Source organism: Micromonospora sediminimaris (genome assembly GCF_016863575.1).
Taxonomy (GTDB): domain Bacteria; phylum Actinomycetota; class Actinomycetes; order Mycobacteriales; family Micromonosporaceae; genus Micromonospora; species Micromonospora sediminimaris.
In genome coordinates this window covers 1-56,866 of the sequence record NZ_BOPD01000028.1, presented here as the reverse complement: position 1 = coordinate 56,866, position 56,866 = coordinate 1, and the positions used below count along the sequence as shown (strand labels likewise).

The following is a 56,866-nucleotide window of genomic DNA, read 5'->3' as shown; positions in this document are numbered from 1 at the left end:
CGCACGGCACCTGCTGCCGGAGGGCTCGCCTGGGCCACCGGGACTTCGGTTTCCTCCTGCCGGTCGGCCGGATTCGGCGGCCGCCGGCCTTCCTCGACCCGGTCACGCGCGGTGGCCAGCGCTCCCTGCTCGGCGCCAGTGGCGCCGAGCAGACCGGTCAGGATGTCGAAGCGCTCGGTGGAGGGCAGCACGTTTCCCGCGAAGTACTCCCCGATGACGCCGCGCGACCAGCCGGTCTTCGCCGCCAACTGCCGGTACGTCAAGGGGGTGTCGCCCTGCTGCCGGGCATGTCGGCGCCGGAGCTGGCGCAGCAGCCCGGCCAGATCGTGCACCGTCCGCACCTCGGCGGCCTCGCGCACGATGGCGAGTGCGGAACGGGCTTCCTCAGACATACGGTCGATCGCCGGTCGGGCGTCGGGACGTACGGACATGCGGCCTCCGCGTGCTGGCCGCCCGGCGGTGGGCGCTGGTATCCGGGAGCGTAATCAACCCGGTTGATCACCGAGAGCAGATCGACCGATATCCGTCAATGCACCCAGACTTCGGGAAGGCGCTTGCTTGCGGCGCGTCCGTCCACGGTGGTGGGCGGTCGGCGCGGGGCCCGGCATCCGGGTCGAGGGTGGTGGCCGGTAGCCGGCAGATCGGTTTCGACGGTGCCGACCGGCACCGGTGTCTACCCCGGTTCGGTCTCGTCTGCCCGTGTCCAGTGGCGTCCAGTGGCGTCCAGGATGCCCCGCGCTCGGCTGGAACGCGTGCCACCGTCCGTGGGCGGGATCGTCCCGCCCATCAGATCGAGGAAAGGAACACGACGTGAACTTCCGGCATGTGACACGGCGAGGTCCGGCGACGGCACCGCGCGACCGAAGGGGAGGCCCCATGACAGACACCGATCGCCTGCTGCGCGTCAGCCGCACCAACTCGACGGTTCTCATCAGCCCTCAGCGGCTCGGCGCCCTGCTGTTGGCGCTCGTCCTCGCCACCGTCTCCGCCGTCTGGACCGACCAGCGGCCGGCGCGGGCCGATGCCAACGCTCTCACCGACGACAAGTCGGTGTCCGTCGCCACCGGATGGTGGTCCTACACCAACGTCACCGAGCAGTACGTGACGGACCGGCTCGACGAGCACGACGCCCGGTTGACCGATATCGAGGTGTACGACGCCGCCGCCGGCACCTACACCGTCGTCATGGTCCGTGACTCGGGCGCGTACGCGGTGCCCGGCTGGTGGTGGTACCCCAGCCTCACCTTCGCCGAGGTGGGCCAGAAGATCAACCAGCACACCGCTCGGCTGATCGACATCGATCCGTACGTGATCAACGGCCAGGTCCGGTACGCCGTGGTGATGGTCTCCAACACCGGCTCCGCCGCGCGCGCCTGGTGGTGGTCGAGTGGCGTCACCTCCGCGGCGGTCGGTGACTTCCTGGCGGCGAACAAGCCCAACGTCGGTGACCCGGTCAAGCGTCTGATCGATCTGGAGACACACACCGTCGGGGGCAACAAGGTGTACTCCGCCATCTACGTCGCCAACACCGGGACCGACGCCAAGTCCTGGCAGTGGTGGCTCAACCAGAGCGCTGCCTCGGTGCGGCAGAAGATTGACGATTTCGGCGGACGGATCACCAACCTGGAACGTCAGGCCGACGGAACGTACAACGTCATCCAGGTGCACAATTCGGGCAGCGACGCCAAGGCGTCCTGGGTGCATTTCGGCCTCGCCTCGCTGAGCCAGGCGCTCGACGTCGCGGCACAGCACGGGGCGCGAGTGTTCGACGTGGACACGTACCTGGTCGGCGGCGCACGCCGGTACGACGCTCTCATGATCGACAACGTCAGCGCGGAGACCCGGCGGCTTACCGATCTCATCGCGCCCGCGTACACCGACGCCGATGGGCTGCCAACCGCCGACTTCGGCTTCTACCTCAAGCGGGTGGGCGGCAGCCAGAGCACCGGCCTGCGAACCACCTTGCAGTACGAGCCGGCCAGCTCCATCAAGGCGGTGCACAACCTGACCGCCATGCGCAGCGTACGCAACGGCGAATCGCTCAACTCGTCGTTCACCTACTACAACTACCCGAACAGCCCGTTCAACGCGAACACGAAGGACGCCTGTCCGATCCCGGCGGACGAGGTGCTGGCCAACCGGGTCACCAGCACCCTGGACTTCGGTAAGGACAACATGATGTCCATCTCCGACAACCGCACGACCAGAGGTATCGTCCTGAGGTACGGGTTGGGAGCGGTCCAGGGCGCGGCGAACGCGGCCGGGATGACCTCGACCACCATCAATCAGGACCAGGCTGGCTGCGCGTACCTCGGCGGGAAGCGCAACTTCACCACGCTCGTCGACATGGGCCGGCTCTACGAGGGGGTGGAGGACGGCACCCTGCTCGGCGCAGGGCAGTTCCGCACCGAGTTCTACCAGCCGATGAACACCGGCGTGGGTGGCGGCAGCCCGCTGGCGGCGATCGTGACGGCCGAGGCCAACGCGCAGGGCAAGGGCGCCGTGGCCGCCCAGTTCATCGCCCTCATGCGCAACCACTTCAAGGGCGGCAGCTACAACGTGCCGTGCTCCCAGGTCGGTTGCTCGAACGGCTGGGTCTACGTCCGCACCAACGCGGGCAGGATGGCTCTGCCGGTCAAGTCGGGCGGCGTCGTGGGCGAGCGGGTCTTCGTGTACGGCACGTTCGTGGACAACCAGTACGTCTGCAACACCTGCTCGACGGTGTCGCTGGACAACGCCGTGGGGACGATCAACGCCGAACTGTTCCGCGCCGAGATCCGATCCGCCCTGCTCACCTGGTAGTCGCAGGGCCCGACCCCGACATCAGCAGGACCGCACCGCTGCTGTAGCCGGTGGGGCGCGCCGCGTCGCGCGCCCCACCGGTCATTGAAGAGACATCTGGTCCGGCGGGTACGGCCGTCCAGCCACGCCGAGAGCGATCGATTCGCTCAGGTAACACACCGAGGGTGGCTACAGCAGCCCGAGACGGTGTGCCGTAATCAGGCAAGGGTGTCCGGTAGCCGGAAGTGCGCGAAGTGCGCCGAACCGATGAATGAGGTAATTGCAGCGATCTTCTCGCCGTCCAGGGTCAGGACGTTGATCGACCAGGCGAGGTACCTGCCGGCGTCGGCGTTCCACAGATAGCACCCGACGGTGGGCTGGCCGTTGGCGCTGGTCGGCAGGTGCCGCCAGGAGCCGCATCCGGTCAAAGGGACCCGCACCGCGAAGTCCATTACCGCATCGACGCCCTGGTACCAGTGGGGCAGCGGCGGCATCGACCAGGTCACGTCTCTGGTCAGCAAGGTGACGAGGCCGTCGGCGTCACCGTTTTCGAGCGCGGCGGAGAACGCGACGACGATCTCTCGTAGGCGGCCGTCGTCGATCTTGCGCAGTGTCTGCTGTTGCGAGCGGGAGGGAGTCCGTTGCGCGATGACCTTGCGGGCGCGCGCCAGCGCGGAGTTCACCGATGTCGTTGACGTGTTCATCATGGTGGCGATCTCGGCGGCGGTGAAGCCCAGAACGTCGAAGAGCAGCAGCGCAGCCCGCTGGTTGCCCGGTAGGTGCTGGAGGGCGGCCACCATCGCGAGTTCGACGGCTTCGCGCTGTTCGTACCGGGCGTGCGGGCTCGCCCGGCCGCCGTCGAGACCCGCGTCCGGGTATGGCCCGAGCCAGGCGACGTCGGTGCGGGGGGCCGCGTCGAGCACGGCGTGTTGGCTGGACGGGCCAAGATCGACAGGCACGGCTCTCCGCTGCCGGGTTTCCATGAGATCCAGGCAGGTGCGGGTGGCCACCGTGTAGAGCCACGAACGCAACGAGCTGCGCCCCTCGAACCGGGCAAGTCCTCGCCACGCACGAAGCAGCGCTTCCTGCAGCGCGTCGTCGGCGTCGTGGGTGGAGCCGAGCATGCGGTAACAGTGGGCGTGCAGTTCCCGACGCAGCGACTCGACCAGGCGCGTGAACGCGGCGTTGTCGCCGTCGCGTGCACGGGCCAGGTCGGCGTCGGCACCGTCCGCGGTCGTCGCATCCGGCGTACGCCTGAGAAAAAGATCGCTCACGAGCGACGATTCTGCCCCACGACGCGAGTCACCTACTTCCGAAGGAAGCAACACAGTCCTGTTCCCAGGAGGATCACGATGAACGCCGCATCGACCGTTCCCGTCACCGCCGCGACGCTGGAGGTACCCGGCGCGCGGCTGTACCACGAGGTCCGCGGCCAGGGGCCACTCGTGGTGCTCGTCGGCGCCCCGATGGACGCCAGGTCGTTCGCGCCCCTGGCGGACCTGCTCGCCACCGACCACACCGTGCTCACCACCGACCCCCGCGGCATCAACCGCAGCCCCGTCGACGACCGCGACCGGGACTCCACCCCCGAGATGCGCGCCGATGACCTTTCCCGGCTCCTGTCCCGTCTCGGCCGCGGCCCGGCCGCCGTGCTCGGGTCCAGCGGCGGCGCGGTCAGCGCACTCGCCCTCGCCCAGACCCACCCCGAGCAGGCTCATACGGTGATCGCCCACGAGCCGCCGCTGGACGAGTTGCTGGACGACCGCCAGGAACTGCGCGAGCGGACCGAGGACATGATCGCCGCGTACCTCTCCGGCGATGTGCGGGGTGCCTGGACGAAGTTCCTGGCTACGGCGAACATCCAACTGCCGGACGAGGTGTTCGAGGCGATGGTCGGCGAGCGGGATGCGCAGACGGCCGCGGACGAACACTTCCAATTCGCCCACATGCTCCGTGCGACCACCCGCTGGCAGCCGGACGTAGCGGTCCTGCGCTCCGCGCCGCCCCGGATCGTCGTCGGCATCGGCGAGGACTCCAGCGGCCAGCTCTGCGACCGCACCTCAAGGGCCCTCGCCGCGGCGTTGGGTATCGCCCCGACCATGTTCCCCGGCGGCCACATCGGCTTCGTCGAGGACCCTGAGCGGTTCGCCACCCGGCTACGCGTCGCTCTGCGTGAGGGCTGATGCGACACCGGGCCGCCGCACGGAGAGACAGCGGGGGACAAGGGGATACGGCGGTGGCCCGGCGGTCGGCCGTGTCGTCTGGTGTGGTTACCCGGTGCCGGCGTGTCGGCGGTAACGGCCGGGTGGTTGGCCGTGGGTGCGGGTGAAGGCGCGGTTGAAGGCGAATTCGGAGGTGTAGCCGACCTCATGGGCGATGGCGGCGACAGGCCGGGTGGTGTCGCGGAGCTTGCGGGCGGCTACGTCGAGGCGCCAACGGGTGAGGTAGGTCAGCGGGGGTTCGCCGACGTGGTGGGTGAACCGTCGGGCGAGGGTGGCGCGGGAGACGTTGACAATTGTGGCGAGGGTGTCCAGAGTCCAGTCGTGGCCGGGGCGCTCGTGTAGCACGGCGAGGGCACGTGCGGTGACCGGGTCGCGCAGGCCGCGTAGCCACGAGGGGGCCATGGTGTCACCTTCGGTATCGAGCCAGGCTCGGACGACGTGGATCAGCAGCAGGTCGAGTAGGCGTAGTGCGGCGGTGCCGGAGCCGGTGGCGGTGTGGCTGCGGGTCTCGTGGGCCAGCAGGTCCAGCACCGAGCGCAGCCAGGGTCCGCTGTCCGGCTGGGCGGTGGCCACGTGCAGCACCGGCGGCAGCAGCCCCAGCACGGGATGGGCGATGTCGGTCGCGTACTGGTAGCCGGCGCACAGGATCCGGGTCCGCGCCCCCGGCCCGTCGAGGACCAGTTCCCCGTCGGGACGGATGAGGCTGCGCTTGAGGTCCTCGTCGAAGCGGCGGGTCGGCAGGCCCGGATCGGTGGCCAGTTGGTGGCGGGTCCCGGCGGGCAGCAGCACGAGGTCGCCCGGGGAAAGCAGGCGAGGCGGCGCGGCGTCGGTGGTGAACCAGCAGGTGCCGGCGACTACGGCGTGGAATGCGGCTCCGTGGCGGGCCGGCAGCTCGATGGCCCAGGGTGCTCGTGCGTCGAAGGTTGCCATGAGGCTCGCGTCGACCCGGGCCAGCGCCAGTACGTCCCCCAGAACATCCACCTGCACAGCGTAGGGCCGTAGCAGGGACAGCAGCGGACCGGATGAGACGGACGGGCAAACAAATGAGTAGCGCAGGCATTCATGTCCTCATCGGCGAGCGGCAGGGTGGTCGGCATGGAGATCACCGGAAGCACCGCCCTCGTCACCGGAGCCAACCGGGGCCTGGGCCGCGCCCTCATCGATGCCCTGCTGGAGCGCGGCGCCGAGCGTGTCTACGCCGGTGCCCGCGACCCGGGCATGGTCCGCCCCGATGAGCGGATCACGCCCGTCGCTCTCGACGTCACCGACCGGGCCGCCATCGCGCAGCTCGCCACCGTCGCCACCGACATCGACCTGCTGATCAACAACGCTGGCGCAGCCGCGTTCGCCCCCGCCCCGGACGCTGACCCGGACGGGCTGGCCCGGGAGTTCGCCGTCAACTTCACCGGCCTCTATGACATGATCCGGGCGTTCACCCCGATCCTCATACAGAACAAGGGCACGCTGGTCAACGTGCTCAGCCTGCTCGCCTACGCGCCGGCACCCCCGATGGCGGGCTACTCGGCATCCAAGGCCGCGGCACACTCCCTGACCCTCGCCCTGCGGCCGGCGCTGACCCGAGCCGGGATCGGTGTGCACGGCGTCTACCCCGGCGGCATCGACACCGACATGCTCGCCGGTGTGGACGCGCCCAAAGCAGCGCCGCGCTCCGTGGCCGCCGCGATCTGCGACGGCATTGCGGCCGGAGACGAGGACATCTACCCCGACCCGAGTTCCGCGCACATGGGCGAACTGTGGAATCGCGACCCGCGGGCCTTCACCGCCGTGTTCGCCGCGATGGGCTCCTGACCGTCGCACCGCCACCCACCGACAGAGGAAAATTATGAAGATCACTGTGTTGGGACTCGGCGCGATGGGCTCGCGGATGGCCCGCCGACTGCTCGCCACGGGCGAGCACGACATCACCGTATGGAACCGCACGGCCGAGGCGATGCGGCCCCTGATCGAGGTGGGTGCCGCTGCGGCGACGACGCCGGCGGCCGCCGCCGAGCAGTGTGACCTCGTGCTCAGCATGCTGCGCGACGACGACGCCGGCCGCGAGGTGTGGCTGGCGCCGGAGAGCGGCGCGCTGACCACGATGGCACCTGGGACGGTCGCCGTCGATTGTTCCACTGTGACCCCGGCGTTCTCCGCCGAACTCGCTGCCCGGTGCAGCCGGCGCGGGGTGGATTTTCTCGACGCCCCGGTGCTTGGCTCGCGCCCCCAAGCGGACGCCGGCACACTCATCTTCCTCGTCGGCGGCCGACCGGCGGTGGCGCACCGGGTGGAGCCGGTGCTGCGGCAGATCGGCGGCGCCGTGCACCAGATGGGACCGACCGGGACCGGCGTACGGATGAAGCTGCTCCTCAATTCTCTGTTTGCCGTCCAGGTCGCCGCCGTCGCCGAGCAGCTCGGCGCCCTGCACGGCACCGACCTGGACACCGCCCGTGCCGTCGAAGTCCTCGCCGCCACTCCGGTGGCAAGCCCGGCCGCCGCCACCGCCGCCACCGCCATGCTCGGCCACACGTTCCCGGCGTCCTTCCCCATCGATCTGGTCGCCAAGGATCTGCGATACGCCGCCGCAGACGCTGCCTCCCGTCACGTCACCGTCGCCCTGACCCACACGGCCGCCGACACCTACCAGCAGGCGATCGACCGAGGACATGGCCAGGACAACATCACCGGAGTCGTTCAACTCTTCCGAGCGTTGCGGCCCGCCTGACAGGCGGCGCCCGTCGGCGATGCTGCCAGCAGCAGCGCCAGCACATATCGGCTTCGTCGCACCACCTAGACGTGGATAGAGCGGAACGTCGGATGCTCCGTCATCCGGGTGTTCGCCGGACACCAGGGACGGTCTGAGGCGGGCACGGCCATTGCGCGCGTACGGGCCGACATCTACGACATCGCACAAGGCCAGGCGCTCGCGGCGAGAAATGACCCCAAGCCCACCGGCAGGCCCCAAAGGGCTATGACCACCGGAGATGGGCACGGGCCGTTTCGGCTGCCTTTCCCGGCTACCGCGGTAGTGCCGCCGCCGTTGGCCGTTACGCCCTTTCAGGGCTCACTGTTCCCGGTTCCCCGGTGTCCGGCCGCCGCAGACGGGTAGACGTCGGCGAGGGCTGGTCGATCGGTTGGGCCAGACGATGGCCCGGCGGACCCGGCCACGCGCCGAGAAACGCGACGCCCTCGGGCCGCTCGTGAGCAGCAAGGTCAGGCGCTCGGGCAGAGCCGCCTGGCCCTGACCAAGGGAGTCGATGTCATGCGCATTCCTTACGGCATGATCGACGAACTCCGCAGGAGCGTCGTCGCGCCGCAGGCCCCCGATCTGGTCCCTGCCGTCGAAGGTCGGCTTGCGCTCCGCCAGGCGGGGTCTCGGGATCTGCCGGCGATGTCCCGGGCTCACGTCCAGTTGCTTCCGATCGGGCTGTTCCCGTCGCTTGGAGCCCGCTTCATCCGCCGATGGCAGCGCACTTATCTGAACTCACCACACGGCGTGGGTGTCGTCGCCGTCGACACCGCTGCCCCCCAGGATGAGGTCGTCGGGTTTGTGCTCGGTGCCAGAGACCACGCCGCCTACACGACCGAGTTGACGAAGGACAGGCGCGTACTGGTGCCCCTGGCCCTCGCCGGGTTGGCCGCGCTTGCGGTCCGGCCCCATGTTGCCCTCCGCGTCCTGCGAACGCGGGCCCGGCCGTGGATCCGCCGGGTGCTGGGACACCGGGCGACTGTGGTGAGACCGGCGCGCGCTGGGTCGGTTGCGGCTCCACAGGTGGCGGTCATGACTGCGCTGGCGGTGCAGCCGGAATGGCGCAAAAGCGGCATCGGGATGATGCTGGTTGATCGTTTCGTCGAGCTTGTGCAGGAAACGGGCGCGAGGTGGGTCGAAGCGCAAACGTCGACCGGGCCCCTGGGGGCTACCGGATTCTACGAACGGTTGGGTTGGGAGGCTCGGACCCACTGGTCCACACCCGACGGTGACCGGGTACGGACCTACCGCTGCCGGGTCGGCCGCGCGGATTGAAGCCCTGGGCTCCTTCGGTGGCTGCCGACTGGGGTGCGGTATCGACAACCCGCCGATGACACTCTCGGTGCCGAGCGCTTGCCGGCAATCAGGACGCCCCGCGGGTTGCAGGTACGACAGTCAGCAGGTGCCGGCGAGCAGTGCGGTGATCAGTGTGCTGGATTGGGCGGTCGCTGACCTGGGTCGGGCCTGGGTCAGCGTCCGGGTGACACGTCGCGGGTGACCTGGTCGATCCGCCGAAGCCGCCCGTCCGCCGAGAGTTGCCCGAACATGTAGATCTCCGTCGCGATTGTCTTCCCGGTGGCCATGTCTGCGGTCAGGGTGTATCGCGCGGCCACCCGTTCAGCCGAGCTCACCGTCTCATGGACGTCGACGCGGACGCTTGTGGCGCGCTTTCGGGCCGGTCGGACGTGCGCCAGGAGCCTTTCCCGATCGAGATGGACGCCGTCGTTGCACATGACGAAGTCGGGCGTGTGGTATCGGTCGAACACCGTTGCCGCGTCCTCCTCCCCGCAGGTGACCTCCTGCGGGTAGTGCATGAGATAGGCGGTGACATTGGCATCCATGTGTTCGCCTCCAGGTGCATCAACGTAGCTCTGACAGCACCGTCAAATTTAGCGCCACCCGGTAGGCTTGACAAACGTGTCTGAGCTAGGGGAGTCGCGGCAACGACGGCAGCGTGCCGACGCGAGGCGCAGCATCGCCGCAGTCTTGGACGCCTCGGTCGCGTTGCTGGGGCGGCGACCAGACGCGTCGATGGAGGAGATCGCAAGGGCGGCCGGGGTCTCCCGCCAGACGATCTACGCGCACTACCCATCGCGCAGCGCGCTGCTGGAGGCTGTGACGCAGCACGTCACAGCAGAGGTCGCGCGGGAACTCGGCGGCGTCGACCTCGACCGGAGCAGCGCCCTTGACTCCCTGGGACGTTGGGTCGACGCCAGTTGGGCACTGTTGGAGCGTTACCCGGTGCTGCTCACTCCGGCGATTGCCGCATCGGGGGACGGCGACGAACGGGAGCGCCACGAGCCGGTCGTCGGCGGACTGCTGCGGCTTTTCGAACGGGGGCGCCGCTGCCGCGAGTTCGACCGGGCGATGCCGACGACCTGGTACGTCGCCGCGATCATCGGCCTCGGCCACGCCGCAGGTCGGGAGGTCACCGCTGGCCGGATGACACAGGCCGAAGCCGGTGCGGCATACCGGGAGAGCGTGCTCAGGGTGTGCCGCGCCCCGCTGTGACAAGGCTTGCAACACCCCGCCGATCTGGCGGACGAAGGAGGGCGGCAGAGGTGTGCAGTCGGGGTTGGCTGATCGAGGCAACCGGCATGGATCGTCAGGATGGATGCCGCCGTCAGGTCGGCAAGGGATAGTGAGGCCAAGGAGTACGGCACCAGCAAGGTCGCCGAAGGCGGTCCCGTGAACGGGCGGCGGGTCGTTCTGATCGAAGACGGCGCGATCTGGAAGCCTCCCTGATGGCGTGAAAACACCGGTGCCGGCTCGATCTGCGGCAGAAGGAGTGTGCGTCGGCCGCCCGGTATGAGCGGCTGTGGCATGCCAAGGACTCCGGATCAGAGCTCATCCAGCAGCAGAACGCCCTGTGGTGAGTAGAAGTAGTCGCGTACGTGCCTCGCCCAGTCTTCGATTTTCGGGTCCTCCGCGTGCATCAACCACTCGGACAGATGCGCGTACTCGTCGGTGTATCCGTTCTCCCAGAGCCACCGCAGCGTTTCGTGTCGACCCGCTCCGAAGATGGCCTGGGCGTCGAAGCCGAAGCCCAGGTCCATGTCACCAGTGCGGAACTTCGCGCTGTACAGGCGGCACGAGTCTGCGGGATCACCGATCAGGAACAGCAGGAAGGCAGCTACGTAGATCTGCTCGTACTCGTCGCTCTCCCCGTCGTCGGGACTCTCGCGCCAGGCCCTTTCGCGGTCGAAGATCTCTCGCAGCATGCCGTGATGGGGACGCGGGTCGCCGACGTCCACTATCCGGAGTGCTTCCCGGCGCGAAGCCGGACTCGACAGGTCCACAGACATGGGCACGCGTGCACAGTAGTCGAGCACGATTCGTCCAGTTGAGCCGTGGAAGAACAGGCTCGCCCTGGGTTGCGAGCACGACGGCAGGTAGCTGACGATTCCCGGCCTCTCGGGCAGATCCATCCTGACGGATGGGCCTTTCGTACGACGGCGACGCAAGAGACACGGGACAAAGTGGTTGCCTCCCGGGTGCTCGTGCGAAAGGTTTCCCGCATGGACGAGATGTTGCTCGCCAACCGCACCGCTTGGGACAAGGCGTACCAGGCGCAGCAACTCCACGCCTACGACGAGATGTCGGCCGAGGCGGCGACCGGCGTCACGCTTGTCGCCAGTGAACGCGAGCTGCTCCGGGACATTTTGACGGCACGGCCCGTGGTGGTCCATCCACAGAGCGACAATGGACAGGATGACATCGCCCTGGTCCAGGCTGGCGCTCGTGAGGTGATCGGGGTCGACTACAGCGAGACCGTGGTCCATGCCGCGCGGAGACGCGCAGACGCCCTCGGTGTCGCCTGCCGCTACCTGATCGCGACGGTCCCCGGCGTGCCGCTGCTCGACGGCTGCGCAGACCTGGTCTACACGGGCAAGGGCGCCCTGATCTGGATGCCCGACATCGATGCCTGGGCCGTCGAGATGGCCCGCCTGGTGCGGCCCGGCGGACACCTGTTCCTCCACGAGGGCCACCCGGCGACCGAGCTGTGGACCTGGGACCTGGACGAGCCGCGCATCCGACCCGACCGCAGCTACTTCGGGCGCTCTTTCGTCTGCGACGACAACAGTTTCCCAGCGAACGGGGCTGTCATGTGGCAGTGGACGCTCGGCCAGACCGTCAGCGCGGTCATCAGGGCGGGTCTGCAAGTCCGGTGCCTTGAGGAGTATGCGGAGCCGTTCTGGCGCATGGGTGACATCGACGCGGCCGCTTTCCGCGGTCGTCTCCCGAACACTTTCGCACTGTTGGCACGTCGCCCCGCCGCGCCATGAGCCGGGTTGCGCGAATTGCGGCAGTCAGGCCAGGTGGTGGGTGTCATTGAGTTGGACGATCCAGCGGTTGTGAAGAAAGTCGTCCTCGCGCAGGTGGGTTATGCCTCCAGGGGAGAAGCGGATGCCCACCAGACCGGCCGCGTCGATCGGCATGCCAATCCAGGCCGCGAGCAGAAACGTGGCCGTTCCCCCGTGGGCCACCACGACCTGATGCTCCACCGTCGACCGTAGGATCCGCTCCAGCGCGGCGTAGGTGCGTACGGCCAGCTCCCATTTCGTCTCAGCACCGGATACGCCCTCGTCATGACGCATCCGCTCACCGGTGGCCGGCGGCGGTATGAACCGTTCGTCCAGCCATGCCTGCGGGCGTCCTCCTGCCTCGCCGTACGACTTTTCGCGTAGGTCGGTGTCCAGCACCACGCGCGATGCGAGCCGCTTGCCGATCACCTCCGCTGTCCGCCGGGCTCGCAGCAAGTCGGACGAGAAGACCTCGACGCCAGCAGCAGACGACAACCGGCCGGCGAGCGCCTGCGCGATGAGCTCAGCGTGCGCACAGCCGCGGGCAGTCAGGTCAGAATCGAACCATCCGCCGACCAGTCCATCGACGTGGTGCGTCGCCTCCGGGTGCGTGACGACGTACAGGTTCCTCATGGGCGCAGGATGCCATGCCGCTGGTCGTTACCGTTAGGCTCCCGAGGGGCGCGTGCTGCGCAGCGATGGCGGCCTTCGGCGGGTGGCGGGCTGATGGGCATCGATTACGGACACGACCATTCGTACGCCCCGGACGCCCGCCAGTCCCTGAGCCGGCGCGACACCGGTGTGCCGGTGACGCCCGTATGAGACTGGTGTCGGCATTCGTACCGATCTGGATCCTTACCGCGCTCGGCTACGCGGCCTGTCGTTGGGGCCTGCTGGGTGAGACGGGGGCGTCGGTGCTCGGCCGGTTCGTGTTCCACCTTGCGATGCCGTCCGCGCTGTTCCTGGCCCTGTCCCGAATGCCGCTTTCCGGGCTGGCCGGTCGCTCGCTGCTGGCCTTTGGGGTGAGCACGGCCGCGGTCGTCGGGCTCGGGTGGGTCAGCGCGAGTCGGCTGTTCGGTCGCGAGCCCGGCGAACGGCCGATCTGGGGCATGGCCGCCGGGTACGTGAACTCGGCGAACCTCGGCATCCCGATCGCCACGCAGGTTCTCGGCGATGTGGCGTTCCTGGCAGAGGTGGTGCTGTTGCAGGTGCTGGTGGTGACGCCCGTGATCCTGGTCGCGCTGGACCGGCACCGCGACCCGGCCGGACGGGTACGGGTTCGCCGTATCGCCTCCCTGCCGGTACGCAATCCGGTGATCCTGGCGTCGCTGCTCGGCGTCGCATGCTCGGCTGCCGGCCTGCAGTTGCCGTCGGCGGCCAATGCGTCGCTCGCCCTGCTGTCAGGCGCTGCGGTTCCGGCCGCCCTGGTCGCGCTCGGGGCGTCGCTGCACGGCACGACATCGTCCCGGGCCGAGCCGGCCGAGCTGGCCGTGATCACCGCGCTGAAGCTCGTCGTGCAGCCCGTCATCGCGTACGCGGCCGGACTGGCCATGCACCTGTCCGCGCCGCAGCTGCTCGCCGTGGTGGTGTGCGCGGGCCTGCCGACAGCACAGAACACGTTCATCTTCGCCCAGGAGTACGGCGTCGGCGAGACGGTGGCCAACCGGGCGGTCATGATGACCACGACGCTGTCGCTGGCCACCCTGGCCGCGGTGGCGGCGCTGCTCGGGTAGGTCCGTCAGCGGCGACTCGTTCAGCGATCACGGCGGCGGAGAGGGCACTCCGGGAAGGCCGGACAGACGGCCTGGTCCGGTCAGAGCAGGATGGCGGATAGCGGCCGAGAAGGGAACCTGTGAGAGAAGGGACGATGAGGCACCGCACGGTCCGTACTCGCACTGAGAGGCAGTTGTCGTGAAGCACGCACCGGTTACCCTCAGCCCGTACGACCCGCAGTGGGCTGCGCTGTTCGAGCAGGAGCGGGTCAGCCTCGAAGCCGCTCTGGCGCAATGGCTGGTCGGGCCGGTTGAGCACATCGGCTCCACATCGGTTCCCGGGTTGGCGGCGAAGCCGATCATCGACATGATGGCACCGGTGCGCAGCCTGTCAGAGGCGGCAGCCGCCGTCGAGGTGGTGACCGCTCTCGGCTACCGCAACGGTGTGCACCGTCCGGAAGAGGCGCACTACTTCTTCAAGCCGGAGACCGACAACTGGTGGGAACGTACCCACCAACTTCATCTCACCGAACCGGCCTCCCTGCTCTGGCGGCGACGAGTCGTCTTCCGCGACGCGCTCCGGCGCCGGGTGGACTACCGGTCCCGGTACGAGCAGCTTAAGCGCGATCTCGCGCACGCTCACGGCACCGACCTCATGGCCTACGCGCGCGATAAGGACGACTTCGTCAACGAGGTCCTCGGCGTGCGCGACAAGACGCAAGCTCCGACCGTCAGTTACTCCCGGAAACCGTGGCAGTCTCCGACACCCGACGGATAAGGCCGAGCGGATCAGCGCGCACTCGATTATGAAGTCGCGCTGGGGGTGGGGCCGGCGGCGGTCCTGTCCGTACGGCAGGGGTGTGTGTTGGTGGACGCTGCGCGGGTCGCGTGCAGCGATGCCAGGAGTCGTAGCCGGTCGGCGTCGGCGCTGCCCGGCTCGGTGGTGAAGACGAGCATGACGGGTCCGGGGTTTCCCGGTAGGGGGTAGGTGTCCCAGTCCAGGACGATGTCGCCTACCTCGGGAATCCGGAAGGTCTTGGTGCCGCTTACCGACTCGCGTACGTCGTGCCGGGCCCACAGCCGCCGGAAGTGGGCGCTGCGGATGCTCAGTTCGCCGACGATCGCGGTGGCGCGTGGGTGGGTGGGGTCGGTGGCGACGGCGGCGCGCATCATGCCGATGTAGTCCAGAGCCTGCTGCTCCCAGTCCGGGCAGCTCCGCTCGCCGGTCAGCGTGTCGTCGAACAGCAGCAGGAGCATGTTGAGCCGGTCGGCCGGGTAGGCGTCCGGGTCGCCGAGCAGCGCCTGCGCCATCGGGTTCCAGTCGAGCAGATCGAGATGCCGGCCGAGGATGACCGCGGGGGTGTCCATCACCCGCAGCAGGCGCCGGGTGCTGTTCGGCACCCGCTCCGGATCGCGGTTCACGCGGGCGGGCGTGGGCCGGCGGGCGGCGTGGGCCAGGGTGAACAGGTGCCGGCGTTCCTTGTGGTCGAGGCTGAGCGCGCCGGCAAGGGCGTCCAGGACGTCGTCGGACGGGCGTACCTCCCGGCCCTGCTCGATGCGCTGGTAGTAGTCGGTGCTCAGCCCGGCCAGCAGGGCCAGCTCCTCGCGCCGCAGCCCGGTGACCTTGCGCCGGCCACCCGGCTCCAGGCCGACGTCGTGTGGACGCAGCCGGCCACGCCGCGCGCGGAGGAAGTCGCCGAGCTCCCGAGCGTACGGATGAGGACCGTTCATGCCGCAAGTGTGCCGCGGCCCGGACCGCCGAAGGTAGGTCCCGCAGACCTAGGCAACCGCGAACGATGGAACCGGCCCGGATCGCTCCTAACGTCGACGGCCGCAGCGCACCGACACCCCTCAGGAGCAGCAGATGACCGGATGGACCACCGACCGCATTCCCGACCAGCGTGGTCGGGTCGCCGTCGTGACCGGCGCGAACTCGGGCCTCGGCCTGGTCACCGCCACCGAACTGGCCCGCCACGGCGCCCACGTCGTGCTCGCCGTCCGCAGCACTCCCGCTGGCGAGGAGGCCGCCCGCCGGATCGGCGGCGACGTCGAGGTCCGCGAGCTGGACCTGGCATCCCTCGCCTCCGTGCGGGCCTTCGCGGCGAAACTGACCGGCGACCACCCGGCTATCGACCTGCTCGTCAACAACGCTGGCGTGGTGCTGCTCGGCCCGCGCCGCACCTCCGCCGACGGATTCGAACTGCACCTCGCCACCAACATGCTGGGCCACTTCGCGCTGACCGGCCTGCTGCTCGGGAACCTGGCCGCGGCGCGGGGCGCCCGCGTGGTCAGCCTCAGCTCGATCACCCACAAGAGCGCGCACCTGGACTTCGCTGACCTGATGTTCGAACGCGACTATCGGGCAGCCACCGCCTACGGCCGGTCCAAGCTCGCCACCACGATCTTCGGCATCGAACTGGATCGCCGCCTGCGCGCCGCCGGAGCGCCGATCGTCAGCACGCTGGCCCATCCCGGTCTCACCCGCACCAACCTGACTCCGCGCGCCTGGGAACACCGTGGCCGGTTCGGGCGAATGATCGCCTGGGCCGGGCTGTTGGCGACCCAGCCGGTGGAGCGGGGCGCGCTGCCGCAGTTGCGCGCCGCGACCGAGCCCGGTGTACGCGGCGGCCAGTTCTTCGGCCCGTCCGGGCTCTGGGAGACGCGGGGCAGGGTCACCGAGGCCCGGCTCAGCCGGGAGGCCGCCAGCCCGGCAGTCGGCAAGCGGCTGTGGGCGGCAGCCGAGGACCTGACCGGCGTCACCTATCCCTGACCCACCACTCGGTGGTCGACATCTGCTTGGGGCGGCGACGAGGGTGGTGGGCGTTAAAGTCGCCTGCCATGGGACTTCTCACCTTCAGCCTCAACGTCACCTTGGATGGTTGTGTCGACCATCAGGAGGGGATCGCCGACGACGAGACGCATGCCCTTTTTACCCGTCTCATGGATGAGGCCGGGGCGATGCTGTGGGGCCGGGTCACCTACGAGATGATGGAGAGCTACTGGCCTGCCGTCGCCCGCGGCGACGTGGAGGCGCCGCCGACCTTGCGTGAGTGGGCGGTCAAGCTGGAGGCCAAACCGAAGTACGTGGTGTCGTCGACGCGCCAGGACTTCCCGTGGACCAACAGCCACCACATCGCCGGCGATCTACGCGAGGGCGTGCAGAAGCTCAAGGACACGACCCCGGCGGGGGTGCTCCTCTGCAGCGGCAAGCTCGCGACCGAGCTCGATCGGCTGGACCTGATCGACGAGTACAAACTGCTCGTCCATCCCAGGATCGCCGGCCACGGTCCGACGCTGTACCAGGGCGGGCTTCCCGGCACGCGTCGGCTCGAGCTGCTCTCGGCGGATTCGCTGCGCAACGGTGCGGTGGCCATGCACTATCGCCGCGCCAGCTGAATCACAGCAGTCCGTCGCCGCCAGCGCGGCGCCATGCTGCCGGGTGAGGTCTTCGGTGGCCGACCTGGTGTGGAGAACCGGGCAGTGCGGCTGGCTGTCGTACCCGTGTGTGAAGCTTCGGGGCATGGCGACTTTCGTTCTGATCCACGGCGGCGGGGGCAGCGCCTGGGACTGGCATCTGCTGGCCCCTGAGCTGTCCGGAGCGGGCCACGACGTGGTGGCGCCGGAGCTGCCGATCGAGGACAGGTCTGCGGGTTTCGCCGAGTTCTGCGAAACGGTCGTCAGCGCGATCGGTGACCGCAGTGACCTTGTGGTCGTCGGGCACTCGTATGGGGCTTTCACGGCTCCACTGATTGCCGACAAGCTGCCGGTGCAGCTGATCGTGCTGCTCACGCCGATGGTCCCGCAGCCGGGTGAGCGGCCCGGGGACTGGTGGGACAACACCGGTTACCGCGGCACGGAAGGGCTCAGCGAGGAGCAGCAGTTCTACAACGGCGTACCGGCCGAGATCGTCGCTGAGGCTGCGGCGCACGGCCGGGACCAGGTCAGCGCGGAGTGGAACGAGCCGTGGCCCCTGGACGCCTGGCCGGCCGTGCCGACGAAGGTGCTCATCGCCCGTGAGGACCGGTTCTTCCCGGCGGATTTCCAACGTCGGGTGGCCGCCGACCGGCTCGGCGTGACTCCGGACGAGATTGACGGTTGTCACGCTTTGGCGCTCAGTCATCCGAGGCAACTCGCCGACCGGCTGACCGCGTACCTGCGGCACTGACGCCTACCTCGGGCGGGCCGGGAGGCTGTGCCGGTGAGCCGACCGGTGTCGCCGAGGAGGTTGAAGGTCCGTGGTGGCGTGAGACGGATCGCTCAGGCAAGGGGCGGCGCATCGTGCGGGTTGGTGGCGTCGGGCCACCAACCCGCAGCGCAGGGGCATGATCAGTGACTACAATCCGCAATCCCTCAGCGGACCGTGAAGCGGATCTCCTGCTGCCGTGCTAGACGGCATCCCGCTGGTCCAGCCACTTGAGAATCGCCTGGTTCGTCTCTTCCGGCTTCTCCTGCTGAATCCAGTGACCGCAATCCAGACTGATCACTTCCACATTCGGCACGAATTCCGTCAGTCTTTCAGACCTCGCGACCGGGTCGCGGTCGCCGTAGATCATGAGGGTGGGCTGTTGGATGATCGGGTTCACGTCGGCGAGCAGACGCCAGTTGCGGTCCAGGTTCCGGTACCAATTCAGACCGCCCGTGAATCCTGTTGATTCGAAGGCGGAGACGAAGACGGCCAGCTCGTCGTCGCTCATGATGGGATCACCGAGTGGGGTTTCCATTCTGGCGAGGTTGATCCACACGTTGCCCGGCTGCGGCTCTGTGACGGGCACGTTCTTCCGGTACAGGTTCCGAAGGAACTGGAACGTGTTCTCCTCGAACACGGCGTCCGCGACGCCCGGCTGTCGGTTGAAGTGGACGAAGTAGAAGTCGCTACCGAGCACGTCCTCCATGAACTCGATCCAGGGCCTGTCCCCGCGCTCGAGGTACGGCAGGCTCAGGTTGATCACCTTGTTGACGCGGCTCGGGTGCAACAGGGTCAGGCCCCAGACGACGGCCGCACCCCAGTCATGACCAACGAAGGTGGCATCGTCGTATCCGTAGTGATCGAGCAGTGCGACGAGGTCGCCCGACAGGTGTGCGATGTCGTAGTCGGTGACGTCGGCCGGGCGGGACGAGTCGCCGTAGCCGCGCTGGTTCGGGACGATGACGTGGTAGCCCGCTGCGGCTAGGGCGGGCATCTGGTGACGCCAGGAGAAGGCGTGCTCCGGCCAGCCGTGACAGAGCACGATGGGGTTTCCCGCGTTCTGCCGGCCGGCTTCGAAGACTTCGAGCTCTACACCGTTGACCGGAACGCGGGTCGGCTCGGGGAATTCGGTTGTCATGCCGGGATCATGCCGACCGATACCGGTCACCTCCTGACCGGTTTTCGTGGAAGTGTTGTCGAGGTGCGAGCCGACCGGTTGATGGCCATCCTCCTGCTGCTGCAACAGCGCGAGCAGGTGACCGCAGCGGAGGTCGCCCGGGAGTTGGAGATCTCCGAGCGCACCGCCCGCCGCGACCTCGACGCGCTGGGTATGGCCGGGGTCCCGGTGTACTCCATCCAGGGTCGAGGCGGCGGCTGGCGACTCGTGGGCGGTGCCCGCACCGACCTGTCCGGATTGACGGCGAGTGAGGCCCGCGCCCTTTTCCTGGTCGCCGGCCCGGCCTCGGCTGCGACGCCGGCCGTGAAAGCGGCGCTGCGCAAGCTCGTCCAGGCCCTGCCGGAACCTTTCCGGGCACAGGCCGAGGCGGCAGCGTCGTCGCTCGTGATGGACCCGCAGCGATGGGGGGCGAGCCGGGGAGAGCCGCGACCGCCCCGTTTCCTCGACGCGCTCCAGGACGCGGTGATCCGCGGGGTTCAGGTCCGGCTCGGCTACGTCGATCGCGAAGGGACCGAAACCGAGCGAACCGTGCACCCGCTGGGCATCGTCGCCAAGGGCCCCTCGTGGTACCTCGTCGCCAACACCGAGGCCGGACGGCGGACCTTCCGGATCGACCGCGTCTCGTCCGCCGACCCGACCTGCGATCCCGTACACCGGCCCGAGGACTTCGACCTCGCCGAGAGTTGGCGCGCGATCGCTGACGAGGTCGACCGCAAACGAACGCCCCTCGAAGCCCGGGCGGTGTGCGCGCCCCGGGGGATAGGCGTGCTCCGGATAGGATTCGGGGGCCGGCTCGAGGTGGGAGGCGCCACGACCGACGGCCGCATCGAGGTCGTGATCCGCGGCAACGACGAACGCACACTCGCCGGCGAGCTTGCCGGGCTGGTCGAATGGATCGAGGTGACCGGCCCTCCGGGTGTGCGCGACCACCTGGCCTCGATCGGCACTACGCTCGTCGAGCGATACGGCTGAGACCGGCAGCCCCGGGGAACCAGGACCTGAGCGACCTGTTGGCCGCCGCCCGCTGCCGAAAACCGGCATTCCGCAGCGTGGTCGACATCGACGCACCGACGTTCCTGCCCCCGGGCGACAGACCGGCCCGGATCACCGAGGCGTGCCGACTCGCCGGGCAGCCGGTACCGCAGTCGCCGGCCGCCGTCGTCCGCTGCGTCCTTGGCAGCCTGGCCCTGGCCCACGCCGGGCGGTGCGTCAGGTGCAGGACCTCTCCGGCCGACAGGTCGACGCGGTGCACATCGTTGGCGGGGGGAGCGCGCAACGCCCTGCTCTGCCAGCTCACCGCGGACGCCTGCGGGTTGCCGGTGCTGGCCGGGCCGGTGGAGGCCACCGCGATCGGCAACCTGCTGGTCCAGGCACGAGCGGCCGGCGTGGTCGGTGGTGACCTTGCTGCGTTGCGGCGGCTGGTGCGGCAGACTCAGCGGATCGTGCGCTACGAGCCGGGCGACGGGTCCGGGACGGCGCGGGCAGCCGAGCGGCGGGTGGGGGTGTGAGGTGCGGATCGCGTTGTTCGTGACGTGCCTGGCGGACACCGTGTTTCCGGCGGCGGCGAAGGCGACGGTGCGGTTGTTGGAGCGGTTGGGGCATGAGGTGGTGTTTCCCGAGGGGCAGACGTGTTGTGGGCAGATGCATGTCAACACCGGCTATCAGGAGCAGGCGGTGCCGTTGGTGCGGCGGCACGTGCGGGTGTTCGATCCGTACGACGTGATCGTGGCGCCGTCGGGGTCGTGTGTGGGGTCGGTGCGGCATCAGCACGCGATGGTGGCGCGGCGGGCCGGTGATGTCCGGTTGGCGTCGCGGGCGGAGTCGGTGGCGGCGCGCACGTTCGAGTTGTCGGAGTTGTTGGTGGACGTGTTGGGGGTTACCGATGTGGGGGCGTTCTTCCCGCATCGGGTGACGTATCACCCGACGTGTCACTCGTTGCGGATGCTGGGCGTGGGGGATCGGCCGGTGCGGCTGTTGCGGGCGGTGCGGGGGTTGGATCTGGTGGAGTTGCCGGCGGCGGAGCAGTGTTGCGGGTTCGGGGGGACGTTCGCGGTGAAGAACGCGGACACGTCGACGGCAATGCTGGCGGACAAGATGCGGCATGTGCTGTCCACTGGCGCTGATGTCTGTGCGGCGGGGGACGCGTCGTGTCTGATGCACATCGGCGGCGGCCTGTCCCGGCTGCGGACCGGGGTGCGCACCGTGCACCTGGCCGAGATCCTGGCCTCGACGGAGCAGGGCGGCACGATGAGCGAGCGGAGCGAGCCGGTGGTGGCGTCGTGACCCGTACCTTCCTCGGCATGCCGGCGACCGCCCCGGCGGGCGTCGGGCACCTGCGGGGTGAGGAGCCTTTCCCGGCTGCGGCTCGGCGGGCGCTGGCGGACGCGCAGTTGCGTCGCAATCTCGGGCACGCGACGGCGACGATCCGGGCGAAGTCGGCTGGTGTGATCGGCGAGGTGCCGGACTGGGAGCGGTTGCGGGCGGCCGGTAGCGCGATCAAGGCCGACGTGCTGGCCCGGTTGCCGGAGCTGTTGGAGCAGCTGGAAGCAGCGGTGACGGCGGCCGGGGGAGTGGTGCACTGGGCCGCCGACGCCAACGAGGCGAACGCGATAGTCGTCGACCTGGTGCGCGCCACCGGCAGTGACCGGGTGATCAAGGTCAAGTCGATGGCGACGCAGGAGATCGGCCTCAACGAGGCCCTTGAAGCGGCCGGGATCGCGCCGGTGGAGACCGATCTGGCCGAGCTGATCGTGCAGCTCGGCGAGGACCGGCCGAGTCACATTCTGGTGCCGGCGATTCACCGTAACCGGGCCGAGATCCGGGAGATCTTCCTGCGAGCGATGCCGGGGGTGGATCCGGAGTTGACCGACGAGCCGGCGGTCCTGGCGGCGGCGGCGCGGCGGTTTCTGCGGCAGACGTTCCTGTCCACGTCGGTGGCGGTGTCCGGGGCAAACTTCGCGGTGGCGGAGACGGGCACTCTGGCGGTGGTGGAGTCAGAGGGCAACGGTCGGATGTGTCTGACCCTGCCGCGCACGTTGATCACGGTGATGGGTGTGGAGAAGGTGGTGCCGACCTGGCGGGACCTGGAGGTGTTCCTGCAACTGCTGCCCCGGGCCTCGACCGGGGAGCGGATGAACCCGTACACCTCGATGTGGACCGGTGTCACCCCGGGCGACGGGCCGCAGGCCTTTCATCTGGTGCTGCTGGACAACGGTCGCAGCGCGGTGCTCGCCGACGAGGTGGGCCGGCAGGCGCTGCACTGCATCCGCTGCTCGGCGTGCCTGAACGTCTGCCCGGTGTACGAGCGCACCGGCGGGCACGCGTACGGGTCGGTGTATCCGGGGCCGATCGGCGCGGTGCTGTCCCCGCAGCTGACCGGGGTGGCCGACAATGCGTCGCTGCCGTACGCGTCGTCGCTCTGCGGGGCCTGCTACGACGCCTGCCCTGTGAAGATCAACATTCCGGAGTTGCTGGTGCACCTGCGCGACCAGGCGCCGCATCCGCGCGGTGAGGCGGCCGTGATGGCCGCCGCCGCGTACGCCATGGACCACCCGGCGCTGTACGCGGCGGCGCAGCGCGCGACGCGGCTGAGCCGGCTGACCGGCCGGCGTGGTCGGGGCCTGCCACCGCCGTTGTCCGGCTGGACCGCCGGCCGTGACCTGCCCGAGGTGCCGGCGCAGACCTTCCGGCAGTGGTGGGCGCAGCGGTGAGTGCCCGGGAGATCATCCTCGCCCGGCTGCGGGCCGCCCTCGACCCCGCGCCGGCCCCGGTAGAGGTGCCACGTGACTACCGGCGCGACGGCGCGGTCGACCTGGATTTGCTGGTGGATCGGCTGATTGACTACCGCGCCCGGGTGCACCGGGTCGCCGAGGCGGCCGTCGCCGACACCATCACCGGCATCCTGCCGACCGGCGCGACCGTCGTCGTACCACCCGCATTGCCACCGGCCTGGTTGCCGGCGACGGTGACCGCCCTGCCCGACGACGACCTCGACACCACCGCGATCGCCGCCGCCGACGGCGTGATCACCGCCGCCGCCGTCGCCATCGCCGACACCGGCACCGTCGTGCTGGACGGCTCACCCGACCAGGGTCGCCGCGTCCTAAGCCTCCTACCCGACCTGCACATCTGCGTGGTCCGCGCTGCCCAGGTCGTCGCCAACGTGCCGCAGGCACTCACCCGGCTCGCCCCGCACCGACCACTGACCTGGATCAGCGGCCCGTCAGCCACCAGCGACATCGAACTCAACCGCGTCGAGGGCGTCCACGGACCCCGCACCCTGCACATCATCCTGCTGCCCTGAGCCCGTCCGGCGTCGGCTGACCACCGGCGACGGCGCCGCCGACCCCAAACGGGGGCGGCGGGGGTATCCGTTAACCACCGGCGATACTGTCCGATGTGGCGGGACGCTGACACCCACCCTGACACGACGCCCGGGCGGCCGGAGGCGGCCAACTAGTTTCCGGTCTTGAGGAGGTGAGCGGTCACCGCGTCGGGGTCGATGAGTTGGTGGAGGTGTCCGCCGGGAACCTCTGCGACGCTCCAGCCCCGGGTGCGTGCCTCTTGCGCCATGCGGTCGTACGGCGGCCGGCGGTCGGGGAACAGCGGCGCGACGGTGTCCTCGTCTCACCAGTTCGTCCATTGCGGCAGTCGGCCTTCCGGCGCGATCGACCGCAGGTAGGTCAGGCGTTCGGGTGACGCGGCAGGCGTGGGCCCGTACCGCGAGGGCAGACTGGCATCGACGAACACGCACCCGACGACCGGACGGTCGGCAGCCGGTACGACATGGCACCAGAAGACCGGCGTTGCTGTGAGCAACCTGCGCCGCACGACCGCAGTGTCAGACCGTCTCGTCGTCGAGAACGCTGCTGACGCCGCGAAGCTGCGCAACGTAAGCCTTACCGACCAGCCTCGGCGGAATGATCCGGGTCAGCATGCGTACCGGTGGGGGAACGGGTTTGTTGGTTCGTTCGCGCACGGCTCGCCGCGAGACCTTGCGCACGCGGCGGGCTCGCAGCATCTCGTAGCGGCGCAGCGTTCGCGGTACGTCGGCGGGGGCGACGCGCAGCGCGCGGCTGAGCAGCCAGGCGTCTTCGAGTGCCTGGTTGGCGCCCTGCGCCTGGGTGGGCGGGAAGGCGTGCGCGGCGTCGCCGAGCAGGGTCGCTGCACCACGACCCCACTGGTCCGGAACCTGATGGGTGACGTGCCGGAACGGCTCCAGGTCCTCTTCGCGGATATTCCCAAGCAGTTGTTCGACGAGCGCGCCGTAACCGGTGAACCGGTTGGCGAGGGCGGCGACGGGCGAGCCCTCCAGCGGCTGGTGGACGTCGAACCACCACATGAGAAGCCCGTCGCCCGAGGGCAGGAGGCCGACCAGACCAGCAGGGCCTACGACACAGACACCCGTGGTGCCGGTGGCCAACTCGGGCAGGACCGACGACAGGCCCTGCCAGGTGGTCCACTCGTTCGCGGTGGCGGGCGTCGGGTCGAGGACCGCGCGGCGCACGGTGGAGCGGTGCCCGTCCGCCCCCACGACGACGTCGGCCTCGTGGCGGTCACCGGTGGCGTCGATCGCGGTCACACCGTCGGGGCGGACCTCGACGTCAACGACCTTTCGGGAGAACTCCACCGACACCCCCTGCGCGAGGTGCTCGATCAGGGCGTACCGCGGTACCGAGGTCACCGGGAAGCCGGTGCGCTGGGCGAGGACCGTCAGGTCGGCGCTGACTATGGTGCGGCCGTCGGCGGTGCCGAACCGCAGCGTGTCGAGCCGGCCGCCGAAGCCGTCGAGTGGCGCGCCGAGCCCGGCCAGCGCCGCCGCGCCGTTGCTGAAGATGGTGACCGCCGCGCCCCCCGTCCGCAGCTGCGGGGCCTGTTCGAAGACGCGTACGCGATGCCCCGAGGTCGCGAGCCCGCGGGCGAGGGCGAGCCCGCCGACGCCGGCCCCGGCGATCAAGATGTGCACAGAACCCTCCCCGTTCACTACGACCGTTGTACTACGGATGCTGTCATATGATGGTCGGGTGCCGCCACCGAACGAACGACGCCGGGCGCAGCTCGCGGACGCCGCCATCGCTCTGCTCGTGGAGTCGGGCATCCACGGCGTCACACACCGGGCCGTCGACCGGCGGGCCGGGCTGCCAGCCGGAACCGCGTCGAACTACTTCCGGAGCCGGGAGGCTCTGCTGGTGGCGACCGCCCGCCGGATCGTCGAGCAGCATCAGGCCGACATGGCCGAGGCGAGCCGACCCGACGCTGCGGCCGTACCGGGCAAGGGAGACAGCGTCGAGCTCGCCATCGACCTGATCTCGGGCTCGCTGATGCTGGCCGCGGGCCCGCACCGCGCGCGGTACCTGGCCGTCTTCGAGCTACGCCTGGAGAGCCTGCGGCAACCGGCGCTCGCTGCGGTGATCGACGAATTGACGGCGGAGATGGCGGCATTCACGGGCGGGTATCACGCCGAGCTCGGACTGCGGATTCCCCCGGCTGCGATCCCGCCGATGCTCGTGATGTACGCAGGCGCGCTCTTCGCGTTGGTCACCGGGCCCGCGGAGGCCGTGACACCGGCGGCCGTACGACCGCTCGCGGCCGCGATTGTGCGAGGCGGAATCGCGGCGGCACAGGCGTAACCGTGCCGCGGAGGCCACCGCCGGGGTGGCCGTAACGCAGTGTCTGCACTACGCCTCGGGCCGCGTCTGTTTCCGCGTCTGGTTGGCGCGGCGCCGTGCGGTCTCCTAGCGGTGCGCTCGGCTTCGTCCGCCCACCGCTCGGCCTGCCGCAGCCGAATCCTGGACCGTCGGTGACTCATGCGCGCCTCTTCTCCGGACGTCGCCCGGGCGGCTCCTGCCCGCGGATGACCGGCCGCCTACCGCGCCGGCGGTACTTGCGCGGCGCCTGCCGCGTCTGCGGCAGCCGGTTACGTCGTCGGCCGCAGCGCGAAGTGCATCCATCTGCGGGACGACCAGCGGTGCGTCCGGCGACATGATCGGGCGGCACCCAGCCATCGAGGAGAAGATGATGACAACCGAAGCTTCCCCGTACGGACGGAGCTCTGGCGCGGCCGGCCCGCTTCTGTCACCGACGTCGCCGCCTGGTCCTGTTGGCCTGGACCGTCGGCGTGATCGCCGTGGGGTTCATCGGCTTCGGCTTCACCACCTCCCTGCTCGGCCCCGACGTCGCGGTCAAGCAGGGCGGGCTCGGCATGGCCGTTGCCGTGCTCATCGACGCCACCATCGTGCGGATGGTGCTCGTCCCCGCGGTGATTGAGCTGTGCGGCAAAGCCAACTGGTGGATGCCCGGACGGCGGGCACCGAAGCCGACCCTGCCCGTGCCGACCAGGCTCGCGGACGAGGCCAGCGTCTGACCCTTTCCAACACCTACAGCGCCGCGCAGCCGTACGCCACATGCGGCGGCACGAACTCTCGCCGCCGCGCGACGACCGGGCGGTGCGACCTGAAGACATCGCACTTGCTGAACGAGCCGCACGAGAAGGAGAAGGCACATGGGTTCATCGAGAGTCTCGATGCCAGTCCGACGGATGCTTACGGTGACCGCAGCCGTCCTGGTCGGAGGCATCACCCTCGCCGTACTGCTCGGAGCGACCGGGCTCGGCGGACCGGCGGCCGCCGACGGACCGGGAGCCGCCATCGACGCCTACGAACTGACCACCGGGCGATTCGTGTCCCTCGTGGGCGCGCTTGCGGCGCTGGCCGGCGTGGTCATCGGCGGACTGGCTCTGAGCCGCCCCAGCAGTCGCATCGGCACCCGCCGCGGGCGGCTCGGAGCCACAATCGCGCTGATGGCAGGGCTGGTCGGCATGGCCCTCGGCGGATATGTGGTGGCCGCCGCCAAGGGTGGTCCCGGCACCGGCTACGGAATAGTCGGTGGCGTCATGGCCCTGGTGATGGGGCTGATCGCCGTGGCCCTCGGCGGACTGGCCCTGGCCCGCTACCGCCGCACCGGCCGGCTGAGCAGCTGACCGGGCGTGCTGAGGAGTCCCCCTGCTCGTATCAGACGGGCAGGGGGACGCCGGCAACAGCGACAACCAGCGTTGTACTCGCCGAGACCAGTTCACCGGACAAGGCCGTAGCCCGCGACCGTCGTCGGGTTCGAGGCGATCCAGCAGAGGATTGCCGTGTCCGGTTGGGCTACCACTGCCGGGTGGTGATCAGCTGGAGCTTGTGAGCAGTTGGTCGGCGGCGCGCTGGATGCTCTGGCTGAAGTAGGCGACGTCGGTGTAGTTGGGGGTCGGCTCCTCGCCGATGTCCCAGTCACAGTCCGAACCGGCGCTCACGATGCCGACCTGCTCCCAGACGCCGTGGGGAAGCCGGTGCAGGGCTGGCCCGCCGGAATCGCCGGGGCAGTGGCTCTTCTGGTCCACCGACTTCGCGCAGATCGTCGACCTCGGGTACTCGGGGTGCTCATCCCACCACGGGTCGTCGAAGCACTGCTCGTCCGGCAGGAACGGCAGCTTCACCTTGTGGAGGAAGCGTTCCTGGGGGCCGCCTGACTTCTTCGTACCCCAGCCGGTCACGGTAAGCGTCCGTAGCTGTCGGGGCTCAGTGGCCAGCCGCAGGATGGGCAGGTCGAGCGGCCGTTCCAGCTTGATCACCGCCCAGTCCGGTCCATCCCACCACTCGGTTCCGCCGATGTGAGCGGTGGATCTGGTCATCGTCCGGCGTGGGTTCTTGAGGTCGACGGTGCCGGAGACGACCGTCAGGCTGTCGGCTGGCTGCTCATCGACGCAATGCTGGGCGGTGAGCACCAGCTGCGGGTGAATAAGGGTCCCGCCGCAACCCACCGGCAGAAGCCGGACCATCCACGGGAACTCACCGGGCGCGGCCCGTTCACCGCCGCTGATTGCCGCGGCCGGAGCCGCCGTTACCAGCACGGCGGCCGATGCCACCACGGCGATCAGGAGTCGTTTCAAGCGCATCTGACACCCTTCGATGGACTACCGGTACGGAGGTAGAACGGCGCCAGCGGGCGTTTTTGTTGCAACCCGAGGGAGATCCGACGGCCGGCACCACCCCTGTACGCCGTGCGGAGCGTCGCGGCGGTGGGTCTGTGGTGTTCGGGGGTTCAGTCGGACGGGGTTGTTTCGGGTACTTGAAGGGCCCGTCCGCACACTGCCACCCAGTTGGCTTCGACGGCGACGTGGTCGACGGTGTTGGCCAGGTATCTGATGGGAGTGTTGGGCTTGAGCGGCAGCAGCGCGTCGAGGATGTCCATGTAGAGCGACTCCCGCAGGATCTCGGCGAGCAGTCCTGGCAGTCTCGTGGGTATGTCGGACAGCGGTGGGCAGCCGGCAGCGACGAGAGCCTCGATCTCGGGCCAGTCGTCGCTGCCGTTACGGACATCGGCCAGTCCGTCGTTGAAGAAGGTGTCGTAGACCGGTTGGAACACCGTGACGAGGTGCTGGATCGGCACGTGCAGGCAGTACGGTGCCACCGACCAGCCTGGAACATCCTGGCCGAACTGCATCGGCCCTCGGCGGACGAGCTCACCGGCTGCGACGGGAGTATCGGCAACAAGGGCGAACACGGCAGCCAGTATGCCTCCCTCGGTGCGGGATGCCCTACCCGCTTATGAGAAGGCCAAAAGTGGCATCGGGCTGTGCCGGATGCTGCTGAACGCATCCTCGTGCAGGTCGAGGAGGATGCGAGGCTCGTGCGCCGCGACGCTGATTACCGGACGGGTCTCCGCAGTCACTGAGCGCCAACGTCGCCGGTCGCGTAGGTAAAGGTGCCGCTGAGTCGGGCCAGCGTCAGCTCAGCCTCAGATTGTGCTGTTCGAGGGCGGCCTCGATGGTGTCCAGTGCTTTGGGTCCCATGCCGTGCAATCTGGCCAGGTCTGCGCGCGGCACACCTGCGAGCTGGCGTAGGGCGGTGTAGCCGGCGGCGTTCAGCGCCCGCGTCGCGGGTGCGCTGATCTTCGGCAAGGTGTCAAGGGACGAATCCATCGCTCGATGCTAGACCGCCGACACCCGATGGAGATCTGTGACGCTCTCCTTGAGTGAAAGATCAGGTGGGGAAGGGCCAGATGGGACAGGATCATCGGGTCGGTTTGTACGCGATGACGAGCTCCCAGGTGCCGGGCAGCACCGCCACGTGGTGGAAGCCGGTCTCCGTGAGCAGGGTGGTGTAGAAGTCCACCTCGCGTAGGCGGCTGACGCTGCTGTCGACGCCGATCAGGAAGTAGCTCCAGAAGAACTGCATGGCGAGCCGGTCGGGGGTGCGGAACTCCTCGCAGATCAGGACCAGCCCGCCGGGCTGCAACGCCGCGTACGCCTGGCGGACCAGGTCGCGGGCGACCGCGTTTGGCCAGTCGTGCAGAACCCGGACGAAGGACAGCGCGTCGTAGCCACGCGGTAGGGGTTCGGCGAAGAAGTCGCCGCCGACGAAGCCGAGCCGATCCGGGTGACCTCGGTCGTCGCGGGTGGCCGCCACCAGTGGTTCCACCGCCGGCAGGTTGTACACGTCGGCCCGCAGGTTCGGCGCGCAGTCGAGGATGTGCGCGGCGAGCGTCCCGTCACCGCCGCCGACGTCGAGCAAGCGGTGCCGGTCCGACCAGAGTCGAGGTGAGTGCCGGCGTACCGTCTCGATCGCCGGTCCCAGCCCGAGGGCCATGCTGCGTTCGAACTCCGCGGTCTGCTCGGCGGTCTTCGGCGGCCAGGCGAAGCCGTCGTCGATGCTGACCTCGCCGCGTAGGCTCTCGGCCAGCCGTCCGTGCAGCTGCCGCCACGGGTAGCGGTCCCGGTCCCGTTCGGTGGCGCCCGGCCCGACGACCGCGTCTACCGCGTCGCGTAGCCCTGGCACGGCTCGGTAGCTGGTCGCGCCGATGTCGTCGCCGGGCTCGTCGCGGATGACGAAGCCGAGGCTCTCGATGCAGTCGAGGAATTTGTACAGCCGCAGCGGGAGCACCCCGAGCTGGGTGGCCAGCGCGTCGAGGCGGACCGGTCCGGCCTCCAGCGTGTCGAGCAGCCCCAGGTCGAGTGCCGTGTGCAGGACGTCCATGGCCTTGGGGCCGTTGACGAGCAGGCTCATCAACGCCCGGGGCGAGAGGGTGACGGTCACCGGTGCAGCTCCTCTTCCAGTGCATCCATGAACAGGTCGATTTCGTCGAGGGTGTTGTAGACGTGCGGGCCGACCCGCAGATAGCCGCGCCAGCTGCAGATCACGTCACGGGCGGCCAGTCGCCGCTTGACGGCCTCGCCGTCGGGGATGTCCAGGCACACCACCCCGCCTCGCCGGGCGATGCTGGTTGGGCTGACCACGACGATGCCGGCGGCGTCGACCCGGTCCAGCAGCCGTTGGGTGAGCGCCAGCGAATGCCGCCGGATGGCGTCGATACCGACACCGAGCAGCAGGTCCAGACCGATCTGGGAGATCAGGGAGGTGGGCGGGTAGGGGGTGCCGCCGGCGAAGCGACGGATACCGGTCGCCCAGCCCGGTGACGGTCGGAAGGTCAGCGCGCGGTCGCCGGCCTGCCAGCCGGTGGCGGCCGGAGTCAGCAGTGGAACCAGGTCCGGCCGGACGTAGAGGAATCCGGTGCCGACACCGCAGAGCCACTTGTGGGAACCGCCGATGACCACGTCGACGCCGAGCGCGGTGACGTCCAACGGCACCACCCCGACGCTCTGGAAGGCGTCCACCACCACCAGCGCGCCGACCCGGTGGGCGCGGGCCACCAGGCGGGACAGGTCCATAGTGGCGCCGGAGGTGAAGCTGGCGTGCGGCACGCACACCAGCTGTGTCCGCTCGTCGATCCGGGCCTCCAGCGCGTCCTGGTCCAGGTGGGGACCGCCGGTGCCGACCACGTCGAGCTGCGCGCCATATCGGGCGTACGCCCGGAAGATGAACGGCACCGTCGGATAGTCGAGATCCGTGATGACGACGCGGTTGCGCGGCGGATGGTAGTCGAAACAGGACGCCACCCGGGCCAGGAAGGTGCTCAGATTCGCATCGGTGATCACGCTGCCCGGCGGCGCGCCGATCAGCGCGGCCACCGAGTCGGCGTACCGGTCGAGGCCGACGTGCCAGTCCTGCCAGACGTCGTCGCGCCAGGTGCGCAGCGTCTCCCAGTAGTCGTGCAGCACCCGCTCACCGCCCCGGGGTACCGCGCCGGTGGAGTTGCTGTTCAGGTAGACGCAGGTGTCCACCAGCGGGAACTCGGCGCGCAGAGCGGCGTGTGTGCCGGCGTCGAGGCATCGGGGGCTGTGCTCGGGCTGGCTCATGCGCAGCGCCTTCCAGTCGGGTCGGCCGCCGGCGGTTCGGTGGTCATGGGGGTGAAGACCGGTGCGGCGCTGTTCGCGGCGAGGTACGGCGTGCCCTCGGTGTAGCCGGTGCCGGTCTGGGCGCCGAGCATCCACACCGCCACGCGGAGATGGGTCCGGCGCCACTGCGTCAGGGCACCGGCGAACGCGGCCATCCGCCGCGCCACCAGGGCGCCGTCGGCGCCGGTGAGCCGGCCCTCAGACACCGCCGAGCGGTACGCCTGGTCAACCGTCGGCTGGCCGACGCGTACCCGGGCCTGTATCTCCGGCACCGACTGGTAGGCCACCGAGTCCAGCCGATCCGCCTGCGGGGTGCGACACAGCGATTCGATGAGCTTGTACGAGCGGGACTGGATCGCGCTGGCACCCTCGGTGTACTGCCGGAAGGTACGGAACGACTCGGGCTGCATGGTGGCCAGGAGGGAGAAGAGTGGAGCCGCGGCGCGCAGCAGGTCGCCTGCGTACCCGAGCCGGTCGGCGGCGGCGCCCGGTGTGTGTCCGGCCAATGCGGCGACCGCCGCGCGAAGTTCGTCGGCGACCCCGGCGAAGAGGCACTCGTAACCCTGGAGTACCCGGATGAACAGGTACTCGTCGTGCGTCACGTGAACCGGCAACATGGTCAGCCGCAGCAGCGGATCCCCGGGGAACGCCAGGTCCCGGGCGATGGCGTGCAGGTTGGCCGCGGTCGTGGTCGGGGCGTCGCTCCCGATCGCCTCGGTCATGCCGAGACGGGCCAGCGCGGGTGCGGCGGCTCGGACACCGAGTCGGCAGCGTTTGACGACCACCGCTGGCCCGGGTCTCTGCAACGGAAGTAGCCCGGTCGTGCGCGCGTCGGCGGCCAACTCGAACGCCAGTGCGTCGGCGACCAGGCGGACGAGGAGCCGATCCCGGCTCTGCCGCCGGGCAGCGGCCTGCGCGCCCGGGGTCGGATCGTTTGTTCCGCAGGGCAGCCGGAGCAGCCGTAGGGCGAGGTAGCTGCGGTAGTCGTAGCGGCCGTCCCACTTGTCGAGTGCGACGTCCAGGAAGGCGGTCAGCTGACGGGCCGCGGCGTCGCCGGCGCCGGAGACCGGTCGGGTCACCGCCTGCCGGGCGCTGTCGAGCAGGGCGAGGAAGCTCTTTTCCGCGAAATGTTTGCCGCTGCGGTGAAACTCCTTCAGCACTGGGGAGTAGGGAAAGCGGCGCGGTTCGGTCGGGCGCGACAACCAGTGAATCAATGGACGCACGTGCCACCCCTCGAAGTTGACGAGACGAACCTCACTGACGGCCGCCGGAAATGCCGGCGATCGCAGCTGCGTATGGTTCAGCCGGGCTATTCGTCAGTGGTGGGGCGCAGTCGCGCCTGCCACAACTCGGGAAAGAATCGGTGTCCGGCGAGTTTTGCCAGCATGTTCGCTGGGCTGCCGGGGTCACCGGCCGGGGGATGGCCGCCAATTCGCAGGGCCACCTGGTAGTGGCGGACCCGCCACACCGACACCCGTTCATCCCATTCCACCATCGCCTCGGCGAGCCGGTGCAGCGGATCCGACGGATCCGCCGGGCACAGGTCGGCCACCTCGACACCGTGGGCGGCAAGCTGCTCGCCGAACGCGCGGCCGAGCTGCCGGCTGGCGCCCTGGACCTGCCGCCAACCGGGTGACTCCGCACCAGAACCGTTGCCGAGGGCGGGCTGCATCGCCTGAAAGTCCACGGGGGACAGATATCGCAGCATCTCCAGTTGGTCGGTGATCAAGCGGACCGCGAGCGTCGCCCGGGCCAGCAGCGCCTCCGCGGCAGGTAGCTGACCGGCAGCCACCTGGGTGGTCGCCTCCGCCAGCTCCGCCGCAGCCAGTTTCAGCCACAACTCGGTCGACTGATGCACCACCTGAAAAAGCAGCTCGTCGCGATGTATGACCTCGTCCGGCGTACGTTGGAGACCGAGCAAAGTATCTGTCCGCATGTAGCGTGCATAGTCCGTAGCGCCGTGACCTGGCAGAACAGGTGAATGGTCGTGCTTCACGGAATAGGCCCTCCGTTTGGCGCTGACGCCGGATCAAAAAATGCGCTGGCGGACATCATTCCAACGACGGACACCGATGCGCTACCCCTTGGTCTCGATGAATCTGGAAACGTGTCGAGGAGCTTGCCGGTTTCCCGCGTGTCTTCCGCATATTTGGGCAGGCCACTGCGGACAGCGTGAGGTCATCGCCGTCGCCCGTCGGCAGCGGGCCCGAGCGGCTTGGCGGGCGGGGACCGACTTGTCCTTTCCGGCCCTTCCGCGTTTCGACGTCGTTGGCTGCCGAAACGGCCGCCCGCCAAGCCTCTCTCGTCCTCGTGTCGGTGTTCAGCCGTCGGTCAGCACGGCGGTGGTCGCCAGCCGTCGCGGTACCCGACCCCGTCCGGTCGTAGCCGGACCTCGTCGTACCACGAGCCGGGTACGGGTTCGGTGCGGATCACCGCCGGCCGCTCCACCACGACGCAGACGTCCAGGCCGGGCCACCACCAGCCGCCGGATCGCGCCAGGTCGGTCCAGGTCCGCAGCTGGTCGCTCGCCTCGGCGGTGTACGCGGCCAGTCCGAGCCGGTGCAGGGCGTCGTAGTAGCCGACCCAGAATGCGTCCTGCTGGCCGTACCAGCAGACCGGCGTCTGTCGGTCGCCACCGGGCAGCCCTGCGCGGACCGGTTGCGTGAAGCCGGGGATCAGGCTGCGGTGCAGGGCGTTGCGGACGCCTCGGTGCAGCATGACGCCGAGTGGCACCTGCCGGTCGAGAGCATCCTTCGGTGGCAGGTCCGGCCAAGGTTCGCGGGTCCTGCCTCGGCGAACGGGAGACAGTTCGGGGTCGGTGTGCTGGACCCCGTCGCCGAGCGCGGCCCTCAGCCGGGACGCCACGGTGGCTATGTCGCTGGCCGGGGGCGGTGGGCCGGCCGGGGCGGGGTCACGGACCCGTTGGAGGAGCTGGCCGAGGGTGGGCAGTTGCCGGATCAGTGGCAGGGCCGCGGCGGGGGAGTCCACCCAGACGAACCGGGGCTGGTGGCGGCCGGCTCGGGCGTAGATCGCCGTGAGGCACCGTTGCGTGGTGGGTCGGTCGGCGGGTTCGGTGGAGAGGGCGTACCCCAGCCACTCCTGCCGGATCACTTCGGCCTGCCGCCACAGATCGCGGGGGGCCGGGGAGAGGGACGCGGCATCGTCGTGCCGCGTGGGCGCGGTCAACGCGCCAGGGCGTGTCCGCCCTTCCGGTTGGAGATCATCGCTAGATGATGGCCGGTCTTGCCACGATGCGCAACTGCTCTGAGTGGCCCCGGGGAGACCTCAGGGTGGGCTCGCGTGGTGACCAGCTCGGCATGCTGGCCGGGCGGTTGTGCGTGGCATGGTGGAGGCATGTGCAGGAACATACGCGTGCTCCACAACTTCGAACCGCCGGTCAGCGACGATGAGATCGAGGCCGCCGCCCTTCAGTACGTGCGCAAGGTCAGCGGCACGACCCGGCCCTCAGCGGCCAACGAGGAGGCGTTCGGCGAGGCGGTCCGCGCTGTCACGGCGGCCACCCGAACCCTGCTGGACAGCCTCGTGACGAAGGCGCCTCCCCGTGACCGCGAAGCGGAGGCGGCCAAGGCCAAGGCGCGCGCGGCCGAAAGGTACGGGCCTCGAACGATCACCTCGGGCTGACCCGACCCGCCGGCCACGCGTTGGTCGGCCCGTTTCTGCTCGAACGGCATTCGCGAAAGGCGACGGTGGCCGCTGGGGCGAAGCCCGACACCCCGGCGGTCAGTCACCTGCTCTCAGCGCGCTGAGCACGGCCGTCACCTCGGGTCGTGACGCAGCCGGTCGCCGGACCGCGGTCGTGATGCGCCGGGTCAGCGGCGGGTTCAGCGGCCGGGTCACCACCCGGTACCGCGGGTCAACCGCCAGCTTGGGCAGCATGGTGATCGAACGACCGCTCTCCACGTGCTGGAGCGCCAGCATGTAGTTGTTGAACCGGCAGATCACCACGGGCTCGAAGCCGGCCTCCCGGCACAGCCGGGTGGACAGCTCGGACATGTACGAGCCGGCGACGTCGAACGTCCAGCGCTGCTGCGCGCACGCCTCCAGGGCGACCGACTCGGCGCTGGTCAGCGAGTGCTCCGGGGGCAGCACGAGCACGATCGGATCGGTGGCGAGCGGCACCAGGTCGATCTCCGGCGAGAGTTCGGCGCCGGTGAAGTCGGCCGTCGTGATGATGAGGTCGACGTCCCCCCGACGCAGCGCCGGCATGCTCTCGTGCGGCTCCAGTTCCAGCAACACCACGCTCACGTCCGGGTGCCGGGCCGCGAGCCGGGCCAGCGCCGGTTCGGCGAGGGCTTGCACGGCACTCTGGAACGCGGCCACGGTGACCGTGCCGGCCGGTTCGTCGGCGAGGCGGCGCAGCTCTGCCTCGGCCTCGTCCATGGCGGCGAGGATCTCCCGAGCCCGGCCGGCGAGCAGTAGTCCGGCTGCGGTGAGCCGCACCCGCCGCCCGGTGCGTTCCAGCAGCGCGGTCCGGGTCTCCCGTTCCAGCGTGGCCAGCTGCTGGGACACCGCCGACGGGCTCAGGTTGCCGCGCTGCGCGACAGCCCGGACGGTGCCGTAGGTTGCCAGGTCGGCGAGCAGGCGCAGCCGCCACGGATTCAGCGTCATGCCCCCCGACTGTACGGCTCTGCTTAACAGCGACAGCGGAAATGTGCGATGGACGTGCCTTAGCGGGGCTGCCTAGCGTCGGCTCATGGCTGATTCGTTCTGGTCCGACGCCGATCGTCACCTGGTCCGCTACATCGGCGCGGGCAGCTTCGTCCGCGAGATCATCGACCGCGCCGAAGGCAGTTTCGTGTTCACTGCCGACGGCCGCCGCCTGCTCGACTTCACGTCCGGGCAGATGAGCGCCATCCTCGGTCACTCCCACCCGGCTGTCGTGGCCACGATCCGGCAACAGGCTGCCACCCTCGACCACCTGTTCAGCGGCATGCTGAGCCGGCCCGTGGTGGAACTGGCCCGCCGCCTCGCCGGCTCCCTGCCCGCGCCGCTCGAGAAGGTTCTGCTGCTCACCACCGGCGCGGAGTCCAACGAGGCGGCGATCCGGATGGCGAAGCTGGTCACCGGCCGGCACGAGATCATCTCGTTCGCCCGGTCGTGGCACGGGATGACGCAGGCGGCGGCGGGCGCCACCTACAGCTCGGGACGCAAGGGGTACGGTCCTGCGGCGCCCGGCAACGTCGCGATCCCCACGCCGAACGCGTACCGGCCCGACTTCACCCTTCCGAGCGGCGAGCTGGACTGGCGGCGTCAGTTGGAGTTCTCGTTCGAGCTGTTCGACGCCCAGTCGGTGGGCAGTCTGGCGGCGTGCATCGTTGAGCCGATCCTCAGCTCCGGTGGCGTGATCGACCTGCCGCCGGGATACCTCGCGGCGCTGCGTGACAAGGTGCACGAGCGCGGCGGGCTGCTGATCCTCGACGAGGCGCAGACCGGTCTGTGCCGCACCGGCGAGTGGTACGCGTTCCAGCGTGACGGCGTCGTGCCGGACATCCTGACCCTGTCCAAGACGCTCGGTGCCGGCCTGCCGTTGGCTGCGGTGGTGACCAGCCCGGAGATCGAGCAGACGGCGCACGAGCGCGGTTTCCTCTTCTTCACCACGCACGTCTCGGACCCGCTGGTGGCCGCGGTCGGCAACACGGTCCTGGACGTGCTGGAGGCCGACCGGCTCGACGAACAGGCGGCGCACCTGGGCGCGTACCTCCGGAAGGGGTTGCGGGAGATCGGCCAGCGACACCCGGTGGTCGGCGACGTGCGCGGCCGCGGGCTGCTGGTCGGGCTCGAACTGGTAAGCGACCGGGAGTCGAAACGACCGGCCGACGCGCTGGGCGCCGCCGTGACCGGGCGGTGCCTGGAGCTGGGACTGCACATGAATGTGGTGCAGTTGCCGGGCATGGGCGGCGTGTTCCGCATCGCGCCGGCGCTCACCTCCACCCATGCCGAGCTGGACCTGGGCCTGGAGATCCTCGACCGGGCGCTCGCCGACGTGGTGCCGCAGTTCACGGCCTAGCAGTCAGAAACCCGGGTGGCCGATGGCGTCGTGCCCGCCCCTGGCGAGGAGGCCACTCCACGACCACCCGTTCAGGCACGTGGTTCGACCAGACCGTTGTCGTACGCGAAGATGACGGCCTGGATGCGGTCTCGCGCCCCGATCTTGGCCAGGATGCGCCCGACATGCTTCTTCACGGTGGATTCGGTGAGGGTGAAGCGTTCGGCGATCTCGGTGTTGGTGGCGCCCTGGCCGATCGCTTCGAGGACCTCTCGCTCTCGCTCGCTGAGCGTGGTGAGTCGAGGGTCCGCACGGATGGTCGACGCCGGTTTCTGGAGGTAGGCGTCCATCAGCTTGCGGGTCAGGCTGGGGGCCACCACCGAGTCTCCGCTCGCGACGGCGCGGATGCCGGCGATCAGCTCCTCGGGGCGGGCGTCCTTGAGGAGGAAGCCGCTCGCGCCGGCCCGCAGTCCCGCATACACGTACTCGTCCAGGTCGAATGTGGTCAGGATCAGCACGTGGGTGCGGGAGCCGGCCGCGGTGATGCGGCGGGTGGCTTCGATGCCGTCCATGCCGGGCATGCGTACGTCCATCAGCACCACGTCGGGCCGGGTCTGCTCGACTTTCCGTACCGCCTCGGCGCCGTTGGTGGCCTCGCCGACCACACTGAAACCGGGTGTGCCGTCGAGCAGCATCTTGAAGCCCATCCGTTGCAACTGCTGGTCGTCAACGATCAGGACGGTGGTCATGCGGGCTCCTTGAGGACTACGTCGACGAGCCAGCCGTGCTCGGTCGGGCCGGCGGTCACCACCCCGCTGTACATGGCGGCGCGTTCCCGCATGCCGAGCAGGCCGTGGCTCGGGGCGGCGGGTCTGCCACGGCCGTTGTCGCGTACCCGTACCCGTACCTCTCCATAGGAGGCAGCGAGAGTGACGTCCGCGGTCGCGCCGCTTCCCGCGTGTTTGAGGGTGTTGGTGAGCGCCTCCTGAACGATGCGGTAGACCGCGAGCTGCACGCCTCGGCCGAGGGTGTGCAACTCGCCCGAGGTCGAGTAGGTGACCGGCAGCCCGGCCGCCCGCACGCTCGGCAACAGCCGGTCGAGATCGTCGATGCCCGGCTGCGGGCTCAGTTGCGGATCGTTGTCTCCTTCGCGCAGCACGCCCAGCACCCGGCGTAGCTCGGACAGCGCCTGCCGGCCGGTGTCACCGATCAACCGGAGCGGTTCGGCGGACTGCTCAGCCCGCGAGGTCGCGAGCGCGGCACCGCCGTCGGCCAGGCCCACGATGACCGAGACGTGATGGCCGACGATGTCGTGCATCTCGCGGGCCACCCGGGCCCGCTCCTCGGCGACGGCGAGGCGGGCCCGCTGATCCCGCTCGACCTCCAGGCGGGCGGCGCGGTCCTCGAGAGCGATGAGGTACGCCCGGCGGATGCGCACCGCGATGCCGGACGCGACCGCGGCAACTGAGGTGCCGATCACCAGGAACAGCGTGATGGTGCGGTTCTCCGTGACCGGATTGATCAGATAGATCTGGGCGACCAGCAGCGCGAGGGTGATCCCCGAGGCCCAGGCCAGCGCCCGCCACGAACCTCGGGAGGCCACGCCGAACAGCATCACGAGCAGGATCACTCCGGCGCCGACGCCGACGTCCAGCAGTCCCTCTGTCAAATCGATGGCCGCGGTGACCAGGAACGCCGGGAACGGGTACCGCCGTCGCCAGTACAGCGGCGGTAGCAGGACCAGGGTCGCGATCGTCGCCGAGAGGGGATTCTCGATGATGTTCGGGATGCTGAAGAGCACGATCGGGACGGCCACCAGGGTGTCCATCACCCACGGGCGGCGCCGGTCGAAGGCTCGTAACCGTGCCTGCCGGTCCACCAGCCATCCCTGGGTGCTCATCACCGGATTCTCCCTCTACCCGCTCATGCGTCGGTCGTCTTCAGCCGGTACGCCGTCGCGGCGAGCGTCACGACCACGTACCCGGCGAAGACCGCGAGGCCGGCCCACGGGGCCAGGGTGCCGTCGGAGTGGGTCAGCGTCATCACGGCGCTGCCGGCGTTGCTGGGCAGGTACGGGGTGATGGCCTCGGAGATCGAGTCCGGCAGCAGAGCGGCCAGACCGGGCACGATCAGCAGCAGGCCGGCCAGGATCGCGATAGCGCCGGCGCTGGAGCGGACGAGCATGCCGAGCGCGACCCCGAGCACCGCGACCAGGCCGAGATAGAGGCCGGCGCCGAGCAGTGCCCGCAGCACGCCGTCGTCGCCGAGGTCCAGAGCACCGATCTCGGCGTTGAGCACGGCCGACCCCGCCACGAAAGCGGCGAAGGTGCCGGCGGTCATCGTGACGAAGGCGGCCGACCCCGCCACGAGGCTCTTCGACCAGAGCACCGGCAACCGGCGCGGCACCGTGGCGAAAGTCGCCCGGATCATGCCGGTGGTGTATTCGCCGGCGCCCAGCAGCGCGCCGAGCACGCCGACGGACAGCGCGGCCAGGGCGCTGCCGGACAGGGCGAGGTCGATCGAGGTCAGGTTGTCGCCCGAGAAGGAAGCCGAGGCGATCATGCCGAAGGCGATCAGGAGGAAGACGGAGATGCCGGTCGTGATCCAGGTGGAGCGCAGCGAGGAGAACTTGGTCCATTCGGCGGCGACGACGCCACCAGGAGTGATCTTCATCGGGAGGCCTCGTATTCGACAGCGTCGCGGGTCAGGTCCATGAACGCCGCTTCGAGGGAGGCGTTCTGCGGGGTCAGTTCGAACAGCGGGATGCCACGGGATGCCGCGGCAAGCCCGATCACGCGGGCGGAGGCGCCGGCGACGAGCAGTTCCTCCGCACCGGTCGAGGTGACCGTGACACCCGGGCCGGCAATCGTCGTGCGCAGCGCGTCAGGGGCGGGAGTGACGACCCGGACACCCTCGGCCGTCACGAGTTCGGCCACGGTGGTGTCGGCCAGCAGCCCGCCCCGGCCCACGATGACCAGATGGTCTGCGATCAGCGAGACCTCGCTCATCAGGTGCGAGGACAACATCACGGTGCGGCCCTCGGCAGCCAGGCCGGTGAGCAGCTTGCGCACCCAGAGGACACCCTCCGGGTCGAGGCCGTTGACCGGTTCGTCGAGCATCACCACGGCCGGGTCACCGAGCAGGGCGGCGGCGATGCCGAGCCGTTGGCCCATGCCGAGGGAGAAGGCGCCGACCCGCTTGTGGGCGACGGCCGAGAGACCGGCCAAGCCGAGAACCTCATCGACGCGCGAGCGCGGAATGCCGTGCGTACGGGCCAGGGCCAGTAGGTGGCTGACCGCCGTCCGGCCGGGGTGCGCGGCCTTGGCTTCGAGCAGCACGCCGATCTCGCGCAGCGGCGCCTTCGACGACGCGTACGGCTTACCGTTGACCAGCACGTCGCCGGCGCTCGGCGCGTCGAGGCCGACCACCATCCGCATGGTCGTCGACTTGCCGGCCCCGTTGGGGCCGAGGAAGCCGGTGACCTGTCCGGGCTTCGCGGTGAACGACAGGCGGTCGACGACCGTCTTCGTGCCGTACCGCTTGGTTACTTCACGTATCTGAATCATGCCCGCAACGCTAGGTGCGCCCAGCGTCAGGTCCGTGGTACCGCAGTCGACACTTTCCGCGCGCCCGTGGTACTCCGGTACCACCGACAGCAGTCTCCTGGGTATGTCGGACAGCGGATGGGCGGCACACCTGCCCTTTGTGCTTGCCGCACCAACGTCGCTGCGTACGTCAATCCGCGATCAGCCGGACGAAGGGCGGCACGGGCGGAATGACGTCCAGATCTGCGCGCAGTGTCACATGCTGATCGGCCCGATCGATCTCGCGGAAGCCGGCGAAGGCATAGGTGATCTGCATCATCCTGTTCCGGCCGGTCTCGACCAGGTCCGCGTGCAGCTCGACGCAGGCATCCCGCGCCTGCCGCATCAGGTGGCTGAGCACGATCCCCCCGACGCCGCGGGACATCACCCGGCACGACATCAGCAACAACCGTAGCCGCCAGACCTTTTTTGACGTCTCGATCAGGACGAGCCCGATCTTGCCGTAGGAGCCGAAGCGGTCGTCGAGGGCGACGACATAGAGACGGTGGTCGTCTGAGGCGCGCGACTTGTCGAGGTCGTCGTAGGAGTACGTCCGACCGGTCGAATTCAGCTGGTTGGTGCGGATTGTCAGTTCCTGGGCCCTTTGCAGGTCGGCCCGGGTGGCGGATTCGATCCGGACGACCAGCCCCAACTGGGAGAGGAACTCGTCGGGGGTGCCGACGAACCGCTTCTCCTCGTCGTCGCGTCGGATCTGGTTGCGGTACATCTGGCGGCGATCCCGCGACTCGTCGGTGCGGAACCGTGGCTGGAATGCCGGTGTCCGCATCGCCTCGACGAGTTCCGCCGGGTCCATGCACAGCACCTGCGGACACGCCATGGCGACCTCCGCCCGCTCGAACTCCTGATCGTCGACGAAGGCGATCGTGTCGAGCCCGATGTTGAGCTTCTCGGCGATCTGCTGAACGGAGTGTGACTTGGCGTTCCACCCGATCTGCGGACAGAGGAACATCTCGGCGAGACCACTTCGCGCTATCTGTGTCCAGGCCGCCTGGTGATCGTTCTTGCTGGCGATGGAGTGCAGAATCCCCAACCGGTCGAGCGCCTCGATCGCCTCGACGACCTCCGGCTTCACCGTCACCGTCGCGTCCTCCAGCAGGACGCCGGTCCAGATCGTCTGGTCGAGGTCCCAGACCACACATTTGATCCGACCGTGCCGCTCCTCCTCGCACGGGTCGTCGCTCACCGAACATCCTTTCGGTACGCGTCGGCCGCGATCGTGATCCGCTGGATCTCGTTGCTGCCTTCGATGATTTCCATGACCTTGGCGTCGCGGTACAAGCGCTCCACCAGATGGCCGGGGGTGCAGCCGACGGCACCGTGGATCTGCACTGCCTCGGCGGCATGTCGGGCGGCAGCGGTCGAGGCGAAGTACTTGGCCACCCAGGTGGCCATCAGGGTGTCCGCGTCGCCCTGGTCCTTCAGCCGCCCGGCGGCCTCGTAGAGCAGTCGCGCGGCCCGGGTGTCGGTGACCATGTCGGAGAGCTTCGCCTGGATGAGCTGCCTGTCGCGCAATGCTGTGCCACCGACCTTGCGGTGCGCGGTGTATTGGGCGCAGGCGTCCAGGCAGGCTTGGAGGATGCCGACCGAGCCGGCGGCCACGCTGTAGCGGCCGAAGTCCAACACACCTGTCATCACCATGCCGTTCACGAAGCCGTCCGGACCGACGAGGGCGTCCGGTCCCACCCGTACCCCTGTCATGGTGAGCCGTGCGAGCATGCTGCCGCGGGTGCCCAGCATGCCGGGGATCGGCGTAACCGTCAGCCCTTCGCTGGCGCGGGGCACCAGGAAAGCGGCGATGCCGGCGCCGGTGCGTGCGAACACCAGGAACAGGTGCGCCCGTTGGCCTCCGGTGATCCACGTTTTGGTCCCGTGCAGGACCCATCCACGTTCGTCCCGGACCGCTCGGCTGGTCAGGTTCACGGCGTCGCTGCCGGCGTCCGGCTCGGACAGGCAGAAGGCCCCCAGCACCGATCCGGCGGCCAGGCGCGGGAGCCACTGCTCCCGTTGCCCGGGCGTGCCGAACCTCAGCAGCGCCCAGGAGACCATTCCGTGCACGGTGAGCAGGCTGCGTACCGATGAGCAGGCGTGTCCGATCTCCTCGTGCACCTGACCCACCGTCAGCATCGAGGCGCCCTGCCCGCCGTACCCGACCGGTAGGAACGGTGCCCACAGTCCGGCCGCGCCGACACGGTCGAGCGTCTCCGACGGGATGCTGCCGGCCTGATCGAACCGGGTGGCCAGCGGTGCGAGGTGGGTCCGGGCGAAGCAGCGGGCCGCAGCCCGATCCGTTGGTACGCGTTCGGTGCTCGCAGCCATCGGTGACATCGCCGGTACCGCCGTCACACCGTCGCGGACTGACGGTCGACCAACGCGCTTATCGCGTCGATGCTGCGGAAGCTGTCGATCCGCATCTCGTCGCTGGGCACGGTGAAGCCGAAAGTCTTCTCCACGAACATCACCAGCTCCAGCGCGAACAACGAGTTGACCAGGCCGAGCGCGAAGATGTCCTCATCGTGGGCGATCTCCACGTGCGGGAACCGCTGCTGGAGGAACGCGGCGACGACGGCGCTGGGGTCGTTGTGGGACATGTGTTCCCCTCCTGTGCTGGTAGCCGGGTAGTCAGGCGGTCGGGCCGTACTCGTAGAAGCCACGACCGGACTTGCGCCCGTGCCGGCCGGCGTTGGCCATGGTGCGCAGCAGCGGGCAGGGCCGGTACTTGCTGTCGCGGTAGTGCTGGTAAAGCACGTCGATGCTGTGCAGGATGGTGTCGACGCCGATCAGGTCGGCAGTCTCCAACGGGCCCATCGGGTGGCCGAAACAGCTCCGAAAGACCTCGTCGACCGCTTCGGCGGTGGCGACGCCCTGGTGGACCAGGAAGGCCGCTTCGTTGACGGTCAACATCAGGACCCGGTTGGAGATGAAGCCGCAGACGTCCTTGACGTCGATGGCCTTCTTGCCCATCGCGTTCAGCAGTTCACGGGTACGCCGAACCGTCTCGGCCGAGGTGTGCTCACCTGCGATGAGCTCTACGGCGGTCTTCATCGGTACCGGGTTCATGAAGTGCACGCCGACCAACTGCTCCGGTCGGCCGGTCACCGCTGCGAACTCGGTGATCGGAATAGCGGACGTGTTGACGACGAACACCGTCGCCGGATCGCAGATCCGGTCCATCTCCAGGTACAAGGCTCGTTTGAGGTCCCACCTCTCGGGGATGTTCTCGATGACGAAATCCACCTCGGCGAGCGCCTTCGGATCCACGCCGGTGCTGATCAACGCCATCGCCGCAGCCGTGTCCACGGCAGGACCGCCGAGCATCCGGCTCATCCGCAGCTGCGCCTCGATCTTCTGCAGAGCCGCGTCGAGAACCTGCTGTTCGGTGTCCACAAGGACCACCCGATGCCCGGTCTGGGCCAGGTTCTGCGTCACGCCGATCCCCATCACGCCGGCTCCGGCAACGCCGACAACGCTCATGGTCGGGTTCCTCTCCTCAGGTCAGATCACACGTCCGTCTCGGGAGCTGGTGTGATGTCCAGGAACGCCGTCGGTCGTCGGCTGGGTCCGGCGCTGCCCGGCTCCGGCTGCTGTCCGAACCGGTCACCGACGGTGAAGTCACCGGGATCGCCGACGACCTCGACCAGTACCATGCTCCAGGCGGCCACGGGACTGGCGCTGATCAGCACGGCCCGCTCACCCTCGCGCAGCCGCCCGGTCCCGATCTCGGTCGCCAGGTTGAGCAGGACGTCGTTCGCGCCGAGATGGCCCAGGTCGCGCAGGTTGTCGTGGCAGGCCGCCGCGATTGTCACGCCGAGCGTCTCCTCAAGGAACCGGAACCCGCCCAGGGACAGGTTGTGGCACACATTCCGGGCCACGTCCCCCGGCGCGAGCCCGTTGCGGTCCAGCAGGCGTCGGTACATCGCGCCCAGCCGGTCACGGCTCTCCAGCGCCAGGGTGAAGGAGTACTCCTGGAGATCGCGGCACTGCTCGGACCAGCGGGCCGACGGGCGGTCCCGGTAGTCCACCCGGAACAGGTCCCAGTAGTGGCCGTTGGTCTCCTGCAGGACGTCGAGAACGCGCAACGGCCCCTCCCTCGAGACGACCGCGGCCATGCCCCCGTCGCCGCTGACCGTCACCGGGTGCCGGTAGCGCCGCGGCGTGGCCGGCGTACTGCCGTGCACGACGAGGACGTCGCTCAGATCCGGATCGGCGGCCAGCAGGCCGCGCGCCACCAGCAGCGCCGGCGTCATCGACACACAGCCCAGCCCGCCGACGGAGAACGTCAGCGCCCGGTCGGCGCCGAGGTGCGCCTGCAGCCGGGTCTCGGCGGAACTCATCAGCGTGGTCGGCGCACGGGACTCGACCGCGACCAGGGCCCCGATCTGATCCGCGCCGAGGCCGGCGGCGACAAGCGCCCTGCTGGCGGCGCCGGCGGCCAGGTGGAGCGCGTCCAGCTCCGGATCGGTGCGAATCCGCTCGATCCCGAGGTCGGCGCAGAGCTGCCGCTCGGCCGGCCCCAGGTACGCCAGTTCCGGCAGCTCGGCCACGGCGACCGACCGTTCCGGCAGGAACGACGCCACCGTGCGTAGGGCGAACGTCCCGGACATGTCGCCGCCTCTCCCCGGTTTCCGCTGACCCTGCCGACTCTGCCGGCCCCGCCCGGCCGCTGGCAGAGAAGGACGGGCAGAGGCGGGGCTGCTGGTCCGGCTCTGGTCCGGGCCCGCCCGTGGGCACCACTCTCGGAACCGATGCCGATGCCGATGCCGATCGCCGGTGAAGGGGGGCCACTGATGTCGGCCCGAGTTGGTACCGCGATGAACATCCCGCCGCCGATCCGGCCGGTGCCGCGCACCGGCGTGCTGCGGCTGTCACCCGGGCAGGAGCGGCTCTGGTTCCTCGACCGGCTGCACAGCGGCGGTACCGGGTATCTCATCCGGTCACACCTGCGCCTGCGCGGCGCATGGGATCCCGCGGTGTTCGAGCGCGCCGTGACCGAGGTCGTCCACCGGCACGAGGTGCTGCGCACCCGGTACGAGGACAACGCCGGCGATCCCGTGCAGGTCATCGATCCACCCGGCCCGGCCGACGTCACGGTCGTGGACCTTTCCGGCGGCCCGGCGGGGGATCCGCATGCCGCGACCCGGGCGGCGGCGATGCTCGACGCGGCGGCGGCCCGGCCGTTCGACCTGCGCCGGGAACACCCGCTGCGAGTCGTCGTGGTACGGCTTGCGCCCACCGAACACCTGGTCGGGCTCACCCTGCACCACATCGCGGTCGACGGTTGGTCGTGCGACATCCTGATGCGCGAACTGGATCAGGCGTACCGCGCGCTCGCGGCCGGCCGGCCCCGGCCGGCGCCACCGCCGGTGCAGTACGCCGACGTCGCGGCCTGGCAGCGGAGCCGTCGGGAGGCCACCGGCACGTCCGGCATCGAGTACTGGCGGGACCGGCTCGCCGGGCTGGACCCGGTCACACTGCCCACCGACCGGCGGCGCGATGCCGGCCGCGACCGGCGCGGCGACGTGTTCACCGTCGACGTGCCGCGGCACGTCGCCCGGCTGGTCGACGGCATCGGCGAGCGGCACGGCACGACCGCGTTCATGACACTGCTGGCCGCGTTCAAGGTGCTGCTGGCGCACCGGACCGGCCGCACCGACATCGCGGTCGGGTTAGCCGACGCCGGGCGGGACGAGCCGGAGACCGAGGACCTGATCGGCTTCTTCATCAACACCCTGGTGCTGCGGACCGACCTGTCCGGCGGGCCGTCCTTCGTCGAGGTGCTGCACCGGGTGCGCGAGACGGTGCTGAGCGCACTGATGCACAACGACGTGCCGTTCGACGACGTCGTGGCCGCGGTCCGACCCGGCCGGGACCCCGCCCGCAACCCGCTGTTCGACATCATGTTCCAGGTCCTCCACACCTCCGGTACGCCCGGCACGCTCGGCGGTGCCGCGGTGGAGCCGCTGCCGGCGACTGCCACCGCCGCCAAGTTCGACCTGGTGTTCACCGTTCACCGCACGGCAGCGGGCGACCTGCAGTGCATGCTGGAGTACGCCGCTGATCTGTTCGACCGGACGACGATGCAGTGGCTCGCCGAGGACTACGTGGCGCTGCTCGAGCGGCTGGCCGGCGCTCCGCAGGTCCGCGCGGTCCAGCCGGCCCCGACGCCCGGCGCGCCGACCACGGCGGCCATCCCTGCGACACAGCCGGCAGCCGCCCCGGTGCCGCCGTCCGGCCCGGTCGAGCAGGCCGTCGCCGGAATCTGGTCGGCTCTGCTCGACGTCGACGACATCGCCGCCGACGACGACTTCTTCGACCTCGGCGGCAACTCGCTGCTGGTGATCCGGGTGCGCGCCGCGCTGCGGCGCACGTTCGCTGTCGATCTGCCCGTGCAGGTCCTGTTCGAGGCCGCCACGGTGGCCGAACTCGCGGCTGCGGTCACCGCCGCGGTCCGCGCCGACGTCGGCCGAATGTCCACCAGCCAGGTGCAGGGCGTACTGCTCCGGGCCGCCCCGAAAGGAACCCGATGACCGAGATGTTGGAGTCGCCCAGCCTGCACGAACAGCTGCTGGAGCGCCGGCTGCACGGCCTGGAGACGTTCACCGAGCCTGGTATCCCTCAGGTGTCACGGGCCGTCGCGCCGCCGCTGTCACCCGCGCAGCGCCGGCTGTGGATTCTCGACCAGCTGCGTCCCGGTGGTGTCGAGTACGTGGTCCAGATCGCGCTGCACATGGTCGACCACCCCGGCAGCCGGCTCGACGTCGCCGCGTTGCAGGCCGCGCTGGACGGGCTGGTGGCGCGGCACGAGGTGCTGCGCACCCGCTACCCGGCCGGTCCCGACGGTGAGCCGGTGCAGCTGATCGACCCACCCGCCCCAGTCCCGTTGCCGGTCCGGGACCTCACCCACCTCGACAGCGAGACCCAGGGCACGCTGCTCGACCAGCTCATGTCGGTCGACCGCGAGCCGGTTGACCTGGCCGCCGGGCCGGTCTTCCGCGCGCTGCTGGTCCGGCGTGAACCGGACCAGAACCTGCTGCTGCTCACCACCCACCACATCGCGATGGATCTCTGGTCGGAGAACCTGCTGGTGGACGAGCTGCGCCGCCGCTACACCGCCGCCCTCGACAATCGCCCCGCCGACCTCGCCCCGCTGTCGGTGCAGTACGCCGACGTCGCGGCCTGGCAGGGACAACGGATCGCCGAGCTGCGCGGCACCCAACTCCCGTACTGGCGTCGGCAGCTCGCCGACGCCACGCCGGTGGACCTGCCGACCGACCGGCCGCGGCCGGCGGTACGCGACGCCGCCGGCGACATCGTGCCGTTCACCGTGCCCACCAGCGTGGCGGCGGCGCTGGGCCGGCTCGCCCGCGCGCACCGCGCCACGCCGTTCATGGTCCTGCTGGCGGCGTACGCGGTCGTCCTCGGACGGTGGAGCGGCCGGACCGACGTCACGGTCGGAACGCCGGTCGCCGGCCGTGGGCACGACGACACGCACAACCTGATCGGACTCTTCCTCGACACCGTCGTGGTGCGGGCCGACCTGGAAGGCGACCCGACGTTCGGTGACCTGGTCGACCGGGTCCGTGGTGCCGCGTTGGGCGCGATGGCCCACCAGGAGCTGCCGTTCGATCAACTCGTCGATGACCTGGCACCGGTCCGCGACCCCGCGCGCACTCCGCTGTTCTCGACGATGCTCGTCTGGCAGGAGGCCGGTCCGGGCGGCTTCCACGCACCCGGCCTGGACGTCGAGCAGGTACCGATCCCGTTCGCCGACGCCAAGGTCGACCTGACCTTGGCGGTGGCCCCCGGCCCGGACGGCACGCTCGCCGGTGCCCTGGTCTACGCGACCAGTCTGTTCGACCGCGACACGATCGAGCGGTTCGCCGCGCAGGTCGGGCAACTGCTGGCAGGTGTCGCCGCGGCGCCGGACACCCCGCTGTCCGCCATCACCATCCTGCCGCCGACCGAACGCGAGTTGCTGCTCGACGGCTGGAACGACACCGCGTCCGACGTGCCGGCCGGCACGGTGCCGGAGCTGTTCCGGGCCCAGGTGGCCGCCACCCCGGACGCGGTGGCCGTACGGACCGAGGACGGCAGCCTGTCCTACGCCGAGCTGGACGTCCGGATCACCGCGCTGGCGCACCGGCTGCGTGCGCTCGGCGTCGGCCCCGAGTCGGTGGTCGGGGTGTGCCTGGAACGCGGCCCGGAGCTGGTGACCGCGCTGCTGGCCGTGCTCACGGCCGGCGGGGCCTACCTGCCGCTGGACACCGAGAGCCCGGCCTCGCGGCTGGAAGACCAGCTCACCGAGGCCGGCGTGCGGATCGTGGTGACCGACCGGACGACCGTCGGCCACACCACGCGGACGCTGGTCCGGCCGGACGCCGTCGATGGCGCCCCCGACGGCCCGCTCGGCGCCGCCCTCCACCCGGACCACCCGGCGTACGTGCTGTACACCTCCGGCTCGACCGGCCGACCCAAGGGCGTGGTGATCACCCATCGGGCGCTGCTGAACCGGCTGACCTGGATGCAGCGCGAGTACCCCCTCGACGGCACGGACCGGGTGCTGCACAAGACGCCGTACGGCTTCGACGTCTCGGTCTGGGAGCTGTTCTGGCCGCTGGTGACCGGCGCGACGCTTGTGGTCGCCCGTTCGGGCGGGCACCGCGACCCGGCGTACCTGGCTCGGGTGATCGCTGAGCACGGCGTGAGCACGCTGCACTTCGTGCCGTCGATGTTGCGGGCCTTCCTCGACGAGCTGCCCGGCCCGCTGCCGTCGGTGCGGCGACTCTTCGCCAGCGGCGAGCCGCTGCCCGCCGAGGTGGCGGCGACCGTGCATACGAAGATCGGCTGCCCGTTGTACAACCTCTACGGTCCCACCGAAGCCACGATCGACGTGACCGCGGCCTGGTGCCGGCCCGGGGAGCCGGTCACGATCGGCCGGCCGGTCGCCAACACCCGCGCCTACGTCGTCGATGCGGACCTGCGCCTGCAGCCGGTCGGCGTGCCCGGCGAGCTGGTGCTGGCCGGCGTCCAGCTCGCCCGTGGCTATCTGCGCCCGGCGGACACGGCCGACCGGTTCGTTCCCGACCCGTTCGGCGCCGGGGGCCGGCTCTACCGCACCGGCGACCTGGTCCGGCACCGCGCCGACGGCACGATCGAATACCTGGGCCGGCTGGACCGGCAGGTGAAGCTGCACGGCAACCGCATCGAGCCAGGCGAGGTCGAGGCGGTACTCACCGCGTACCCGGACGTCGCCGCCGCCGTGGTCACCGTGCACGACGACCGGCTCGTCGCCTACCTCGAAGGCTCGGTCGATCCGAACGTGGTCGCGGCGTACGCCCGGGCCCGGCTGCCGCTGAACCTGGTGCCCACGCGCTGGATCGTCCTCGACGCGCTACCGCTGACCGCCGCCGGCAAGGTCGACGTGCGGGCGCTGCCGGCGCCGCCCGCGCATGTCGGGCCGGCCGAAGCGGAGCCGCTCACCCAGCTTGAGCGGACGCTCGCGGACGCGTTCACCGACGCGCTGGGCATCGACACGATCGGCCGGCACGACGCGTTCTTCACCCTCGGCGGTGACTCGATGCGGGCGATCCGGGCCGTCGGTGCGCTGCGGGCCGCCGGCCTGCCGGTGTCGGTGCACGACCTGTTCAGTCACGCCACGGTGGCCGAGCTGGCCGAACTGGTCGGTACGCGGGAACCGGTCGAGCCTGGCGCCGGCCCGTCGGCAGTGGCGTCGTTCGCGCTGCTGTCCGACGCCGACCGCGCGCTGCTGCCGCCGGGCGTGGTGGACGCGTACCCGATGGGCGAGATCCAGGCCGGGATGGTGTACGAGATGCTGGCCGCACAGCGGCCCGTCTACGTCAACGTCAGCTGCTACCGCATCGCCGACGAGCTGCCGTTCGACCTGGCCGACCTGCGCGCAGCCGCGGCGTTGCTGGTGCAGCGGCACGAGATCCTGCGCACCTCGTTCGCGCTCACCGGCTACACCCGGGCGCTGCAACTGGTGCACGAGACCGCTGAGGTTCCGGTGGAGCTGGACGACCTGCGCGACCTGCCCCCGGCCGCGCAGCGCCAGGTCCTGGACGAGTTCCTGATCGCCCAGCGCGACGTGCCGTTGGACCTGGCCATGCCGCCGCTGCTGCGCTACACGGTGCACCGCACGGGAGAACGCGAGTGGTGGCTCACCCACGTCGAGTGCCACGCCATCCTGGACGGGTGGAGCCAGACGTCGGTGGTCGGTGAGCTGATCCAGACCTACCGGACGCTGCGCCGGGGCGACACCCCGCAGCCGGCGTCGCCGCCCGCCGTCCGGTTCGCCGACTTCATCGCCGCCGAGCAGGAGTCGCTGGCATCGGCCGCCGATCGGGACTTCTGGACCGCCACCATCACGGCCACGGACAAGCTGGAGATCCCGGCCGGGTGGGGCGATCCGGAGGCCGGCGCGGACCGGACCGACGACGCGCCGGACTCGATCGACGTCGGGTACGCCGACCTGGAACCGGCGCTGCGCCGGCTGGCGGCCGACGCGGGTGTGTCGCTGAAGAGCGTGCTGCACGCCGCCCACCTCACGGCCTGGGGCGTGGTAACCGGGCGGCAGCGCTTCTCCGCCGGGCTGGTCGTCAACGGCCGGCCGGAGCTGCCACGCGGTGACGAGGTGATCGGCATGTACCTGAACACGGTGCCGTTCCCCGCCGATCTGACCGCCGCGAGCTGGCCGGACCTGGTACGGGCGGTCTTCGCGCAGGAGGCTCGGCTGTGGCCACACCGGCGCTACCCGATGGCGGCGATGCGACGCGACGGCCGGCACCTCTCGGCACTCGTCGACGTCAGCTTCACGTACCTGGACTTCCATATGATCGACTGGAGCTCCGGCATCGGTTTCGAGTCCGACTTCAGCCCGAGTGAGCTGCCGTTCTCCGCGGTGTCGTTCCCCGGCCGCCTGTGCCTGGTGGGCCGACCGAGCCGGATCCGACGGCCGTACCTGGAACTGGTCGCCCGCACCTACCGCCAGGTGCTCGCCGCGATGGCCGCCGGCCCGGACCGCGACCCGGCTGCCCTCCCGGACGCGGCACCGGCCACGGGGCCGCGCACCGTGACGCTGGCACGTGTCGACCGCGACCGGGTCCTCGTCGCGCCGAACCGCTCCGACCGAACCTGGCCCTCCGACGAACCGGTACACCGGCTGATCGCGCGGCAGGCCCGGTCCACACCCACCGCGGTCGCGCTGCGGCAGGGCGCCGTCAAGGTCTACTACGCCGAGCTGGACCTGCGCGCCAACCGGCTGGCACACCGACTGCGCGCGCTCGGCGTCGGCCCGAACACCGTCGTCGGCGTCTGCCTGCCGCGCACACCCGACCTCGCCGTCAGCATCCTGGCCGTCCTCAAGGCGGGCGGCGCGTTCCTACCGCTGGACCCGCAGTACCCGGTCGAGCGGCTGCGGTTCATGCTCGACAACGCGGCGGCCGCGGTGGTTCTCACCGCCGGCCCGCCACCGGCCGGCCTCACCGGGGTCGGTTCCGCGCAGGTGCCGACCGTCGACGTGACTCACGAGTCCGCCCTGCTGGACCTGCCGGTCACCGCGCCGCAGGAGACCGTGTCACCGGACGATCTGGCGTACGTCACCTACACGTCCGGCTCGACCGGGCGCCCCAAGGGCGTCGCCGTGCCGCACCGGGCCGCCCGCAACCTCCGGTACGCCCAGCAGGAGATCTTCGACGTCCGGCCGGGCGACCGGATGTTGCAGTTCTTCTCGGCGAGCTTCGACGCATCGGTGTCCGAGTTGCTCGCCGCGCTCACCGCCGGCGCCGAGCTGGTCCTGCCCGGGGTCGGCCGCGACCCGGGCGACCTGCGCGGCGAGGCAGCCACCCTCACCCACATCCTCCTGCCGCCGTCGATGCTGAGTCGGTTGGACCCGGCGGACTTCCCGAAGCTGCGGATCACCCTCGTCGGGGGCGAGGCGTGCCCCGCGGCGCAGGCCGACCGGTGGGCGCGGCACGCCGCGTTCGTCAACGTCTACGGCCCAACGGAAACGTGCGTATATGCCACGTATGCGCCGGTCCTCGCCGGCACGCCGGACCAGGTACCGCCGATCGGCACCCCGCTGGCGAACGTGCGTTGCTACGTCCTGGACGCCGAGCTGCGACCACTGCCCGCCGGGGTGCGCGGCGAGTTGTACGTCGCCGGCGCGGGGCTGGCCCGCGGTTACCTCGGCCGACCCGGCCTGACCGCGGACCGGTTCGTTCCGGACCCGAACGGAGCGCCCGGCAGCCGGATGTACCGCACCGGCGACGTGGTGTCCCGCGCGGACGACGGCGCCCTGTACTTCCACGGCCGCGGCGACCAGCAGGTCAGCGTCCGCGGCTTCCGGATCGAACTCGGCGAGGTGGAGCACGCGTTGCAGGTGCATCCGGCCATCGCGGCCGCGGCGGTCGCGGTCGCCGCGGCGGGCACCGAGGACGCGACGCTTGTGGCGTTCGTCCGGCTCACCGACGGCGCCGGCGGCGCTGCCCCCTCGGCTGCCGAACTGCGCGATCACGTCCGCCGCCAGCTGCCGGCACACCTGGTGCCGACCCGCTGCCACATCGTCGCCCAGTTCCCGGTAACCGCCTCCGGCAAGGTCGATCGCGCTGCGCTGGTGGCGGCCGAGCCGGAACCGGTCGCCGCGCAACTGGAGCGGGTGGCGCCGCGGACGCCGCTGGAGCGGGCGATCGCCGGTGCCTGGGAGCAGGCGCTGCGGCTGGACCGGGTCGGCGTCGACGACGACTTCTTCGACCTCGGCGGCCACTCGATGGCGATGATGCGAATCATCTCGCTGCTGCGGGAATCGCACGGCGTGGAGCTGACGTTCCGCGCCTTCCTGGAGCACCAGACCGTCGCGCGGCTGGCTGCCGCGATCGTTGCCGGCGCGGTCGGCATCCCGGAGCAGCCGGCCGAGGCCGGTAGCCGCAACTGCGCGATGCTGTGGCTGCGTCGCGGCACCGGCGCTCCGCTGTTCTGCATCCACCCGGGCGGCGGCAGCGCCCACTGGTTCCAGCGTTTCCTGCCCTATCTGGACCCCGAACTTCCGCTGGCCGCATTCGAGTGGCCGAAACCGCACGGTGACAACGCGCCGATCCCCACCGCCGACGAGATGGCCCGCCGGCACTTCGACGAGCTACGGGCCGTCCAACCGCACGGGCCGTACCGGATCTTCAGCTGGTGCGGCGGCAGCACCATCGCGGCGGCGCTCGCCACCATGCTGCTCGACGCCGGCGAGGAGGTGATCTTCATGCTTCTCGACCCGGTGCTGGACGCAAAGACCAGGCCGAAGTTCTACGAGCAGATGGGCTTTGTGCGCCGGCTGGAGAAGCTGGTCCTGGAGATCGACCGGGGTGGGCCGCAGATGGACACACCCGAACGCCGCGCCGAGATCATGGACCTGTACGGACGGGTCGCCAACGACATCGACGACAGCGAGGGTATGGCGCTGCCCGAGCGCGGCGTCGGCACCGCCTGGCCGCGGATGGTCCGCGTCTGGCGGGAATCGCTTGAGGCCCTGATCGAGTACCCGAACCCGACCTACGCCGGCAAGCTGCACCTCATCGTCAGCGACGCGCTCGCCAACAGCCGGCACGTGGTGACCTCCGGCCAGGCCTTCACCGACTACTACGCTCGGTGGGAGGAGCTGATCGACGGTGGCATCGAACTGCACCGGGTACCCGGAGACCACATCGGGATCATGAAACCGCCCCTGCTCAAGCACCTGACCGATGTGATCAGCGCGGTGCTGGGTGGCTCCCGATGACCACGACGACGACCGGCACGGCCGCACTCGGGCCCACCGCGCAGCAGCGGGCGTGGAACGCCACCACCCGCGGGTTCACCGCGGACGGCCCCGTGCACCGGCGGTTCGAGGCGCAGGCCCGGCTCCGACCGGACGCGGTGGCGGTGCGCTGGGCCGGCGGCACGTTGACCTTCGCCGAACTGGACCGGCGTGCCAACCGGCTGGCGTGGGCACTGCGCGACCGCGGGGTCGGACCGCAGACACCGGTCGGGATCCGGGTGCCGCGCGGCCCGCAGCTGGCGGTCGCCGTGTACGGCGTGCTGAAGGCGGGCGGCTACTACCTGCCGGTGGAGCCGACGCTCCCGGCCGAGCGGGCACATACCCTCCTGGCCGAGGCCGGTGCGCGGGTACTTGTCGTCGCGGCCGGCGGGGACAGTTGGTCCGTACCGGCCGGGGTAGCTGCGGTGTCCGCCGACCACCCTGTCCCGGACCGCCGTGAACTGTGCGGCCCCGAACCCGGCACCGACGCCGACTCCACCGCCTATGTGGTCTTCACCTCCGGCACCACCGGCCGACCCAACGGCGTCGAGGTGGCGCACCGGTCGCTGCACAACCTCTTCGCCTGGTGTCAGCGCACACACGGTTTCGGCCCGCACGACCTCGGCCTGTCGGTCGCCTCGTTCAGCTTCGACCTGTCCGTCTTCGACCTGCTCGGCCTGCCCGGGTACGGGGCCGGCGTGTACATCGCCGACGATGCGCAGCGACGCGACCCGGAACTGCTGATCGACGTCCTGCTACGCGAGCCGGTGACGTTCTGGAACTCCGCGCCGACGACGCTGGCCCACCTCGCGCCGTTGCTCGACGGACACCGCGACGACGCCGGGACGGGCGACCTTCGCCTGGTCTACCTCGCCGGCGACTTCCCACCGCTGACCCTGCCGGACGACGTGCGGTCGGTCTTCACCCGTGCGACGATCGTCAACCTTGGCGGCACGACCGAGACGACCGTATGGGCGAACTGGTACGAGGTCGGGGCGGTCGACCCGGCCTGGCGGAGCGTTCCGTACGGCCGGCCGATCGACAACGCCCAGTACTGGGTGGTCGACGAGAACCTGCGGCCGTGCCCGGTCGGCGTCCCGGGCGACCTGCTCATCGGCGGCGATGTCCTCGCGATCGGCTACCACGGCCAGCCGGAACTGACCGGGCAGCGGTTCATCCCGGACACGCTGGGACCCGACCCCGGGGGTCGGCTGTACCGCACCGGCGACCGGGCGAGCTTCGGCCCCGACGGTGTGCTGACCATCCTCGGCCGGGTCGACGGGCAGGTGAAGATCCGCGGCGCGCGGGTCGAGCTCGGGGAGGTCGAGCACCGCCTCCGCGGCCACGCTGACGTCCGGGACGTGGTGGTACTGGCCCGGCCGAACCGGGACGGCGACCGGGTGCTGGTGGCCTACGTCCGGCCGGCACCCGGCTGCCGTCCGACCGTACGGGAGCTGCGTCGGCATGTGGCGGCGGGACTGCCGGACTACATGGTTCCGGCGGCGGTCGTGTTCGTGGACGGCTTCCCAGCCACCGCCAACGGCAAGCTCGACCGCGCCGCGCTGCCCTGGCCGGCGCAGACCGGCAGCACGCACACGCTCGGTGCGCCGGGGTGAGCCGCGCAGCGGACATACGGCGGTCACGCGGCGCTGAGCGGTCTGTTGCTGGCCGGAACCGGTGCCGGCCTGCTCGCCGGATCGTCCCTGGCCGTACTGGCGTCCCGGCGGCTCGGGCCAGCTGCGATGAGCGCCGTCGCTGGGCCACTGGGACTGCTCGCCGCCGGCGTGGTCATCGACCGGGTGGGGCTCGTTCCGACCCTCCTCGGGGTCGCCACCGTCATCACCGTCGCGTCGGCGAACATCGTCATGGCGCTACCTCTGCTCCGGCCCGCACCCACGGTCGAGGCCACCGGCCTGCCGGCACGCATGTCGGCGCGACCCGGGCGCGGTGAGCAGATCCTCGATCCACCGGTACGGGCGGTCCGGTCCCCGCGGCCATCGGCCGCGGGGACCGTTCATCACCTGAACCTCGTAAGCGTCACGGGACCGGCCACCTCA

52 protein-coding genes and 1 pseudogene (1 of these 53 cut by a window edge) are annotated in these 56,866 nt (G+C 70.1%); 26 read left to right on the top strand and 27 right to left on the bottom strand.

What is annotated here, in order from left to right; translation table 11 throughout:
• Positions 1-392, bottom strand: partial view of an ATP-binding protein gene (locus Vse01_RS21950; RefSeq protein WP_093410999.1) — the beginning only. 2,194 nt of this gene lie to the left of the window's left edge; only the first 392 of its 2,586 coding nucleotides appear in the window; it begins with the start codon at positions 390-392; its stop codon lies beyond the left edge, outside the window.
• A gap of 484 nt (positions 393-876) precedes the next feature.
• Between Vse01_RS21950 and Vse01_RS21945 the strand changes: the two genes are divergently transcribed.
• Entirely contained in the window at positions 877-2,802 is a 1,926-nt protein-coding gene (locus Vse01_RS21945) for a serine hydrolase (protein WP_093411001.1), read from the top strand.
• A gap of 197 nt (positions 2,803-2,999) precedes the next feature.
• Here the strand turns inward: Vse01_RS21945 and Vse01_RS21940 are convergent, their stop codons facing one another.
• Positions 3,000-4,055: a sigma-70 family RNA polymerase sigma factor gene (locus tag Vse01_RS21940; protein ID WP_093411003.1), complete on the bottom strand. Its 1,056-nt coding sequence runs from the start codon at positions 4,053-4,055 to the stop codon at positions 3,000-3,002.
• A gap of 78 nt (positions 4,056-4,133) precedes the next feature.
• Between Vse01_RS21940 and Vse01_RS21935 the strand changes: the two genes are divergently transcribed.
• A complete protein-coding gene (locus Vse01_RS21935; RefSeq protein ID WP_093411005.1) occupies positions 4,134-4,964 on the top strand; it encodes an alpha/beta fold hydrolase in 831 nt (276 codons plus the stop codon).
• A gap of 87 nt (positions 4,965-5,051) precedes the next feature.
• Here the strand turns inward: Vse01_RS21935 and Vse01_RS21930 are convergent, their stop codons facing one another.
• Positions 5,052-5,990 carry an AraC family transcriptional regulator gene (locus Vse01_RS21930; RefSeq protein ID WP_093411007.1) on the bottom strand — a complete coding sequence of 313 codons (939 nt, stop codon included), beginning with the start codon at positions 5,988-5,990 and terminating at the stop codon, positions 5,052-5,054.
• A 108-nt stretch (positions 5,991-6,098) separates the two neighbouring features.
• Here Vse01_RS21930 and Vse01_RS21925 point away from each other — a divergent pair, with 108 nt between their 5' ends.
• From Vse01_RS21925 to Vse01_RS21915, 3 genes and pseudogenes are all read left to right on the top strand, one after another.
• Positions 6,099-6,812, top strand: a complete 714-nt coding sequence (locus tag Vse01_RS21925; RefSeq protein WP_093411009.1) for an SDR family NAD(P)-dependent oxidoreductase — start codon at positions 6,099-6,101, stop codon at positions 6,810-6,812.
• Positions 6,813-6,846: 34 nt separating this feature from the next.
• A pseudogene (locus tag Vse01_RS21920) lies at positions 6,847-7,722 on the top strand (NAD(P)-dependent oxidoreductase); the annotation flags it as partial.
• A 540-nt stretch (positions 7,723-8,262) separates the two neighbouring features.
• Positions 8,263-9,024, top strand: a complete 762-nt coding sequence (locus Vse01_RS21915) for a GNAT family N-acetyltransferase (protein ID WP_093411015.1) — start codon at positions 8,263-8,265, stop codon at positions 9,022-9,024.
• A 194-nt stretch (positions 9,025-9,218) separates the two neighbouring features.
• On the opposite strand, the gene Vse01_RS21910 is transcribed toward Vse01_RS21915, so the two are convergent.
• Positions 9,219-9,590, bottom strand: coding sequence for a nuclear transport factor 2 family protein (locus Vse01_RS21910; RefSeq protein WP_093411018.1), 372 nt, complete (start codon positions 9,588-9,590; stop codon positions 9,219-9,221).
• A gap of 76 nt (positions 9,591-9,666) precedes the next feature.
• Between Vse01_RS21910 and Vse01_RS21905 the strand changes: the two genes are divergently transcribed.
• Positions 9,667-10,260 carry a TetR/AcrR family transcriptional regulator gene (locus tag Vse01_RS21905; RefSeq protein WP_170863633.1) on the top strand — a complete coding sequence of 198 codons (594 nt, stop codon included), beginning with the start codon at positions 9,667-9,669 and terminating at the stop codon, positions 10,258-10,260.
• Positions 10,261-10,589: 329 nt separating this feature from the next.
• Here the strand turns inward: Vse01_RS21905 and Vse01_RS21900 are convergent, their stop codons facing one another.
• Positions 10,590-10,970, bottom strand: coding sequence for a hypothetical protein (locus tag Vse01_RS21900; RefSeq protein ID WP_232511472.1), 381 nt, complete (start codon positions 10,968-10,970; stop codon positions 10,590-10,592).
• Between the two features lie 297 nt (positions 10,971-11,267).
• On the opposite strand from Vse01_RS21900, the gene Vse01_RS21895 reads away from it, so the two are divergent.
• Positions 11,268-12,035 carry a class I SAM-dependent methyltransferase gene (locus tag Vse01_RS21895; RefSeq protein WP_170863634.1) on the top strand — a complete coding sequence of 256 codons (768 nt, stop codon included), beginning with the start codon at positions 11,268-11,270 and terminating at the stop codon, positions 12,033-12,035.
• A 24-nt stretch (positions 12,036-12,059) separates the two neighbouring features.
• On the opposite strand, the gene Vse01_RS21890 is transcribed toward Vse01_RS21895, so the two are convergent.
• Complete coding sequence (locus Vse01_RS21890) at positions 12,060-12,686, bottom strand: histidine phosphatase family protein (RefSeq protein WP_093411023.1); 627 nt, start codon at positions 12,684-12,686, stop codon at positions 12,060-12,062.
• A 185-nt stretch (positions 12,687-12,871) separates the two neighbouring features.
• Between Vse01_RS21890 and Vse01_RS21885 the strand changes: the two genes are divergently transcribed.
• The gene (locus Vse01_RS21885) at positions 12,872-13,786 is read left to right on the top strand and encodes an AEC family transporter (RefSeq protein WP_093411025.1); all 915 of its coding nucleotides are present in this window, start codon (positions 12,872-12,874) and stop codon (positions 13,784-13,786) included.
• A 178-nt stretch (positions 13,787-13,964) separates the two neighbouring features.
• Entirely contained in the window at positions 13,965-14,543 is a 579-nt protein-coding gene (locus Vse01_RS21880) for a GrpB family protein (RefSeq protein WP_093411028.1), read from the top strand.
• 26 nt (positions 14,544-14,569) lie between these two features.
• Here Vse01_RS21880 and Vse01_RS21875 read toward each other — a convergent pair whose 3' ends face one another.
• Positions 14,570-15,496, bottom strand: coding sequence for a helix-turn-helix transcriptional regulator (locus tag Vse01_RS21875; RefSeq protein ID WP_093411030.1), 927 nt, complete (start codon positions 15,494-15,496; stop codon positions 14,570-14,572).
• Between the two features lie 133 nt (positions 15,497-15,629).
• Here Vse01_RS21875 and Vse01_RS21870 point away from each other — a divergent pair, with 133 nt between their 5' ends.
• The 3 genes from Vse01_RS21870 (at position 15,630) to Vse01_RS21860 (ending at position 17,930) form a co-directional block, all read left to right on the top strand.
• Positions 15,630-16,535, top strand: coding sequence for an oxidoreductase (locus Vse01_RS21870; RefSeq protein WP_093411033.1), 906 nt, complete (start codon positions 15,630-15,632; stop codon positions 16,533-16,535).
• Between the two features lie 68 nt (positions 16,536-16,603).
• Positions 16,604-17,161, top strand: coding sequence for a dihydrofolate reductase family protein (locus tag Vse01_RS21865; protein ID WP_093411035.1), 558 nt, complete (start codon positions 16,604-16,606; stop codon positions 17,159-17,161).
• A gap of 124 nt (positions 17,162-17,285) precedes the next feature.
• Positions 17,286-17,930, top strand: a complete 645-nt coding sequence (locus Vse01_RS21860) for an alpha/beta fold hydrolase (protein WP_093411038.1) — start codon at positions 17,286-17,288, stop codon at positions 17,928-17,930.
• A gap of 220 nt (positions 17,931-18,150) precedes the next feature.
• On the opposite strand, the gene Vse01_RS21855 is transcribed toward Vse01_RS21860, so the two are convergent.
• Positions 18,151-19,194, bottom strand: a complete 1,044-nt coding sequence (locus tag Vse01_RS21855) for an alpha/beta fold hydrolase (protein ID WP_232511473.1) — start codon at positions 19,192-19,194, stop codon at positions 18,151-18,153.
• On the opposite strand from Vse01_RS21855, the gene Vse01_RS21850 reads away from it, so the two are divergent.
• The 5 genes from Vse01_RS21850 to Vse01_RS21830 are packed head-to-tail and all read left to right on the top strand — an operon-like array spanning position 19,171 to position 23,431.
• A complete protein-coding gene (locus Vse01_RS21850; RefSeq protein ID WP_232511474.1) occupies positions 19,171-20,100 on the top strand; it encodes a helix-turn-helix transcriptional regulator in 930 nt (309 codons plus the stop codon). The genes Vse01_RS21855 and Vse01_RS21850 overlap by 24 nt on opposite strands.
• On the top strand, positions 20,019-20,636 hold the full coding sequence (locus tag Vse01_RS21845) for an FGGY-family carbohydrate kinase (protein ID WP_093411042.1): 618 nt from the start codon (positions 20,019-20,021) through the stop codon (positions 20,634-20,636). Before Vse01_RS21850 ends, Vse01_RS21845 begins: the two co-directional genes overlap by 82 nt.
• A 1-nt stretch (position 20,637) precedes the next feature.
• Positions 20,638-21,411 (top strand): (Fe-S)-binding protein, encoded by a 774-nt coding sequence (locus Vse01_RS21840; RefSeq protein WP_093411044.1) that lies wholly within the window; start codon positions 20,638-20,640, stop codon positions 21,409-21,411.
• A gap of 17 nt (positions 21,412-21,428) precedes the next feature.
• Positions 21,429-22,838, top strand: a complete 1,410-nt coding sequence (locus Vse01_RS21835) for a lactate utilization protein B (protein WP_093411110.1) — start codon at positions 21,429-21,431, stop codon at positions 22,836-22,838.
• Positions 22,835-23,431, top strand: coding sequence for a LutC/YkgG family protein (locus Vse01_RS21830; RefSeq protein WP_232511475.1), 597 nt, complete (start codon positions 22,835-22,837; stop codon positions 23,429-23,431). The genes Vse01_RS21835 and Vse01_RS21830 overlap by 4 nt, the downstream gene beginning before the upstream one ends.
• A gap of 537 nt (positions 23,432-23,968) precedes the next feature.
• On the opposite strand, the gene Vse01_RS21825 is transcribed toward Vse01_RS21830, so the two are convergent.
• Positions 23,969-25,093 carry an FAD-dependent oxidoreductase gene (locus tag Vse01_RS21825; protein WP_170863635.1) on the bottom strand — a complete coding sequence of 375 codons (1,125 nt, stop codon included), beginning with the start codon at positions 25,091-25,093 and terminating at the stop codon, positions 23,969-23,971.
• A gap of 58 nt (positions 25,094-25,151) precedes the next feature.
• Here Vse01_RS21825 and Vse01_RS21820 point away from each other — a divergent pair, with 58 nt between their 5' ends.
• The 3 genes from Vse01_RS21820 (at position 25,152) to Vse01_RS21810 (ending at position 27,106) form a co-directional block, all read left to right on the top strand.
• Positions 25,152-25,757: a TetR/AcrR family transcriptional regulator gene (locus tag Vse01_RS21820; protein WP_093411112.1), complete on the top strand. Its 606-nt coding sequence runs from the start codon at positions 25,152-25,154 to the stop codon at positions 25,755-25,757.
• Between the two features lie 470 nt (positions 25,758-26,227).
• Positions 26,228-26,491, top strand: a complete 264-nt coding sequence (locus Vse01_RS21815) for an MMPL family transporter (RefSeq protein ID WP_198413266.1) — start codon at positions 26,228-26,230, stop codon at positions 26,489-26,491.
• Between the two features lie 174 nt (positions 26,492-26,665).
• Positions 26,666-27,106: a DUF6223 family protein gene (locus Vse01_RS21810; RefSeq protein WP_232511477.1), complete on the top strand. Its 441-nt coding sequence runs from the start codon at positions 26,666-26,668 to the stop codon at positions 27,104-27,106.
• A 189-nt stretch (positions 27,107-27,295) separates the two neighbouring features.
• Here the strand turns inward: Vse01_RS21810 and Vse01_RS21805 are convergent, their stop codons facing one another.
• The 8 genes from Vse01_RS21805 to Vse01_RS21770 all read right to left on the bottom strand — a co-directional run bounded on the left by Vse01_RS21805 (position 27,296) and on the right by Vse01_RS21770 (position 34,588).
• The gene (locus Vse01_RS21805) at positions 27,296-28,057 is read right to left on the bottom strand and encodes a S1 family peptidase (RefSeq protein ID WP_170863636.1); all 762 of its coding nucleotides are present in this window, start codon (positions 28,055-28,057) and stop codon (positions 27,296-27,298) included.
• Between the two features lie 152 nt (positions 28,058-28,209).
• Positions 28,210-28,611: a hypothetical protein gene (locus Vse01_RS21800; RefSeq protein ID WP_093411058.1), complete on the bottom strand. Its 402-nt coding sequence runs from the start codon at positions 28,609-28,611 to the stop codon at positions 28,210-28,212.
• Positions 28,612-28,894: 283 nt separating this feature from the next.
• Positions 28,895-29,089, bottom strand: a complete 195-nt coding sequence (locus Vse01_RS21795; protein WP_093411060.1) for a helix-hairpin-helix domain-containing protein — start codon at positions 29,087-29,089, stop codon at positions 28,895-28,897.
• A gap of 91 nt (positions 29,090-29,180) precedes the next feature.
• Positions 29,181-30,203: a methyltransferase gene (locus Vse01_RS21790; RefSeq protein ID WP_093411062.1), complete on the bottom strand. Its 1,023-nt coding sequence runs from the start codon at positions 30,201-30,203 to the stop codon at positions 29,181-29,183.
• Positions 30,200-31,363: an aminotransferase class V-fold PLP-dependent enzyme gene (locus tag Vse01_RS21785; protein WP_170863637.1), complete on the bottom strand. Its 1,164-nt coding sequence runs from the start codon at positions 31,361-31,363 to the stop codon at positions 30,200-30,202. Before Vse01_RS21785 ends, Vse01_RS21790 begins: the two co-directional genes overlap by 4 nt.
• The gene (locus Vse01_RS21780) at positions 31,360-32,625 is read right to left on the bottom strand and encodes a tryptophan 2,3-dioxygenase family protein (RefSeq protein ID WP_093411064.1); all 1,266 of its coding nucleotides are present in this window, start codon (positions 32,623-32,625) and stop codon (positions 31,360-31,362) included. Before Vse01_RS21780 ends, Vse01_RS21785 begins: the two co-directional genes overlap by 4 nt.
• Before the next feature lie 86 nt (positions 32,626-32,711).
• The gene (locus Vse01_RS21775) at positions 32,712-33,398 is read right to left on the bottom strand and encodes a tryptophan 2,3-dioxygenase family protein (protein WP_093411066.1); all 687 of its coding nucleotides are present in this window, start codon (positions 33,396-33,398) and stop codon (positions 32,712-32,714) included.
• 335 nt (positions 33,399-33,733) lie between these two features.
• A complete protein-coding gene (locus Vse01_RS21770) occupies positions 33,734-34,588 on the bottom strand; it encodes a DUF6745 domain-containing protein (RefSeq protein ID WP_093411068.1) in 855 nt (284 codons plus the stop codon).
• A 168-nt stretch (positions 34,589-34,756) separates the two neighbouring features.
• On the opposite strand from Vse01_RS21770, the gene Vse01_RS21765 reads away from it, so the two are divergent.
• Positions 34,757-35,044, top strand: coding sequence for a DUF2277 domain-containing protein (locus Vse01_RS21765; RefSeq protein WP_093411070.1), 288 nt, complete (start codon positions 34,757-34,759; stop codon positions 35,042-35,044).
• A 99-nt stretch (positions 35,045-35,143) separates the two neighbouring features.
• On the opposite strand, the gene Vse01_RS21760 is transcribed toward Vse01_RS21765, so the two are convergent.
• Positions 35,144-36,031 carry a LysR family transcriptional regulator gene (locus Vse01_RS21760; RefSeq protein ID WP_093411072.1) on the bottom strand — a complete coding sequence of 296 codons (888 nt, stop codon included), beginning with the start codon at positions 36,029-36,031 and terminating at the stop codon, positions 35,144-35,146.
• A gap of 85 nt (positions 36,032-36,116) precedes the next feature.
• Here Vse01_RS21760 and Vse01_RS21755 point away from each other — a divergent pair, with 85 nt between their 5' ends.
• Positions 36,117-37,430 (top strand): aspartate aminotransferase family protein, encoded by a 1,314-nt coding sequence (locus tag Vse01_RS21755; protein ID WP_093411074.1) that lies wholly within the window; start codon positions 36,117-36,119, stop codon positions 37,428-37,430.
• Positions 37,431-37,501: 71 nt separating this feature from the next.
• Here Vse01_RS21755 and Vse01_RS21750 read toward each other — a convergent pair whose 3' ends face one another.
• The 9 genes from Vse01_RS21750 to Vse01_RS21710 form a co-directional block, all read right to left on the bottom strand.
• On the bottom strand, positions 37,502-38,158 hold the full coding sequence (locus Vse01_RS21750) for a response regulator (RefSeq protein WP_093411077.1): 657 nt from the start codon (positions 38,156-38,158) through the stop codon (positions 37,502-37,504).
• Positions 38,155-39,309, bottom strand: a complete 1,155-nt coding sequence (locus tag Vse01_RS21745) for a sensor histidine kinase (RefSeq protein WP_093411079.1) — start codon at positions 39,307-39,309, stop codon at positions 38,155-38,157. The genes Vse01_RS21750 and Vse01_RS21745 overlap by 4 nt, the downstream gene beginning before the upstream one ends.
• Positions 39,310-39,332: 23 nt before the next feature.
• Positions 39,333-40,082: a hypothetical protein gene (locus Vse01_RS21740; protein WP_093411082.1), complete on the bottom strand. Its 750-nt coding sequence runs from the start codon at positions 40,080-40,082 to the stop codon at positions 39,333-39,335.
• Complete coding sequence (locus Vse01_RS21735; RefSeq protein WP_093411084.1) at positions 40,079-40,975, bottom strand: ABC transporter ATP-binding protein; 897 nt, start codon at positions 40,973-40,975, stop codon at positions 40,079-40,081. Before Vse01_RS21735 ends, Vse01_RS21740 begins: the two co-directional genes overlap by 4 nt.
• 169 nt (positions 40,976-41,144) lie before the next feature.
• Positions 41,145-42,197, bottom strand: a complete 1,053-nt coding sequence (locus tag Vse01_RS21730) for an HAD-IIIC family phosphatase (protein WP_093411086.1) — start codon at positions 42,195-42,197, stop codon at positions 41,145-41,147.
• A complete protein-coding gene (locus Vse01_RS21725; RefSeq protein ID WP_198413267.1) occupies positions 42,194-43,330 on the bottom strand; it encodes an acyl-CoA dehydrogenase family protein in 1,137 nt (378 codons plus the stop codon). The genes Vse01_RS21730 and Vse01_RS21725 overlap by 4 nt, the downstream gene beginning before the upstream one ends.
• Before the next feature lie 23 nt (positions 43,331-43,353).
• Positions 43,354-43,602, bottom strand: a complete 249-nt coding sequence (locus Vse01_RS21720) for an acyl carrier protein (protein WP_093411088.1) — start codon at positions 43,600-43,602, stop codon at positions 43,354-43,356.
• Between the two features lie 31 nt (positions 43,603-43,633).
• The gene (locus tag Vse01_RS21715) at positions 43,634-44,485 is read right to left on the bottom strand and encodes a 3-hydroxyacyl-CoA dehydrogenase family protein (RefSeq protein WP_093411090.1); all 852 of its coding nucleotides are present in this window, start codon (positions 44,483-44,485) and stop codon (positions 43,634-43,636) included.
• Between the two features lie 26 nt (positions 44,486-44,511).
• Positions 44,512-45,615 (bottom strand): ketoacyl-ACP synthase III family protein, encoded by a 1,104-nt coding sequence (locus Vse01_RS21710; protein WP_093411092.1) that lies wholly within the window; start codon positions 45,613-45,615, stop codon positions 44,512-44,514.
• A gap of 183 nt (positions 45,616-45,798) precedes the next feature.
• Between Vse01_RS21710 and Vse01_RS21705 the strand changes: the two genes are divergently transcribed.
• The 4 genes from Vse01_RS21705 to Vse01_RS21690 all read left to right on the top strand — a co-directional run.
• Positions 45,799-47,538 (top strand): condensation domain-containing protein, encoded by a 1,740-nt coding sequence (locus Vse01_RS21705; protein ID WP_170863638.1) that lies wholly within the window; start codon positions 45,799-45,801, stop codon positions 47,536-47,538.
• The gene (locus tag Vse01_RS21700; RefSeq protein ID WP_093411096.1) at positions 47,535-54,791 is read left to right on the top strand and encodes a non-ribosomal peptide synthetase; all 7,257 of its coding nucleotides are present in this window, start codon (positions 47,535-47,537) and stop codon (positions 54,789-54,791) included. The genes Vse01_RS21705 and Vse01_RS21700 overlap by 4 nt, the downstream gene beginning before the upstream one ends.
• A complete protein-coding gene (locus Vse01_RS21695; RefSeq protein ID WP_093411098.1) occupies positions 54,788-56,425 on the top strand; it encodes an amino acid adenylation domain-containing protein in 1,638 nt (545 codons plus the stop codon). Before Vse01_RS21700 ends, Vse01_RS21695 begins: the two co-directional genes overlap by 4 nt.
• A 126-nt stretch (positions 56,426-56,551) precedes the next feature.
• A partial coding sequence (locus tag Vse01_RS21690; protein WP_507762954.1) for a hypothetical protein occupies positions 56,552-56,866 on the top strand: 315 nt, incomplete at its 3' end.

Coding starts and splice junctions, on each gene's coding strand:
- Vse01_RS21945 (WP_093411001.1), top strand. CDS start 877: ATGACAGACACCGATCGCCTGCTGCGCGTCAGCCGCACCAACTCGACG.
- Vse01_RS21935 (WP_093411005.1), top strand. CDS start 4,134: ATGAACGCCGCATCGACCGTTCCCGTCACCGCCGCGACGCTGGAGGTA.
- Vse01_RS21925 (WP_093411009.1), top strand. CDS start 6,099: ATGGAGATCACCGGAAGCACCGCCCTCGTCACCGGAGCCAACCGGGGC.
- Vse01_RS21915 (WP_093411015.1), top strand. CDS start 8,263: ATGCGCATTCCTTACGGCATGATCGACGAACTCCGCAGGAGCGTCGTC.
- Vse01_RS21910 (WP_093411018.1), bottom strand. CDS start 9,590: ATGGATGCCAATGTCACCGCCTATCTCATGCACTACCCGCAGGAGGTC.
- Vse01_RS21900 (WP_232511472.1), bottom strand. CDS start 10,970: ATGCTGCGAGAGATCTTCGACCGCGAAAGGGCCTGGCGCGAGAGTCCC.
- Vse01_RS21895 (WP_170863634.1), top strand. CDS start 11,268: ATGGACGAGATGTTGCTCGCCAACCGCACCGCTTGGGACAAGGCGTAC.
- Vse01_RS21890 (WP_093411023.1), bottom strand. CDS start 12,686: ATGAGGAACCTGTACGTCGTCACGCACCCGGAGGCGACGCACCACGTC.
- Vse01_RS21885 (WP_093411025.1), top strand. CDS start 12,872: ATGAGACTGGTGTCGGCATTCGTACCGATCTGGATCCTTACCGCGCTC.
- Vse01_RS21875 (WP_093411030.1), bottom strand. CDS start 15,496: ATGAACGGTCCTCATCCGTACGCTCGGGAGCTCGGCGACTTCCTCCGC.
- Vse01_RS21870 (WP_093411033.1), top strand. CDS start 15,630: ATGACCGGATGGACCACCGACCGCATTCCCGACCAGCGTGGTCGGGTC.
- Vse01_RS21865 (WP_093411035.1), top strand. CDS start 16,604: ATGGGACTTCTCACCTTCAGCCTCAACGTCACCTTGGATGGTTGTGTC.
- Vse01_RS21860 (WP_093411038.1), top strand. CDS start 17,286: ATGGCGACTTTCGTTCTGATCCACGGCGGCGGGGGCAGCGCCTGGGAC.
- Vse01_RS21850 (WP_232511474.1), top strand. CDS start 19,171: ATGGCCATCCTCCTGCTGCTGCAACAGCGCGAGCAGGTGACCGCAGCG.
- Vse01_RS21845 (WP_093411042.1), top strand. CDS start 20,019: ATGGATCGAGGTGACCGGCCCTCCGGGTGTGCGCGACCACCTGGCCTC.
- Vse01_RS21835 (WP_093411110.1), top strand. CDS start 21,429: ATGCCGGCGACCGCCCCGGCGGGCGTCGGGCACCTGCGGGGTGAGGAG.
- Vse01_RS21810 (WP_232511477.1), top strand. CDS start 26,666: ATGCTTACGGTGACCGCAGCCGTCCTGGTCGGAGGCATCACCCTCGCC.
- Vse01_RS21800 (WP_093411058.1), bottom strand. CDS start 28,611: ATGCAGTTCGGCCAGGATGTTCCAGGCTGGTCGGTGGCACCGTACTGC.
- Vse01_RS21795 (WP_093411060.1), bottom strand. CDS start 29,089: ATGGATTCGTCCCTTGACACCTTGCCGAAGATCAGCGCACCCGCGACG.
- Vse01_RS21785 (WP_170863637.1), bottom strand. CDS start 31,363: ATGAGCCAGCCCGAGCACAGCCCCCGATGCCTCGACGCCGGCACACAC.
- Vse01_RS21765 (WP_093411070.1), top strand. CDS start 34,757: ATGTGCAGGAACATACGCGTGCTCCACAACTTCGAACCGCCGGTCAGC.
- Vse01_RS21760 (WP_093411072.1), bottom strand. CDS start 36,031: ATGACGCTGAATCCGTGGCGGCTGCGCCTGCTCGCCGACCTGGCAACC.
- Vse01_RS21755 (WP_093411074.1), top strand. CDS start 36,117: ATGGCTGATTCGTTCTGGTCCGACGCCGATCGTCACCTGGTCCGCTAC.
- Vse01_RS21750 (WP_093411077.1), bottom strand. CDS start 38,158: ATGACCACCGTCCTGATCGTTGACGACCAGCAGTTGCAACGGATGGGC.
- Vse01_RS21745 (WP_093411079.1), bottom strand. CDS start 39,309: ATGAGCACCCAGGGATGGCTGGTGGACCGGCAGGCACGGTTACGAGCC.
- Vse01_RS21740 (WP_093411082.1), bottom strand. CDS start 40,082: ATGAAGATCACTCCTGGTGGCGTCGTCGCCGCCGAATGGACCAAGTTC.
- Vse01_RS21735 (WP_093411084.1), bottom strand. CDS start 40,975: ATGATTCAGATACGTGAAGTAACCAAGCGGTACGGCACGAAGACGGTC.
- Vse01_RS21725 (WP_198413267.1), bottom strand. CDS start 43,330: ATGGCTGCGAGCACCGAACGCGTACCAACGGATCGGGCTGCGGCCCGC.
- Vse01_RS21720 (WP_093411088.1), bottom strand. CDS start 43,602: ATGTCCCACAACGACCCCAGCGCCGTCGTCGCCGCGTTCCTCCAGCAG.
- Vse01_RS21715 (WP_093411090.1), bottom strand. CDS start 44,485: ATGAGCGTTGTCGGCGTTGCCGGAGCCGGCGTGATGGGGATCGGCGTG.
- Vse01_RS21710 (WP_093411092.1), bottom strand. CDS start 45,615: ATGTCCGGGACGTTCGCCCTACGCACGGTGGCGTCGTTCCTGCCGGAA.
- Vse01_RS21705 (WP_170863638.1), top strand. CDS start 45,799: ATGTCGGCCCGAGTTGGTACCGCGATGAACATCCCGCCGCCGATCCGG.
- Vse01_RS21700 (WP_093411096.1), top strand. CDS start 47,535: ATGACCGAGATGTTGGAGTCGCCCAGCCTGCACGAACAGCTGCTGGAG.
- Vse01_RS21695 (WP_093411098.1), top strand. CDS start 54,788: ATGACCACGACGACGACCGGCACGGCCGCACTCGGGCCCACCGCGCAG.